Source organism: Paraburkholderia hiiakae (genome assembly GCF_904848665.1).
Classification (GTDB): Bacteria; Pseudomonadota; Gammaproteobacteria; order Burkholderiales; family Burkholderiaceae; genus Paraburkholderia; species Paraburkholderia hiiakae.
On the sequence record NZ_CAJHCQ010000012.1, the window covers coordinates 1 to 57479 of the forward strand.

Here is a 57479-nt window from a genome sequence, read left to right on the forward strand (position 1 = left end):
GTGCCGTGAACCTTGATGCCGAGCGTCTTGCAGTCGGCGCTGAAGCGGCGCGCGAAGTCCGTGCGCACCCCCTTCTTGATGTTCACGAGAATCTGGTCGTCGCCCGACTCGAAGCCCACGAGCAGCAAGCGCAGGCCGTTTTCCTTCATGACCTTGAGCGTCTTGTACGGCACGTTCGCCTTGGCGTTGCACGACCACGTCATACCGAGCTTGCCGAGCCCGAGCGCGATCGCTTCGGCGCGCGGCAAGTCGTCGGTGAAGGTGTCGTCATCGAACATGAGTTCCTTGACTTCCGGCATGTTGTCGCGGATCCACTTCGCTTCTTCGAGCACGTTCTCGACCGAGCGCGTGCGGTAGCGGTGGCCGCTCACCGTCTGCGGCCACAGGCAGAACGTGCAGCGCGACTTGCAGCCGCGACCCGTGTAGATCGACACGTACGGGTAATTCAGATAGCCGATGAAGTAATTGTCGATCTTCAGGTCGCGCTTGTAGATGGGCGCCACGAACGGCAGCGAGTCCATGTCCTCGAGCACCGGGCGCGATGCGTTGTGCTCGATCGAGCCGTCCTTCGCGCGCCACGAAATGCCCTTGACCTCGGCAAGCGGCATGCCTTCGGCGATTTCCTTGCACGTGAAGTCGAATTCCTCGCGGCAGACGAAATCGATGGCTTCGGTCGCAGTCAGCGAATTGTGCGGATCGACCTGCACCTTCGCGCCCACCAGACCGATGACGATCGAGGCCTTGCGCTTCTTGAGGTCTTCGCAGAACTGCGCGTCGGTCGGGAACGACGGCGTGCTCGTGTGGATGATGACCAGGTCGTACTGCGCTGCGATCTTCAGCGTCTCTTCCACGCCCAGGCCGTCGGCCGGCGCGTCCAGCACGCGGCTGTCGGGCACGAGGGCCGCGGGCTGCGCAAGCCAGGTGGGATACCAGAACGAGCGGATCTCGCGCTTTGCCTGGTAGCGCGAGCCCGCGCCACCGTCGAAGCCGTCATACGACGGGGCCTGCAGAAACAGCGTTTTCATGCGATGAGTGCTCCGGGTACCCGTTGTGTGTCGGGTGATGATTGAGGTGACATTCGGTAGAAAGCGGATATCAAGCGGATATCAAGCGCCGGCATTAAAACGACGCGCTCAGCGAGCGTCCGATCCTTCGACGGCAGGCCGCTGCGCGCGCGCGGGCCTGGCCATGGCGGAAGGCGCATCGGCCTCGGGATTGGCGACGCTCACGCGTACGCCGCGCCAGATCACGTGCGAGCCGAACGCGGCGGAAAGCCACTGCAGGGCCAGCAGCACGTCGCGCAGCGGCACGAGCGGCAAATCGCGCCAGAACGCGCGCCAGCTTGCGCTCGCTCGCGTGTGCAGTATCAAACGGGCAATGATACCCGCCATCATGGTCGTGGCGAGCGCGGCCAGCGCCGTGCGCGTCGTCGCGCACGCGCCGATGCCGGCCCCCGCCGCGAGCAGGCCGTAAAACAACGCACCCAGCACAAGCCACGGCGTGGGAAACGTAATGAACAGTGAAGCGAAGCCCGCCGGATTCACCGAGCGGATGGTGCGGAGCCAGCGCGTCTCGCGCAGCCAGAGCGAGCCGAAGGTCGGCTCGATCACGTCGGTGGCCACCACCACCGGCGCGAGCACCGTCGCGAGGCCGTGATCGCGTGCGTAACGGGCAAGCAGATAGTCGTCGGCGAGGCAGTCCTTGAGCGCGGCGAAGCCGCCGATGCGCTCGAGCGTCGCGCGGGATAGCGCGAGCGTCGCGCCAAAGCCGAACGCGCGTGAGCCCGTGGAATGCGCCACGCGCACCGAGGGCGCGAACCACTCGTTGATGAAGAGCGCGCCCACGCGCGGCCAGAAACCGCCGATGCTGCGGGCGCTGTAGAGGCAGGTCACGACGCCTACGTCCGGGTCGGCTAGCGGCGCGGTGACGATCTCCAGATAGTCGGGTTCGACGGCGATATCGCTGTCGGCCACGACGATCGCGTCGTAACGCGCGCGCGCAGCCAGATTGATGAGGTTGCTCACCTTGAGATTGCTGCCGTGCACGCGCGGGTCGATCACGAGCTCGATGTCATGGCCCGGGTACGCCGCCTGCAGCCGGCGCACTACCGCAATGGCCGGATCCGCCGGCGAGGACACGCCAAACAGCAACTGAAAGCGCGGATGCCGCTGCTCGCAGAAGGTCGCGAGATTTTCGTAGAGGCGCGGCTCGGCGCCGCACAAGGGCTTAAGCACGCTCACGGGTTGCGGTTGCGCACGCCGCGCGCGGCGCGCGGCTTCGCGCACGAGCGCGGCGGAACCCAGGCGCGGCATGGTGAGCGCGGCGACGAGGCCGTAGAAAGCGGCAACGCCGCACAGCACGACCACGACCCAGACGAGCACGGGCCAGGGCGCCGACATGGCGAAAACCTGCGACACCGTCATAGCGCGCCGCCTTGTCGGGTTACGTGGGGCAACCCGCGCTCGCCGCCGGCTGCGCGCAAGGGGTAAAGCTCCTGCGGTGCCCCGACCGGAATTCGCGTTTCACCACGTACCATTTCCCTGCCCTGAAAATCCAGAAATAGACCGCGCATCGTAGCCGCATTACACATTCGAGGCTAGAAACCGGCCAATTGAAACCGGCTTACACGATGCAAGGCAATTGAATAAACAACGAATGGAGATAAACCATCGGTTGAAACGGCCGTATATGGTCGATCCCCGATTCGACGCGGAAAATTGTATCAGCAAGCTCCGTCGGCTGCTTCCGACAGACACGAGAAAATGCGTTGCCAAAGTTGCAAAAAAAGTAACTATTTCAGCGATTAAACAGGCGCCTTCCAGAGCTTTTCCATCCCGAATAAAATCGGTAAGCATATAGAAATGATTCTTTAATAATTTTGAATTAAAAACGCACTCCTTGCATTTAAACAAGAGTAATTCTCGTTAATATTCAAATCGACGGTGCGTAAAAGCAATCAACCGTATCGGAATCCATGCTAGTGGCATGGGTTCCTGAAAGCCTCCAGCACGAACGAAAGTGGTTTGGCACAATAGCCGCACCTTGCGACTGCCTTGCGGCCTCGCGTCGAGAGACCGGCGCACCGCACGCGCGCCGCGCTCCCTATACCAGGCCCCAAGCTAGCCCATGACCCTATTCTCCGTACTCGACCTCTCGCCGATCCCGGCGGGCTCCCATGCCGGTGCCGCCCTGCACAACACACTCGATCTCGCCCGGCACGCCGAACGCCTGGGTTATCACCGCTTCTGGCTGGCCGAGCATCACAACATGACGGGTATCGCCAGCGCGGCGACCTCGGTGGTGATCGGCTACGTGGCGGGCGGCACGCAATCCATCCGCGTGGGCTCGGGCGGAATCATGCTGCCGAACCATGCCCCGCTCGTGATTGCCGAGCAGTTCGGCACGCTCGAAGCGCTCTACCCTGGCCGCATCGACCTCGGCCTCGGGCGCGCGCCCGGCACCGACCAGACCACGGCGCGCGCGCTGCGCCGCGACCTGCAAGGCAGCGCCGACAGCTTCCCCGACGACGTGGCCGAATTGCAGCGCTATTTCGCCGCGCCCGTGGAAGGCCAGCGCGTGCGCGCCGTGCCCGGCGCGGGGTTGAACGTGCCGCTCTATATCCTCGGCTCGAGCCTGTATGGCGCACAGCTCGCGGCGGCGATGGGCCTGCCGTTCGCGTTCGCCTCGCACTTTGCGCCCGACCATCTGCTCACCGCGCTGCGCCTTTACCGTTCGCAGTTCCGTCCGTCTGCCGTGCTCGCCAGGCCGCATGCGATGGTCGGCGTGAACGTGTTCGGCGCGCCCACGAACGAAGAGGCGCGCTTTCTCTTCACGTCGCTGCAGCAGCAGTTCGTGAATCTGCGGCGCGGCACGCCGGGGCAGCTGCCGCCGCCGGTTGAGCAGATCGGGGCGAATGAGTTCGAACTGGCCGGTGTGTCGCACTCGCTCGCCTGTTCCGTGGTCGGCGACCAGGAAACCGTGCGCGCGGGCCTCGCCTCGGTGATCGAACAGACCGGCGCGGACGAACTCATCGTCACCGCGCAGATCTACGATCACGCGGCGCGCCTGCGTTCATTCGAGATGGCGGCGCAGGCCCGCGAGGAACTGAAGGAAGCCGCCGCGCGACGGTAACCCGAACGCGAGGCTTGCCTCGCGTTCGGTCAGGCAAACGCACCCTCAGTGCGATGTGTTCAACGCATCGAGGCCCTTGAGCAGCGCGGCATGAAACGCCTGCGGATCCTGCATCTGCGGTGCGTGCCCGAGCTCGGCGAACTCCACGAGCGTCGCGTGGGGAATGGCGCGCTGCGCGGCTTTGGCCAGCACCGGATAGTGCCCGAGCTGCGCGCGCACCTCGGGCGGAGCGAGATCCTTGCCGATGGCGGTCGTGTCCTTGTCGCCGATGAGCAAGAGCGTCGGCATCTGCAACTGGCCGAGCTCGTAGACCACCGGCTGCGTGTAGATCATGTCGTACAGCAGCGCGGAGTCCCACGCCACCCGCGCCTTGCCCGGCCCGCGATACATGCCCGCCAGCATCTGCACCCACGGCTCGTAGGCCGGCCGCCACTGACCCGCGTAATAGGTGGCCTGCTCGTAGCGGCGAATGCCGTCGGCGTTCGTCTTCAGTTCGCGCGCGTACCAGTCGTCCACCGGGATCGAGGGCACCCCCTTCGCCTTCCAGTCTTCGAGCCCGATCGGGTTCACGAGCACGAGTTGCTCCGTTTCGCCCGGATACATGAGCGCGTAGCGCACCGCCAGCATGCCGCCCGTTGAATGGCCGATGATCGTCGCGTCATGCACGCCGAGCGCCGCGAGCAGCGCGTGCGTGTTGCGCGCGAGCTGCTGGAAGCTGAACTGGTACGAAGCGGGCTTACTCGATTTGCAAAAGCCGATCTGGTCCGGCGCGATCACGCGGTAGCCCGCGGCATGCAGCTCGCGGATGGTCGCGTCCCACGTCGCCGAGCAGAAGTTCTTGCCATGCAGCAGGACCGCGGTGCGTCCGTTCGGCTTCGCGGGCTGCACGTCCATGTACGCCATATGCAGCGTTTGCCCTTGCGAAACGAACGCAAAGTCATGCACGGGATGCGGATACTCGAAGCCCTGCAGCTCGGGGCCATACGCGGGGCCGTCGGGCGTCTGGGTCGCGACTTGACCTGACGACGCGCCCATCGGCGCGGCCCCGCTCGCCTCAGGGTCTGCGGCGAACGCGACGTGACAGAGCGCGGCCGCACTCAACGCGGCAACGAAAGGGGCAAAGCGGGCAAGCGTGGGGTTCAGGATGGCGCTCATCGATCAGGAATCGGGCGAAAGGTCGGACAGGAAACAGGACGGCGAAATGGCGCCGATACAGCCAGCGATTCTAGCGGCCCCGCCCCGCTCTTGCCGCCTTTCGCGCCCCGCTTGGGCGTGCGGCATGCCGTTTGCTGCTCACGAACGCCTCGCACACTTGTGGCGGGCATGTCCGTACCTGCGGAAAGGCAATTCGCGCTACGCTGCATTCGGTGCTAGAACAGTCAATACAGGACGCACGAGACGTCCGCGGCGCACGGCACGCTTGCTGCACTGCGAAACGCGCCGCATCAGGGACGCGACAGGCACACCAGAGAAGGACCGCACAGGCCCGGGCAGGACAAGGCGGGCCGCGGCGGCCATACCGGGGGCACAACAAGGAGACGTCCATGGAAACTCCGGCAAGCCTCAACGATCTGCAACGCACCACCCTCGCCATCGTGCTCGCTGGCGGCCGCGGCACACGCCTCGGGCCGCTTACCAACAAGCGCGTGAAGCCGGCCGTGTACTTCGGCGGCAAGTACCGCATCATCGATTTCGCACTCTCGAACTGCCTGAATTCGGGCATCCGCCGCATTGCGGTCGTCACGCAGTACAAGGCGCACTCGCTCTTGCGCCACCTGCAGCGCGGCTGGGGCTTCCTGCGCGGCGAATTCAACGAGTTCCTCGACCTGTGGCCCGCGCAGCAGCGTGTGGAAGGCGCGCACTGGTACCGCGGCACCGCCGACGCCGTGTACCAGAACATCGACATCGTCCGCTCGATCAGCCCGAAGTACGTGGTGGTGCTGGCCGGCGACCACATCTACAAGATGGATTACACGCGCATGATCGCCGACCATGCCGCGAGCGGCGCCGACTGCACGGTGGGCTGCATCGAGGTGCCGCGCATGGAAGCACGCGCGTTCGGCGTGATGGCCGTGGACGAGGCGCGCCGCGTGACCGGCTTCGTCGAGAAGCCCGACGATCCGCCCGCCATGCCGGGACGCCCCGACATCGCGCTCGCGAGCATGGGCATCTACGTGTTCGACACGAACTACCTCGTCCATCTGCTCGAAGAGAACATCTCGCGCTCGGCCACCGACCACGACTTCGGCAAGGACATCATTCCGCGCGTCGTGAGCGACGGCCACGCGATCGCACATCCGTTCAGCATGTCCTGCGTGTCGTCGGACCCGGCCGCCGAACCGTACTGGCGCGACGTAGGCACGGTCGACGCCTACTGGTCCGCCAACCTCGACCTCGCCTCGACCATCCCCGCGCTCGACCTCTACGACCGCCACTGGCCAATCTGGACCTACCAGGAGCAGTTGCCGCCCGCCAAGTTCGTGCGCGACCTCAACGGTCTACAGGGCTCGGGCACCAACCTGATCGTGTGCGGCGGCAGCGTGATCTCGGGCTCGCAGATCTCGCGCTCAGTGCTCTCGTCGAATGTCGTCGTGCAGTCGTTCTGCAACATTGCCGAGGCAGTCTTGTTGCCACAGGTGACGGTGGGCACGAGTTGCCGGCTGCGCAAGGTCGTCGTGGACCGCGGCTGCACGATTCCCAACGGCACCGTGATCGGCGAAGACGCCGCGCGCGACGCCGAACGCTTTTATCGTACCGAGAGCGGCGTCGTGCTCGTCACGGGCGAGGCGCTGGCGAAGTTGCCAGGCTAGCCGAGTGCCTGGCGAACTGCAGACGCTCAAGGACGCGCCAACCCGCAAGCAACCCGAGCACCGAGAGGACTGACTCCCGATGACCATTCGCGTCCTGCACGTAGCCAGCGAGCTGTATCCGCTCCTGAAGACCGGCGGCCTCGCCGACGTCACCGCCGCCCTGCCCGCAGCGCTGATCGAACAGGGCGCCGACGCGCGCCTGCTGCTGCCGGGCTTCGCGCCCGTGGCGGCGGGCCTCGCGGACCTGCGGCCCGTCGCGCGTCTTGCGCGCACCTTCGGCGCGCCCGAGGCGACGCTGGAACTCGGGCGCCTGCCCGGCAGCGAACTTGCCGTCTACATGATCCGCGCCGACGCGTTCTACGCGCGCCCCGGCAACCCCTACCTCGACGCCGAGCATGTGCCCTACGGCGACAACGCGCAGCGTTTCGCACTGCTCGGCTGGAGCGCCGCGCAGCTCGCACTGCATCTCGATCCCGACTGGGCGCCGGCCATCGTGCAGGCGCACGACTGGCACGCGGGGCTCGCGCCGGCCTACCTGCGCGCGGCGGCGCGCGAGCGCGGCGCGAGCGTGGCGCCCGGCGGCGCGCGCTCGATCTTCACGATTCACAACCTCGCGTACCAGGGCATCTTCCCCGCGCAGCAGTTCGACTCGCTCGGCCTGCCACGCGACTTTTTCGACATGCATGGCGTGGAGTTCTACGGCCAGCTTTCGTTTCTGAAAGCCGGCCTCTATTTCGCCGACAAGATCACGACGGTGAGCCCGACCTACGCACGCGAGATTCAGACGGTCGCCCAGGGCGGCGGCCTCGAGGCGCTGCTGCGCGGACGCGCGCACGACCTCGTGGGCATCCTCAATGGCGTGGATTACGCCGTGTGGAATCCGTCGAGCGACACGGCCATCGCCACGCGCTATTCGGCCACGCGCCAGAGCGGCAAGATGCGCTGCAAGGCGGCACTGCAGACGCGCCTGAAGCTCGCGCAAAAGCACGACGCGCCGGTGTTCGGCGTGGTGAGCCGGCTCACCGAGCAAAAGGGCCTCGACCTGCTGCTTGCGGCGTTGCCCGAGATCGTCGCGCGCGGCGGCCAACTCGTCGTGCTCGGCACCGGCGACGCCAGCCTCGAACAGGGCTACGCGCGCGCCGCGCACCAGCATCCCGAATCGGTGGCCGTGGAGTTGGGGTTCGACGAGACGCTCGCGCACGAGATCGTCGCGGGCGCCGACGTGATGATGGTCCCCTCGCGCTTCGAGCCGTGCGGCCTCACGCAACTCTACGCGCTCGCTTATGGCGCGCTGCCGCTCGTGCACCGCGTGGGCGGACTCGCCGATACCGTGGTCGACGCCTCGCTGGAAAATCTCGCCGATGGCCTCGCCACGGGCTTCGTGTTCGAGCGCTTCGAGCCCGACGCGCTCACGGCCGCGATCCGCCGCGCCTTCGCGCTCTATGGACGCAGCCGCGACTGGCGCGACACGCGCTCGCGTGCAATGCAGCAGGACTTCGGCTGGGCGGCGTCGGCGCAACGCTACATGACGCTCTATCGCGAGCTGGCCGGTCAAAACGTCGTGGCTTAGCGTCTCCCCAAGCGAAATGCAGGCGCGCTCGCAGGCGCGCACGCAACACCGCGCCCACGCATCCATCGACTGCGCGCGGCGAATTCGGTTATCGTTGCTGCACCTGCGCAAGGGGCGCCATGCGAAGCGCGCCGCAAGCCACAACGAAATCTGGACCGGCCATGAAAAACGTTTTGAGCATCCAGTCCCACGTCGTGTTCGGTCACGCGGGCAACAGCGCCGCGGTGTTTCCCATGCGCCGCCTCGGCGTGAATGTCTGGCCGCTCAACACGGTGCAGTTCTCGAATCACACGCAATACGGCCACTGGACCGGCGCCGCCATCGGCTCGGACGAGGTCGTGGATCTCGTCGAAGGCATTGGCGCGATCGGCGTGCTGCCGCGCTGCGATGCGGTGCTCTCCGGCTACCTCGGAGCACCCGAGCAGGCCCAGGCCGTGATCGACGTGGTGCGCGCCGTGAAGGCCGCCAACCCGCAGGCGCGCTATTTCTGCGACCCGGTGATGGGCACGCTCAACGCCGAGAACGGCTGCCGCGTCGAGCCCGGCATTCAGGAGTTCCTCGTCCGCAACATGCCCGAGGTCGCCGACGCGATGACGCCCAATCACAGCGAGCTGCAACGGCTCGTCGGCCGCGAGCTCGAGACGGCGGAAGAAGCCGTGCTCGCGTGCCGCGAAGTGCTCAGGCGCGGCCCGAAGCTGATCCTCGTGAAGCATCTGCTCGACCGCAACAGCCCCGCCGACCGCTTCAACATGCTCGTCGTGACCGAGCACGAAGCCTGGCTCGGCCAGCGTCCGCTCTACCCGTTCGCGCGCCAACCGGTGGGCGTCGGCGACGTGACGAGCGCGGTGTTCGTCGCGCGCCTGATGCTCGGCGACTCGCTGCGCCGCGCGTTCGAGCACACGCTCGCGGCGGTGAACGCGGTGGTGAAGGCGACCTATGACGCGGGCCGTTACGAACTGGAGATCGTCGCGGCGCAAGACCAGATCGCGCGCCCGCGCGAATGGTTCGACGCCTGGTCGGTGGATGCCGCCTAGACTGAGGAGGTGCGCGCGCGGCCTATAATGCCGTTCGCATGATATGCGGCAGATGCAGATGCAGCCGCGGCGCCCACCGTCTTTAGATTTAGAGAATGACCGATGTCCGATTCAATCCGTAGCGAACAGGAAGAGTATTTCGAGCAGCTTTGCCTCGCCGTCGACGCCGGCGAGACCCACGTGCAGGAAGCAATCGAATACTTCGAGGAACAAAGCCACGAAAGCGAATTCGACGCCGCTGTATGGCTCGACATCGCGCTTTACCATGCGCCCGAGGTCGCGCGCGGCATCGTCGACTTCGTCGACGAGAGTGACCGCGAACGCAGCGACATCGCCCAAACCATTGCCGACACGCTCGACATCTCGTACGGCGACGACGAATGCGAACGCTTCGAAGCGACGATTCGCTTTGCGCTCGCCAACGGCATTCCCGTCGATCTCGACGTGGTGCTCGACGGCTGCAATCGCGCGCTCGACGACCTCGAAGGCTGGGCGAGCGCCGACACCATGGCGCCGCTCGTGCGCCTGCGCGACGCGCTCTTCGAGCTGCAACGGGACAACTAGTCCTACCCGCGCGACATTGTGTGAGCAGCTGAACGCGCGGCTGAATGACCGGCAGACCGGGCAGCCTGATATATTGCTCGCCATCCGCCGCCTCACGAAGGCCGGCGCCCGGCCGGCGCACATGGGGAGCCGGCCGAGACACCCCGCCCACGCGCGCAGCCGTTCGCACAGCACGTTCTGGCAAGCCGCAGCCGCAAACAGCAAGACCCGAAGACGAGACGCCCCGCTTGCGCGCCACCGCCGGCGCGCAAGCGGGGCGTACCTGAAAAAAACGCCCACAAGAGCACCGCGCCGCTGTCGCGCAAGGAGTCACGATGAGTCTCGCCGCCGCGCTCAGAACCGCCACTGCCTACGCATTTGCCACGGCGCGCCGTGGGTTCGGTAAGCGCCGCCCATGCGACAAGCTAGCGGCCGGGCTCCTGATCGGCACACTCTGCGCACTCGGCGCCAGCAGCAACGCTGTGGCCGCCAGCCCGCTCAACGTACGCATCGGTTTCGTCTCGCCGCTCTCTGGCGAATACGCGGACTACGGCCGCGACCTGGAAAACGGCGTGCAGCTCGCCCTCGACGAAGCGAACGCGCAAAACCTCAAGATAGGCGAGCAAACGGCGCACTTCGAGCTCGTGCCCATCGACGACCGCAGCGATCCGCGCCTCGGCGTACAGGCCGCCGCGACGCTCGCGAACCAGGGCGTGAATGCCGTGGTCGGCCACTTCAACTCGGGCTCGGCCATTCCGGCCTCGCGCATCTACGAGAGCGCCGGCATTCCGATGATCAGCCCCGCAGCGACCAATCCCGTCATCACGTCCCAAGGCTTCGCCAACACCTTCATGGTGATTGCAAACGACGCGCAAAACGCAGGCGTAGCCGGCGCGTGGGCCGTGGACGTGATGAAGGCCAAACGCGTGGCCATCATCGACGACCGCACCGCCTTCGGCCAGGGCGAAGCCGACGTGTTCGAGCGCGCGGTGCGCGAGCATGGCGGCAACGTGGTCGCGCGCGAGTTCGCGGAAAGCATCGCGAGCGACTTCGGTCCGCAGCTAGCGAGAATCAAGGCCGCCGATGCCGACCTGCTCTACTTCGGCGGCCTCGCCCACCAGGGCGCGGCGCTCGTGAAGCAGATGAAGGCGCGCAGCATGAACGCGCAGTTCGTAGGCGGCGGCGGCGTGGCGAACACCGACTTCACCCACGACGCGGGAGCCGCCGCCGAAGGCGCGATGGCCTGGGAATACGGCCGCCCGCTCGCGCAACTGCCCGATGGCCCGCGCTTCGAGCAGGCCTATAAAAGCCGCTTCGGCGCCAACGTGCTCGCCTACGCGCCGTTCGGCTACGACGCGGCGTGGGCCGCGATCCATGCGATGGTCAATGCGAAGTCGGCACAGCCCGAGGTGTACCGTAGCGCGCTCAAGGCGCTCGCCTTCGACGGCGTGACCGGTCGCATCGCCTTCGAGCCAGACGGCTCGCTCAAGAACGGCGCCTCCACACTCTGGCAGGTGAAGAAAGGCGTGTGGGTGCCGGTGACGACGCGCGGCGGCTGAGCGCCGCTCATTGCGCCCGCGGCGCAAGCGCTCCCCGCACGACGATCTGCGCGTGCGTGTCGCGCTCGATACGGACGAGCGCGTCGCGCATCTGCGCGAATTCGTCGGCTGTGCACATCTGGTGGCCGAAGCGCGCCGATAACCGCCGCTCGATTTGCAGCGTGCGCGAGCGCGCGTCGAACACGTAGTGCGATGTGTAGTCGAGAAACGCGTCGTTCACTTGCGTATCTTGCGGCACGTCGGTCACGCGCGCGAACGCGGGCAACTCGATTTGCGCGCTCTCCGCAAACTCCCCCCCGATGCACGCCCAGGGTTGCGTACGGCGCGGCTGCGCAAGCCAGTTGTCGATCTGCGTGGCGATGCCGCCCGTAAAGCTGCTCGTCGTCGTAATCGCGGTTGTGCCGTCGCGCCAGACCACGTGATCGAGCGTGCCTTGCATCGTCACCGAAAACGGACCGTCGGTCGCGTCCGTGGGGCTCGTGCTCACGCGCACAGTGCCGGCGAGCCCGGTGAGCCGCAGGCGCTGCGACGCGAGTTGCTGTGCCCCCGCGCGCGTCGCGCGGCGAAACGAATTGCGCTCGGGCTCCGCGCCCGCGCCCTCGTCTTCCACGTAGTAACTGTAGGCGGCGTCACCCGTCGCGCCCACCTCGAGCGAAAGGCGCGCCGTGCGCTCGCGCCGCTCGGTCGCGGGCGTGCGTGAGAGCACACCGTCGTCGACAAGCAGGACAGGCCGGTCCATCACGCCCGGCGGCAGGTAGCCGAACGCGTAGCCGCCCGACGACGTGTCCGCGTACAAGCCAAGGTCGGGCAGCCAGGCGATCGCGTGGTTGATCGCATGCGCGCCATAGCCCGGCACGTCGGGCAGCGCGTAGACGGGGCCGAGATTGAGCAGCACGGGCTCGGCGCGGATGCCCACCGCTGCGAGCAGCGCGCTGAAAAGCGCCACGTGGTCCTTGCAGTCGCCGTAGCGGTTGCGCAGGATGTCGGTCGCGCGATGCGGCACGGCCGCGGTCTCGCCAAGAAAGAGCGCGACGTAGCGAATGTTGAAGCGCATCCAGTCGTAGATGCGGCGCGCCTTCTCTTGCGGGTCGCTCACATCCGACGTGAGCGCAAGCGCCAGCGATGCAATGGCCGGATCGGTCGAGGTGGGATCGGCGGCGGCTTCGCGGTAGCGCGTGGCGAACGCGGCGAAGTCGGGCACGGTGGTTACCATCAGCCGGTCGCCCCAGTTCACGTAGGCCACCGCTCCCGCTTCGAGCGGCGCATAGGGGCCGTGCCGGTAGTCGAATGCGTAGCGGGTGCGGCCGTTCGCCGTCTCGGGGGCGAGCGCCGTGTAGCCGCGCGCATCGACGTGGAGCGGCACGTTGGCGGGCAGATCGAAGATGAGGCGCTGAAACTCGACGGGTTCGCCGGTCGGCTCGACGAAGTACGAAAACGTGCCCGCATCCAGCGCCTTCGCGCGGCGCTTCGCGAAATGCAGATGCACGCGCGAGCCAACCTGGACGCCCGGAAAGATCACCGTGCGCAGCACGCCGTCCTCGAACGTGGGCGCGCCCGCCGAGCGCGGCTCCTGCACGTCGCGTATGCCGCTCGCGCCAACCGCGTGCGTGGCGCCGTCCGGGTCGATGGTTTCGGCCGAGAGCTTCGCGATCGTTTCGATATCCTTATTGAACCAGACGTAGCGCTGGGCGATCTCGTCCACGCCGGCAGTCGTGTTCGCGCGCAGCACGGTGTCGTCGTCCTCGACGACCGAGCCGTCCTGCTGCACCACGAAGAGATGTACGTCGCGCTCGAGCGTGTACGGAGGGACGTCGTTTTGCGCGGCGCTATCTGTGGTCCCGGCGCGAGCATGTCCGCTCGCGATTGCCAGGCTCAACGCAAGGCACGACGCGACGCACCGGGCGGCACGCCTGAACGACTCGCCTCGCGTCATGGGCGGTTCAGGCGCGCACCGCCGCTTGCGCGGCGTTCGGCCATGAGGTCTGCGCGAGATGGCGCTCGCGCTGCGCAGCACGCCATGCGCGCGGACTCGCGCCGAACTCCGCGCGAAACGCGGCATTGAAGTTCGAGAGGTCGTTGAAGCCGCTCGCGAGCGCAACGTCGACGATCTTCGCTTCGTCGTCGGCGGCCAGACGCAGCGCGGCGCCGCGCAACCGCGCACGCAGCAAATATTGATGCGGGGTCACGCCGGCAACGACCGAGAAGGTGCGCAGAAAATAGAACTCACTCACGCCCGCCGCGCTCGCGAGGCTGGCGAGCGTATGGGCGTCGTCGGGCGTCTCGTCGATCAGGCGCAGCGTCGCAACCACGCGCGCCGCCGCGGCGGCGCCGGGCGTAGCGGGAGCAAGCGCGTCCTTGCCGCTCGCCACCACACGCAAGGTCGTGAGCGCCAGTTCTAGTGCGATTTCATCCCACCCTGCGCCGCCGCCCCCGCTCGCGTGAGCCCGCTCCTGCGCGAGCGCGTCGGCGCAAGCGTGCGCCACGAGTGGCGCGAGCGCGCGCCCCGGCGGCACCCGCGCGGCGCGCCAGCGCCTGGCGCCCGACGCAAGACCCGCGGCCGCGGCCTGCTCGTCGAGCCAGGCTGGGTCGTAATGGAACGAGAGGCAGCGGTCGCCCGCCGCATGACGATGGCCGCATTCGAAACAGGCCCCGGCAACGCCCAGCATGAGTGCGCCGGGCGTCATGAGCGCGCGCGCGTCGCCGCTGCGGTAGCCGAACACGCCTGCTGCCACGATGGCGAGGCACGCGCTCGTGTGGCGCTCCTCGTAGGGCCGGTCGCCGGGGCCGAGCGTGCAGACAACATCGTCAACCGACCAGCCAGCGCCTCCCGCGAGCGGACGCACCGTGGGCGCACGGCCGCTATCGGCGCGGCCTTCGCGCTCGCGCTGAGCGAGCGCGCGTTGCAGTGAAGCGGCGAGACCTTGCACGGCAACCTCGCGGGAAGTGAGCTACGTTCGTGGGCTACGTCTGCCGTTGTAGCACATCGACGCGGCCGCCGCCGAGCCTGCCCCGATCCTCGCACTGGCCGCTATCCCCTGCGCTCGTCGATGGCGCGCAGCAGCGAAAGCGCGATGCCCTCGGCAGCAAGGCGCACCGCTTCGAGCGACGGAAACGACGGCGCGATGCGCAGATGGCTGTCGTGCGCATCGACGCCATAGGGAAACGCCGCGCCCGCGGGCGTGAGGACGAGGCCCGCCGCCGCCGCGAGTTCGACAGTGCGCCGCGCGCAGCCCTCGGGCGCATAAAGGCTGATGAAATAGCCGCCCTGCGGCACGTTCCAGCTCACGCCGGGCACGCCGGTCAGGCGCGCGCGGAACACCTCGTCGACAGCGTCGAACTTCGGCTTGAGGAGCGCTCGATGACGCGCCATCAGTTCAGTGAGCGTCGCGCGCTCGCGCAGAAAGCGCACGTGGCGCAACTGGTTGAGCTTGTCCGGCCCGATGGTGCGCACGGCCGAATGCGTCTGCCACCAGGCCACGTTGCGCGGCGCGGCGGCGAGCCACGCGAACGCCCCGCCGCCGAACGTCACTTTCGACAGCGATGCGAACATCAGCGCGCGCTGCGCGTGGCCCGCCGCCGCGCAGGTCTCGAACACGTCGAGCGTCGTGAGCGCTTCGTCGGTGAGATGGTGGAAGCGGTAGGCATCGTCCCAGAAGAGGCGGAAGTCGGGTGCGGCGGGCATCGCGGCGAGACGCCGTATCACCTCGTCGGACCAGATCGCGCCCGTCGGGTTGCTGTAGAGCGGCACGCACCACATGCCCTTGATCGATGGATCGTCGCGCACGAGCGCTTCCACGCGGTCCATGTCGGGACCGTCCTCGCGCATCGGCACGGCGATCATGCGCACGCCGAGCGCCTCGCAGATCGCGAAGTGGCGGTCATAGCCCGGCACCGGACACACGAAGGCGATCTCGCCTTGCGCGCGCCACGGCGCGCTCATGTCCGCGCCCTCGCCCACCGGCACGCCATGCAGCAGCGCGAATGTCAGCGCGTCGTGCATGAGTTCGAGGCTCGAATTGCCCGCAGCGATCACCTGCGCGCTCGGTACACCGAGCAGCTGCGCGCCCAGCTCGCGCGCCTCGGGCAAGCCGCTCGCGAGGCCGTAGTTGCGGCAGTCAAAGCCGTCGCGCGCGAGATAGCCCGCCTGCCCCGCTTCATCGATAAGCGCCTGCGAGAGATCGAGCTGCTCGGGCGAAGGCTTGCCGCGCGACATGTCGAGCCGCATGTTCAGTTGCTGGAATCGTTCGTAGGTCAAATCGACGGGCGGCGACATCAACATGGGCTTCTCCGAAAAACGAAGGACTGCGCGGGGAACAACGTGAACGGTCGGTACGTCCCCAGTATCGGCCTGCCCCCGCGTTCAGACAAACGCGTTATATTGAAGGCTTCGATCAATTTTTCTTATACCAATGAAGACCCTCGACCTCGACGTGCTCGCCATGGTGGTGGCCGTCGCCGACGCCGGCAGCTTCGTGCGCGGCGCCGCGCTCGTGCACCGCTCGCAGGCGGCGCTCAGCATGCAGATCCGCGCGCTCGAGGAATCCATCGGCAAGCCCCTCTTCATCCGCGCGCCGCGCAGCGTCACGCCCACGCCCGATGGCCAGACGCTCATCGCCTACGCGCGGCGCATGCTCGCGCTGCGCGACGAAGCGTGGGCCTCGCTCGCGCACCCGGAGGTGACGGGCCGCGTGTCGATCGGCGTGCCCGACGACTACGCGTCCTCACTCATGCCGCCGGTGCTGCGCAAGTTCTCGGCGAACTGGCCGAAGGTGGAAATCCAGGTGATCGGGCTGCCAAGCAGCGCGCTCATGCCGCTCCTGAAAGACAACAAGATCGACCTCGCCTGCATCACGCGCACGCGGGGCCTCGCGGGTGAGTTCATCCGCTTCGAGCCGATGGTGTGGGCAGCGCCTCCCGCGGCCGTGAGCGCGGCGAGCGGGCGCGAGATCTGGCGCGAGCGGCCGCTGCCGGTCGCCCTCTTCGGCGGCGGCAGCGTCGCGCACACGAACGCGATCCAGGCGCTGGAGCGCGCGAAGATCGCTTATCGCACCTCGTATGAAAGCCCGAGCCTGATGGGCCTGTGCAGCATGGTGGCAGCGGGTCTCGCCATCGCGCCGCTCGCGCGCTGCGCGGTGCCCGAGACGTTCGTCACGCTCGGCCGTCAGCATGGCCTGCCGGAACTGCCCGAGCTGGAAGTGGTGCTCGCGCGCAGCGCACGCTCGAACCGCCCGCCGTGCGACTTTCTCGCCGATCAGATCCTCGCGGAGTTGCGCGTACAAGAGCGCTGACTTCAAACGATAACTGCGCAGACGATGCTTCGGGCAACGAATCAGTCGTCGCCCAGTCGAGAAAGCAGCGCGTAAAGGCGCGAGACATGCCGCAGCAGCATTTCGCGATGCTTTTCAATCTGCTCGAGGCGGCCTTCGAGATCGGCGCGCACGCGCTCGTCGGGGTCGGCGTAGTTGATCACGTCTTCGATGCGCGAGCGCAGCACCGCAGGCTCGACCGGCGGCACGCTCAGGTAGCGCTCGAGCTTGCGCACGTCCTGCGCCGCGAGATCGCGGATCTTGCGCATGCCCGCAAGACGCCGGTGCGCCTCTGGCGTTGCCGTCACTTCCTCACGCTTCGCGCCCTGGCCGAAAATCGGCTCCACGCGCAGCACAGGCGCCTTGCGCACCGGATGCGCGGTGCCGCGAAAGCGCGCGCGCGGCGTCTCGCTTGCGATCGCCTCGCGCGTCTCGTCGGGTACATCGGCGCTCTCGTGCTTCACGTCCATCCAGCCTTCGGGCAGGCCCGTGACGGCTTCCACGCCGCGCACGAACTCCGCGCTGAAGTCGCGCTCACCCGACACGATCAGCTTCATGTGGCTCGCGGAAAACGTCATCATGCGCGCGAGCCGCGTCGCAGAGCCGACCTCGCGCGTAAGCAGCGCCAGATTGGCCCGCCACATCGGCATGAGCGTGGCGTTGGCATCGTCCATTGCGGAGCTCCTCCTTCGTTCGCGTCACCCTCCAATGATACGGGCTGCGGCGCACCACGCGCGCTTTCTCGGGCCGTCTGGCCCCATTGGCGCGATGTGGTCGACAATCTGAAAACGCAGCAAGACGCATGCCGACGACAACCGACCGGGCACGGGGAAAAAGCTGAGGAAATGGCGAGATAGAGCGCTGCACAGGCCACGCGCGAGTTGCGCGGGCTTAGAAATGCCCGGTGAAGCGGTAGCGGCTGCCCGGATGCCAGAGGTTGGCGACCGAAGCGACGAGCCCGCGCGAGCGCGTGCGCCGGTGCAGCACGAGGCACGGTTCGGACTCGCCCATGGCGAGGTGCACGCGCGTATCCGCCTCGGGCGCGAGCGCCTCGATGCGGTACTCCACGCCCTGCAGCGGCGCGACATGCACGAGGTACTGGTTCGGCGTGATGTGCGTGAAGTCCTGCGCCGCGTAGTCGGGCGCGATGGCGGGATTGACCCAGCGCTCTTCGAGCTGCACGGGCTCGTCGTTCTCGAAGTGGAGCACGCGCGAGTTGAACACCTGGTCGTTCGCGGCGAGCCCCATTTCGACGGCGAGCGCCTCGTCTGTACGATGCACGCCGATCTCGAGCACCTGGGCGCGGTAGCGGTGCCCGCGCGCGAGGATTTCGTCGGAGATGCTGCGAATGGCGACGAGCGTCGATTCGTACTTGGGCCGCGCGACGAACGTGCCCGCGCCCTGTACGCGCGTGAGCACCTGTTCCGCGGTGAGTTCTCGCAGCGCCCGGTTCACGGTCATGCGCGCGACCTTGAACTCGCGCGCCAGTTCGTTCTCCGAAGGCACCTGGTCGCCCTCGCTCCACTCACCGGCGTGAATACGCGCGAGGATGAAGTCCTTGATGCCCTGGTATGCGGGAGCGTTCATCGCGTTGGCCCGTGTCGCAGCAACGCGGCTTAGCGCGCCTCGGACTCGAATGCCAGCGGACTGTGCGAAGCAATCGCGCCGTTCTGCACGAGACGCGTGATCGCTTCGATGTCCGGTGCGAAGTAACGGTCGAGGTCGTAATGCGGCACCTCGGCGCGCACCGACTGCATCACGTGCGCAAGCGCCGGGCTCGTGTGGTGCGGTGCGCGCAGGTCCACGCCCTGGGCCGCGGCGAGCAGTTCGATCGCAAGAATGTTGGCCGTGTTGTCGGCGATATCGGCGAGCTTGCGCGCGGCGAACGTCGCCATCGAAACGTGATCTTCCTGGTTCGCCGAAGTCGGCAGCGAATCGACCGATGCCGGATGCGCGAGCGTCTTGTTTTCCGACGCCAGTGCGGCGGCCGTGACGTGCGCGATCATGAAGCCCGAGTTCACGCCACCGTCCTTCACGAGGAAAGGCGGCAGGCCCGAGAGCGTGGCGTCGATCAGCAGTGCGATGCGACGCTCGGCGAGCGCGCCGATTTCGGCTGCGGCCAGCGCGAGATTGTCGGCGGCGAAGGCCACCGGCTCGGCGTGGAAGTTGCCGCCGGAGAGCACTTCGTTCGTTTCCGGGAAGATCAGCGGATTGTCCGAAACCGCGTTCGCCTCGATGAGCAGCACTTGCGCCGCGTGACGCATCTGGTCGAGACACGCGCCCATCACCTGCGGCTGGCAGCGCAGCGAATACGGGTCCTGGACCTTGCCGCAGTCGCGGTGCGAGAGGTTGATCGCCGAGCCTTCGAGCAGCGTGCGATAGGCCGCGGCGGCATCGATCTGGCCGCGATGACCGCGCAGTTCGTGAATGCGCGCGTCGAACGGCTTCACCGAACCTGCCGCCGCATCCACGCACAGCGCGCCCGAAACGAGTGCCGTGCGGTAAAGATCTTCGATCGCGAACATGTTGTAGATGGCGAGCGCGGCGGAAGCCTGCGTGCCGTTGAGCAGCGCGAGCCCTTCCTTCGCCTGCAGCGCGAGCGGCTTGAGGCCCGCAGCGGCGAGACCCGCCTCGGCGCTGGCGCGCTCACCGCGGATGAACACTTCACCAATGCCGAGCAATACACACGACATATGCGCGAGCGGCGCGAGGTCGCCCGAGGCGCCAACCGAGCCCTTCACCGGAATCACGGGCAGCACGTCTGCGTTGAAGAGCGTGATGAGCGCGTCCATCACTTCACGGCGGATGCCCGAATAGCCGCGGCCGAGGCTCGACAGCTTCAGCGCCATCAAGAGACGCACGACCGGACGCGACATCGGCTCACCCACGCCCACAGCGTGCGAAAGCACCAGGTTGCGCTGCAGCAGTTCGAGCTGGTCGTTCGGGATGTGCGTGCTCGCCAGACGCCCGAAGCCCGTATTGATGCCGTAGGCGGGCTCACCCTTCGCCGTGATCTCGGCAACGGCGCGTGCACCTGCGTCGATGGCCGCGAAGCTGGCCGGATCGAGCTCGAGCCGCACTGCCTCGCGCGCGATCTGGCGCAGTTGGGGCAGGGTCAGATGGCCGGGCGTGAGGCGAAGGGTCGGGAGCATGGTCGAATCCTGTCTATACAAGTCGCGAAAGTGGCCGAAGTCTAGCCTGGCGCGCCTGTCTATACAACTCCCCTTTGCGACCCTTGTGTCCTGGGACTATCCACGAGAGCGCCGCGAGCGCCCGTCACTCGTCGAGTTGCAGCCTGCCCCCAATAAACGCGAGAAAGCATTGCACGCGCGTCGCGAGCGCCGCGCTGCGGTAGTACACGGCGTGGATCGGCTGGCGCGATTCGATCAGCGCGTCGTCGAGTACGGTGACGAGGCGCCCCGCCTCCCGGTCGGCCGCGGTGAGGAAGTCGGAGAGGCACGCGATGCCGCTGCCGGCAAGCGCGAGCTGCCGTATCGTCTCGCCGCTCGACGCCGAAAGCGCCGGGGCGATCGTGTAGCCGGATGCGGTCTCTTGCGTCTTTGTGGCCGTGCCCGCTTCGTCGCCGCCAGCGATACGCAACGGCCAGCCGTTGAGATGCGCAGGCGCCGTAAAGCCGATCAGCCGATGTTCGCGCAACGCGGCTACGCTGCGCGGCGTGCCGTGCGCCGCGAGATAGCCGGGACTCGCCAGGATGCGCAAACGGCTCGAGCCGAGCGCGCGCGCGTGCAGCGTGGAGTCCTGCAGCGTGCCGATGCGAATGGCGATATCCACGCGCTGCTCCAGCAAATCGACAATGCGCTCGTTGTTCGTGAGCTCGAGTTCGATCTCGGGATAGGCGTGCGCGAACGCCGCGACGTGCGGCACGATGCAGTGAAGCATGAACGGCGTGGCCGCATCCACGCGCAAGCGCCCGGAAGGACGCTCGCGGTGGCGCGTGACGGCCTCTTCGGCATCGGCCATCGCCGTAAGAATGGCGCGGGCGCGATCGAGGAACAGTTCGCCCTCTTCCGTGAGCTGCAAGCGCCGTGTGGTGCGCAAGATCAGCGCGACGCCCAACTGCTTTTCGAGCCGCGTAAGCGCGCGGCTCACGCCCGATACGGTCTGCTCGAGCTTTTCAGCGGCGGCGGTGATCGACCCCGCATCGATCACGGTGACGAATACGAGCAGTTCGTCGGTCGACGTCTTCATCGTTGCTATTGTTGATTTGCAGTCAAGATTCATTTGAGACTAACACGGTTTTTGCAAACCCCGGATACCGCGATACTGGCTCCCATCGCAATCGAGAACAGGACGAGGAGCAACCCATGAAAGTATTCGTGACAGGCGCAGGCGGTTTTATCGGCGGAACGATCGCGGCGCATCTCGTGCGCGCGGGCCACACGGTGCGCGGCCTCGTGCGCCGGCCCGAGCAGTTCGCCGACCTCGAAAAGCTCGGCATCACGCCCGTGCAGGGCGATCTCGACGACCGTGCGACGCTCATGGCAGAAGCGCGCGCCGCCGACGCCGTCATCAACGCGGCCAGCAGCGACCATCGCGGCGCGGTCGAGGCGCTCATCGACGCGCTCGAAGGCTCCGGCAAGACGCTCCTGCACACGAGCGGCTCGAGCATCGTGGGCGACGCATCGGGCGGCGAGGCGACCGAGCGCGTCTATCACGAAGACGCCCTGCCCGAGCCGACCGCTGACAAGGCGCCGCGCGTGGCCATCGACACTCTCGTGCTCGCGGCGGCGGCGCGCGGCGTGAAGAGCGCCGTGCTGTGCAACACGCTGATCTATGGTGTGGGCGCGGTGCCTGCAGCCGCGAGCGTGCAACTGCCGCGGCTCATCCGCCAGGCGCAGAAGAGCGGCGTGATGCGCCACGTAGGGCGCGGCCTGAACATCTGGTCGAACGTGCACGTCGACGACGTGGCCGAACTCTATCGCCTCGCGCTCGAAAAGACGCCGGCAGACACGTTCTATTTTGTCGAAAGTGGCGAAGCGAATTTCCGCGACATGACCACGGCGCTCGCCGACGTGATGGGTCTCGGCGCGCCGCAGGACTGGCCGCTCGAAGCCGCGATCGAGGAATGGGGCTACGAAATGGCGTCGTACGGCCTCGGCTCGAACAGCCGCGTGCGCGGCAAGCGCGCCCGCACGCTGCTCGGCTGGCAGCCGCAGCGCACTTCGGTCACCGACTGGATTCGCAACGAGATGCCAAAGCCGCAAAGATAAGTGCTGTAGAGCACGTTATTGTTGCGTATCCGTAAGGTCGATTCGCTAGAATCCGAGCGTCTTGCACTGCCGCCGGCGCGTTGCGCGCCGGCACCGGATACGCCGATGCTACTCGCGCTGAACTTTTACTGGCTGACCAATCTGCTGGCTGTCCTGTTCATCGTCGCGTGCCTCTACGACACGCTCTACGACGAATATGGCACGCTGACGCTCGCCGCCGGCGCGATGGGACTCATCGTGATGGCGATCGAAGTGCTGCTGCGCCCCGCGTTCGAAATGTCGCTCTAGCTCGCGCGTTTCTTTCGCGAATTCTTACGCTGATGGCGCAGCGTGCTTTCGTTGTGCTAACAATCACCTTTCTCCATTGCGCTCATTGCGCTCATTGCGCTCATTGCGCTCATTGCGCTCATTGCGCTCATTGCGCGGCAACTATGGCTTCTCGTGCGCACAGCACGATGACTGCGCGGGCGCATCGTCATAGCGATCGTGGTGACGCATCCACTCGCGCATGTCCTTTTCTTCGTTGCGTCCCTTCGCGGTGAGTTCCAGCATCGCATACGTTCCGATCAGCATCTCCCCGCCGCGCGCGTATGTTGAATACGTGTGGTACACGTTGCCCGCTTCGTCGCGATAAAAGGCGCTGACGCCAGGCAGCTCGTCGCTCATGTATTCCTGCTCGGTGTAGTTGTAGATCGCGTTGCCGCGCGCCTTGTCGGCTTCGCTAAACGACACGTGATAATCAAAGTTGAAGTCGCTCGCATTCGACGATACCCACGGAAACCGCCAGCCCATGCGCTGCCTGAACGCCTCGATCTTCGCGAGCGGCGCGCGCGAAACGGCCACGTAGGTCACATCGTGATGCTCCAGATGCGGCAGCATGCCGTCCACGTGATCGGAGAGGAACGAGCAACCCGGGCACCCCTCTTCCCAATCCGGCCCGAGCATGAAGTGATAGACGATCAGCTGGCTGCGCGGCCCGAATAGCTCGGCGAGCGTGCGCGCGCCTTGTGGCGTTTCGAACGTATAGGTTTTCTCGACTTTCACCCACGGCAGCGCCTGACGCTTTGCCACCAGCGCGTCGCGTGCGTGCGTGAATGCGCGCTCCTCTGCCAGCAATGCCTTGCGCGCCTCAAGCCATTCGGCATCCGAAACAATCTTGTGCGGTTCCATCGTCCAGTCCTCCTTTCGGTTGCATGAGCGCCGCCGTTCAGTCGAACAGCGCCACCAGTTGATCGATCGAGCTCGTCCAGCCTTCGTTGTGCGAATCGCGCGCCGCTTCGTCGAAGAAGCGTTCGTGCTTGAGCATGAGTTCGGTGGCGGCCCCATCGGCACGCAGCGTCACGGTGACGAGCGACTCGCGCTCCGGCGTGCTGCGCCAGGCCCACGTGAATACGAGCTTTTCGTCCGGTACCACTTCGAGATACGTGCCGCTCACGTCGTGCTCCTCGTCGTTCGCGCCGCGCAGGATCACGCGAAAGCGCCCGCCCACGCGCACGTCCGCTTCGGCGTGGATGCAGGTGTTGTCGAGCGGCTGCATCCAGCGCATCAGTTGCGCCGGCTGCGTCCACGCGGCGTAGACCTTCGCGGCGGTGGCGTTGAGTCGCCGCCGGATGGTGAGGCTCGGAGCTTGATGGGCGGCGCTGGGTCCGGCTGCGGGTTGGGTAGACATGCATCTTCCTCCACGAAAGCGGCGAGTCGATCGAGCGTTTCACTCCAGAAGCGTTGATAGTGCGCGAGCCACTGCATCGCGTCCTCCATCGGCCCCGCGGCGAGGCGGCACGCCACGGTGCGGCCGGTTTTCGCGCGCGTGACGAGGCCCGCCTGAGCGAGTACGTCCAGATGCTTCATGACCGCGGGCAGCGACATCGCGAACGGCTGCGCGAGCGCGCTCACTGAAAGTTCGTCGTGCTGCGCGAGGCGCGCGAGCAGCGCGCGCCGTGTGGGATCGGCGAGCGCCGCGAAGGTGCGGTCGAGGGTGTCGTCTTCATACTTAACCATGCGGTTAAGCATAGACGGCAAGAGCGCGATGTCAAGGAAAGCGTCGGCATGAGCTGGCAGCGGCGCGCACGACCGCGCTGCCGCCACTAGAATGGCCAATTCACTGCGCCGCGCATTGCCACCTCTGCCACGTCCCACCATGCCGTCCAAAATCCGCAACTCGCTGCTCTGGATCTTCGACACCTTCGAGCGCGAGCCCGGTTACGTCCGCAAGCCGATGTTCGGCTGCGACGCCGCGTATCTGGACGGCATGCTGTGCCTCGTGGCCGCCGATCGTGACGCGCCGTTCAACGGCGTGCTCGTCTGCACGTCGCGGGAGCACCATGCAGCGCTCATCGAAGCGATGCCGGCGTTGCGAACGCACCCGGTGCTCGGCAAATGGCTCTACGTGCCGCAAGCGGATGCGGCGTTCGAAGATACCGCCGCGCAGTTGGGCGCACTCGTCCTCGCGCGCGATCCGCGCATCGGCGTGGAACCCAAACCACGCAAGCCGCGCAAATCGGCCAAAGGGCGCAACAGCGTGCTGCCGGAGTAACGCGCCAAAAAGCAACGTGCAAAAGCCACACGGCCCGCGCCGCCGTAAAGCGACGCGGGCCGTGCAGCCGCCCGGACAAGGCCGCCGTGGCCACCGGGCGAAGACCGGGTCATCCGACTATCAGATGGCCCAGCCGCCCAGGTAGAACGCGGCCAGCACGCCGGCGATCACCACCGTGCCCACGTTCAGCTTGCGGATCTCGCCGCTCACCACGCGGCCGATCACGAGCGTGCAGAAGCCCAGCATGATGCCCGTGACGATGTTCGCCGTGAGCACGATGAAGACGGCGCACACGAGGCCCGACATCGAATCGACCATATCGGTCATGTCGAGGCGGCTCACGCTCGAGAGCATCATGAGGCCCACGTACATCAGCGCGGGCGCCGTGGCGTATGAGGGCACGAGGCCCGCGAGCGGCGCGAAGAACATGACCGCGAGGAACAGCACGCCCACCGTGGCGGCGGCCAAGCCCGTCTTCGCGCCTGCCGCCACGCCCACCGTCGATTCGATATAGGCCGCCGCCGGCGCGCCGCCGAGGAAGCCCGAGAAGATCGAGCTGACCGAGTCGGCCGTGAGTGCCCGGCCGCCGTTGACGATACGTCCGTTCGCGTCGAGCTGACCGGCCTGCCCCGCCACAGCGCGGATCGTGCCGGTGGCGTCGAACACGGCTGTCATCACGAGCGCGAGCACGCTCGGCAGCACGGCGAGCGAGAGCGCGCCCTTGATGTCCATCGCACCGATCAGCGAAGCATGGCCCGGCGCCGAAAGCGAAGGCCACGCGAACACGCCATGAAAGCTCACAGCCGGGTCGATGGCGAGGCCGAGCGCCGAGATCGCGACGATCACGATCAGGATCGAGCCCGGCACGCGGCGGCGCACGAGGCCGAAGATCGAGGCGAGGCCGACCACGGAGAGGATCACGGGCAGCGAGGTGATATGGCCGAGCGAGACCGGCAGGCCCGCGCCCGGATTCTTGACGACGAGGCCCACGTCATTAGCGGCGATCAGCAGCAGGAAAAGGCCGATGCCGATGCCCGTGCCATGCGCGATGCCGTGCGGAAGGTTGCGCAGGATCCACGAGCGCACACCGGTCACCGAAATGCCCGTGAACACGAGGCCCATGAGAAACACCGCGCCGAGCGCCACTTCCGGCTTCAGGCCCTTGCCGAGCACGAGGCCGAACGCGGTGAACGCCGTGAGCGAGATGGCGCAGCCGATGGCGATCGGCAGGCGCGCCCACAAGCCCATGAGCAACGAGCCGAACGCCGTGGTCAGGCACACGGCCACGAACACGGCGCTGGTGTCGAAGCCCGCCTTGCCGAGCATGCCCGGCACGACGAACACGGAATAGACCATCGCGAGGAAAGTCGTGACGCCCGCAATCGCCTCCTGACGCAGCGAGCTGCCGCGTGCGGCAATGTCGAAATAACGGTCGATGAAGCCCGATGCCTGGCCCAACTCGATGGGCTCAGCTTCGGCGGCGGACGTGCCGGCGAGCGGCTGCGCGTGGGGTTCGATCATGGTGAGTGCCTCCTTTATCAGCATGCTGAAACGGCTCACGGCTCACCAGCCGATCCGTCATCAGGTTTGTCTCGAATGATTTAGTTGTGTCGACGCGTTGCCGGCGCTTGGTTTAACTTCCAGCGCTCATCGTTTGGATATCTCTTTATGGATGCAGCGAAGGTTAGGCGAACACGATTTGCGCTCCCATCGCACGAGTCGCATTGAGTTCATGCCGCGATGCTTATATGCCCGTGTACAGGGCACGCCACGTGACCTGGCCCCGCGTTTACACCTGGAAGCATCGGGACTCACCGGAACGCGGCGCGGGCGGTTTCCGGGCGATCGGGGCCCGCTTCGTCTGACGAAGGTGTGACGAATGGCCATCGACCCGGCTCGAGCGGGCATCGTGCCGCCCGGCGCGGCGCTTGCGGCGCCTTGAGCGCGTCGTCGTTAAGCGGATCGGCCCGGTGCGCGGGTTACACTCACGCATCCCGACCCGGTTTCCCCTGCCGCGCGCGTCGCGCCGGCTGCTCCAAGGAGTTTCAGTAGATGAGACGCGGCATCTTGCGTTCCGCACGTCCTGTTTTTCACTTTCCGTACGCCCTGACGCTGCTGTTGCTGCTCACGCTCTCGGGCTGCAGCCTGTTCCGGCCGGCCCCGCCGCCGGAGCCGGAAGCGCCCGTGGCCGCTGAGCCCGAGCCTTCCGCGAGCGAGCCCGAGGCCGCGTCCGCGCCCGAGGCGGCGAGCGAGCCGGAAACGGAAAGCACGACGAAGCCTGCGCCGAAGAAGCCGCGGCACACGCTCGTGCCCCACCGCCGTCCGCCGCCGCCACCGCCCGCGCCCGCGAGCGCCCCACCGGCGCCGCCCCCGGCGCCGCTCGTGCAGGTGCGCACGCTCGAGCGCGGCACCTTCCGCACGCTGCTCGACAGCGAAGTGCAAAAGACCGACGGCAAGGTCGTAGGTCGTGCCGTCGACATGGTCACGGGGCCCGGCGGCAAGCCTGTCGACGTCGTGGTGAACCTGCAAGGCTTCATGGGCATTGGCGACCGCAAGGCCAACTTCCCGTGGAGCGGCGTGCGCGTGAGCACCCAGCCAAAAACGCCCGCCATCACGCTCGCCCTGCCGGCAAGCCAGCTGCAGGTGCCCGACCGGCCCAAGGCCGGTGCGCCGCAGCCCGGCAACGCCGAGGCGAGCGCGACGCGCCTGCCCATGCTCGACGCGGACGTGGAGCGTGCCAGCGGCGCCAAGGTGGGCCGCGTGGTGGACGTGCTGCTGGACGGCAGCGCCGCCCCGCAGGCCGTGGTGCTCGATGTGAGCGGCACGCTCGAGAAACGTCATACGATCGCGGCTGACTGGTCCGCGCTGCACTTCGTCACGAAGAACAATGCGCTCGAAGCCCAACTCGAAATGAGCGATCAGCAGGTGGATGCCTCGCCGCCCTACGCTCCCGACCAGCCGGTGCGCGCCGTGACGCCCGCGGCCCCGCCGCCCCCGGCCTCGGCCGCCCCGGCTGCTCAAGCCGCGCCCGCTGCATCGCCCGTCGCCTCCGCAGCCAATGGACACGGTGCCAAATGACGGACGGCACCATGCAACAACCCAATCCAGACCAGCGCAGCGTGCGCGCGCTCGACTGGCTGAACTTCTTCGTAGCGAACGTGCAAACGGGCTTCGGGCCGTTCATCGCGTCGTATCTGGCATCGCACAAGTGGACGCAAGGCGAGATCGGGCTGGCCCTTTCGGTCGGCACGATCAGCGCGATGGTGAGCCAGGTGCCGGGCGGCGCGGCGGTGGACGCGCTGCGCAACAAGAAGGCCGCCGCCGCGTGGGCAATCATCGCGATCATCATCTCCGCCGTGCTGCTCGCCTCGAGCCCGACCGTCGTGGCGGTCATGGCCGCCGAGATTTTCCACGGCTTCGCCAGCTGCATGCTCGTGCCGGCCATGGCGGCGCTCGCGCTCGCGCTGGTGGGCCGCCAGAACCTGGGCGACCGGCTCGGCCGCAACGCGCGCTGGGCCTCGATCGGCAGCGCGGTGGCCGCTGGGCTGATGGGCTTGTGCGGCGAGTACTTCTCGCCGCGCTCCGTGTTCTGGCTGACGGCCGCGCTCGCGCTGCCCGCGCTCGTCGCACTCGCGATGATCAAATACGACCAGAATGCCGCCTACGCCAAACCCGCGGCCAAGCCCAGCAAAGCTGGCGCCGCGGCGAGCTCGGGCGACTCTCGCGAGACGATCTTCGACCTGCTGCGCGACCGGCGCATGCTGACTTTCGCGGCCTGTGTGGTGCTGTTCCACCTCTCGAACGCCGCGATGCTCAACCTCGCCGCCGGCGAAGTGACGGCCGGCATGGGCGACAACGTCCAGCTCGTGATCGCGGCGTGCATCATCGTGCCTCAGGCGATCGTCGCGCTGATGTCGCCCTGGGTGGGCCGCACCGCCCAAGCCTGGGGGCGCCGTCCTGTGCTGATTCTCGGCTTTTGTGCGCTCCCGCTGCGGGCACTCCTCTTCGCCGCCGTCGGCAACCCGTACTTCCTCGTGCCGGTGCAGATGCTCGACGGCCTTTCGGCCGCCGTCTTCGGCGTGATGCTGCCGCTCATCGCCGCCGACGTGGCGGGCGCCAAGGGCCGCTACAACCTCTGTATCGGGCTCTTCGGACTTTCGGCGGGGATCGGGGCAACGCTGTCGACGGCGCTTGCCGGCTTTATCGCCGATCACCTGGGCAATACGGTGAGCTTCCTCGCGCTCGCGAGCGCGGGCGCCGCCGCTGTGCTGATGGTCTGGCTTGCGATGCCCGAGACGCGCGACGCGCTCGAAGAAGAAAACGCCCGCGACGCTACTGTTTGAGTGGTGCGCCTCTGGAGCGGGTGCCGGTTGCGCCTGCTCCAGCGGACGGTGGCAACCCGCCTTTGTCCCAGCACACGAACGCCGACGCCCCTAAGGGCGCCGGCTCGTACAGATTCATGACGTTGGGATGACGAGGTGTGGCCGGGCTCAATGCACGCGGACAACAAACGGCAAGCCCGGCAACCCTGCGCGGGCGACCGGTGCGCCCGGGCAAGCCGCTCAGGCGGCCAGCGCCTCGTCCAGACGCGCCGCGACGACGGCGTTGGGAAGGTTGTCGAGCTTGCTCGCGAGGATCATCGCGTCGGCATTGGCCGGGCGATGACGGCGATTCGGGCTCGGCCGGAACACCGCGTCGCCGCGGCGGATCTTCTCGCCGGTCAGCGCACAAACGGCACTGCGGCGCGCCGTGCAGACCCGCCACAACTGGTCGGAGTAGCGGCCATAGGTGGCGTCGCTCCAGCAAACGGTGATGCTGTCCGGATCATGCCGCCGAATCAAGGTGATGCCCTGCGCATCCCACGAACGCACGGTGGCGCGCCGCCGGTTGGCTGCCTCCGATGCGCCGCGTGTGATGGGTACCGGTTTGCAACTTCTGCCGCCTTCGAATTCGCTGTCAAGGCTTAGCGGCTCGGAAGCCGCGGACAGAAGGTCAATGGTTTGTTGCCAAACGCTGCCGGTATCTAATTTCGTCATAATGCACCTCGTGCACGTGGAAACGATTCAAATATGCCGGTCGAATAAGCACTCTGCCACGTCCGGATTATAGCGTGTCTAACTCGCAATCCACAGGAAAAACGCAATTTTCACACGATAATGCCGAACGCAAAAACGAGATGGCGGAGCTTTCAGTTCCGACTGTAAGCCTCCAATGTTGGTTTCTTTACATCCGCAAACTTTTTTGCCGATTTGATGATACTTAACAATCCCACTGCGGAAAAAATAACCGGTTTCGGGCTTGATGTCACTAGTGGCGTGGCTTTCCAACATAACTGAATTGTTACAGCACCCGCTGCGTCCGGTGGACGGACGGCGCCCGAAACGCCCGTCCATGGCCGGCCTGACGGCCTTCACCGGGATCACGCCGGCTCTACTCTTACACACGGCACGTGACCGATCAATGAAACGCAATGCCCTATTCGGCATAGGTCCATCAGACATACACATACTAAACGTCAGTCTATTTGACGATATATTCTCGCACGAAGCTTGCATCACCTCGCGCATCGAATATCGAGACATTCCACTATTCGGAATAGCAATTAATGGATTTTGAATATTCCTTTAGAGGCTTCACCGCCCGTCAATGCGGTCATTGTGCGACTCGCGACATACGAATAGCAACAAAGCGGTGATGTTTCAAGCGCTGTCATCTGCACCGAAAGTACGCACACTAAACACGATTGAATCCGCGGATAAAGACAAACGAATGAAGATATCGCGCGGCCCGTCTTAGGTGCCGCGACCCTGATCGAGAAATTCGCCGGCGCGCACCCTGAGCATGGCGCCGAAGTCGTCGAGCCAGCCAATCGAAAGCCGCCAGCTCTGCCAGTAGAGTTCGACGTCGAGCGCCCGGCCCGGCGTGAGTTCGACGAGTTCGCCGCGCGCGAGATGCGGCGCGATCATGCGCTCGGGGCACATGCCCCAGCCCAGACCGTTCAGGCAGCAGCGCAGAAAACCGGCTACGTGCGGAATCCAGTGCAGCGGCGCATCGATCTGCGCGCGCGTGATGCGGCGAATGAAGCGCTTTTGCAGTTGATCTTTGGGATTGAACTCGACGCACGGCGCGTAGCGCAGCGTGTCGCGCGTCACGCCCCGCGCGAAATGTTGCTCGAAGAACGCCGGCGAGCACACCGCGAGATAGCGCATGCGACCAAGGCGTGTAGAGCGGCAGCCCTGCACGGGCTCGGCCTGCGTCGTGACGGCGCCCTGCACGCTGCCGTCGCGCATGCGTTGCGCGGTGTGATCCTGGTCGTCGATCACGAGGTCGAGCAGAATGCCGCGCTCAACGCAGAAAGCCGCCACGGCGTCGATGAACCAGGTGCCCACGCTGTCGTCGTTGACGGCCACCCGCAGCGTCGGCCGCGCCCCGCCCGGCGCACTCGTGAAGGTGGGCATCGCCCCGCCCAACTCCGCCTCGAGCAATTGCACGCGCTCCGTGTGACGGCACAGCAGCGCGCCCGAAGCCGTCGCGACGCAAGGCTGGCCACGTTTCACGAGAACGGTGCCCACGCGCTCCTCCAGCAGCTTCACGCGCTGCGAGACCGCCGACGGCGTGACGTTGAGCGCGCCCGCAGCACGATCGAACGAACCATGCCGCACGACGGCCGCGAGCGCATCGAGCAAGGCATAGTCGAGCATTAGCGTTCCTTAATCCGGTTAATGAAAATGAGCTTCTCTTATGTACCTCATGGCGGCAGACTAGCGCCATTCCCTGTCGATGTCCAATGACCGCAGCCGCCGCGCACCGCGACGCCCGCGCTCCCACTTTGCCCGCAACCGTCATGAACTGGCTCGCTTTTACTCACGGCGCGGCGCTCTGCGCCTCGCTCATCGTCACGATCGGCGCACAGAATGCGTTCGTGCTACGTCAGGGCATCTTGCGCTCGCACGTCGGCAAGATCGTCCTGCTCTGCACGCTGTCCGACTTCGTGCTGATCGGCTCGGGGGTGGGCGGCGCCTCGGCGCTCGTCGAGCGCTATCCGACCTTCGTGCACATCGTGCTGTATGTGGGGCTGGCCTGGCTCGTGTGGTTCGGCATTGGCGCGCTGCGGCGCGCGGTGCGCCCTTCGCACGCGGTGCTGGAGAGCCATGCCGCGACGGATGCGCCCGAGCAGCGCGCGTGGCCGATCATCCTCATGACGCTCGCGCTCACCTGGCTCAATCCGCACGTGTATCTCGACACCTTCCTGCTGATCGGCACGGCCGGCGCGCGCGAGCCGCAGGGCAGCCGCCTCGCCTTCGCGATCGGCGCCATGTGCGTGAGCGCGGTATGGTTCGTCGCGCTAGGCTACGGCGCGCGTGCGCTCGCGCCGCTGTTCCGGCGTGCGAGTGCGTGGCGCGTGCTCGACGGCGCCATCGGCGGCATGGTGCTGTGGATCGCCTTCGCGCAATTGCGCTAAAGCCCGGCCCCTTGTGCGTCGTTCGGGCTTGGCCGTTTCCCCCGCTACTGCGCGGGGCCCTTCGCTTTCTGCTGCTGCAGCAGGCCCTCGACGAGTTCCGGCGACATATAGTGCGGCCCGTCGAAGAGATACACGCGATAGCCGTGATAAGCCTCGAGCTGCGGCGCCAGTTCTGCGGCCGTGGCTGCGCGAAAGCCCCCGCCCTGTTTGGGACGGAACGCCTCCGCGATGATGCGCACGCGCTTGTGGCCCAGGTGCGCCGATAAGGCGTCCGCGTATTCGCGCGCGGCCGTCGGGCCGCGTGCATAAACGCCGCAGCCGTCCTGCAGCAACACGCCGACATCTTTCGGCAGCCAGGTGTCGAGCCATTTCGCAAGCGCCTCGCCGCCCATGTTGCTGGTGTCGTACACGCTGATCCACAACGGATGCGGCAGCTTTTCCAGCAGCGGCGCCATGCGTGGTGCGTCGGTCCAGGTGGGATCGACTTCGACGGGGAAATACCATCCGGTGATGTGCACCGGCGGCCGCACGGCCGCGAGCTTGAGCGAACGTTCGACCAAAGTTTCGAGGTTCTCGCGCGCTTGCTTCTCGTCCGAATAGCCCGCAAGCCCGACGATCACACCACGCGCCCATGGTTCGTTGGCAATGCGCACCCAGTCGGGCACGCGCGGCGCGGGAATGCCCGCGCCCGCCATGAACGCGACGTCGTCCACGGCGATCCACTGCACCAGCAGCTCGTTCACGCCTAGCCTGTCCCAGTCGCCGCGCAGGTCGAGATGGTCGTTATCGGGCTGCCAGACGATACCTTGCGCGAGCGCATCCGCGTGTGCGGGCACCTGCAGCGTGCAACCGGCGGCAGCTAGCGTGCACAGCGCCGCGCATGCCAGACGCGCGCAGCGCTGCGCGACGCGCGAGCGCTTTCGTGCGGATTCCCCTGCATGGCCCGTGTCGCCCTGGGCCTTTCTTCGCACGATCATCAGGTTTCCTCAATAAGAGAGCACGGCGCCGAAGAACACGCCACCCGCCCGGTCGTCGCCCGTAACATGCCAACGGTACTGCACCGTCACGTCGACATACGAGCGCGGCGCATCGTAGAAGTTGTCCCGGAACCAGTAGCGCGTGGAGACGCCCACGCCTATCCCCACCGGCACGCTGTGGTTGATGCTCGAATCGTAGTCCACGCCGGCCACGGCGTACGGAAAGACCGTGAGCTTCGGGCTGATGGTGTCGAGCCGCCACGTGCGGCCCGCCTCGAGATAGCCGGTGCCGTAGTTCCAGCCGTTGCTCACGTAATGGCCGACTTCGCCGTAGTCTTGCACCGTCCACCACGACGGCACGTCGAGCCGCCGCTCGGTGCCGATGCCGCCCGAGTATGCAAGACGCAACAGCCAGTCGGACGGCGCACGCGAGCCAATGGGGATGAGCCGCTCGAACGCCACCACCGCATTGATCGACTCGAACGGCTTCGCGCGCGCGCCGATGGCCCCGAGCGCCGTGGAGACGCCGCTGGGCGCGTCGCCCTTCGCGCCGACGTCCTGATAGACGCGCGCGTAGACCTCGAAGTTGCGGTCGCCGAGCGAGCCGAACGGCCGCCAGTATCCTTCGAGGCCCATTTGCCAGTTGTTGTACGAGCCGGGCACTTCGCCCGTCGACACACCGGGCTGCAGGCCTGAGCCGCGATAGTTGACCGAGGCGATGGCGCCCCAGTCGCGCGTGACGTCCGCGTGCGCATTGCGCAGGTCCTGCAGTTGCACCAACGTGGCGGGCGCAACTCCGGGCGGCGGCGAGGTGCCGTAGTCGATCGCGCGTTTGAAATAGCTTGCGGCCAGCGCGTCGAAATGCGCGCGGTAGGCGCTGTAGCCCGCATCGCCGGCGGCTTGCAGCGGCAACTGGCCGGCTTCGTCGGCTCGCGCGAAATACGTGGCCGCGCGGCGGTCGTCTCCCGCGCGTTGCGCCACGTACGCGGCGGAAAGCGGCGGCAACGCGTCGAGCAAGCCCGCGTCCGTCATGGCGCGCGCTTCGCGCTTCGCACCCGCGGTGTCGCCCGCGGCGGTGAGCGCGTCGATCAGTTCGAGCCGATGCTGCGGATTGCGCGGGTCCGCGGCTACGGCCCGGCGCTGCGCGGCGAGCGCCGCTGCCTGATCGCCGCGTTGCGCGGCGACGATCGCGGCGCGCCGGTCCGCGAAGCCGGGATCGGCCGCGTAGACATCGCAGGCGCTGCCGTACTGGTCAATCGTGCAATCGAGCACCGGGCGCGCCGTCGTGACAACACGCTCGCCGGGCGTAGATGGACCGGCAGCCTGTGCGAGCGCCGCGCGCGCGTAGTAGCGGCGCATGGCGATCAGCGCGTCGGTGTCGTCGCCAACGGGCGGCAGCGTGGCGAGAAGGTCGAGCGCGCGCTGTGGCTGGCCTTCGGCCGTCCACACATCGGCGATGATCGCGTGCGCCACGCGCTCATCGCGCACCGAAGCGCCTTCGCTCAGCAGCGCTTGCGCGAAATCCTCATCGGCCTGCGCCGCCCTGCCCTGTGCCGCACGTGCATAGCCGCGCAACACATACGGCATGAGAGTCGGCGTCGCGCCCGACGCAATCGCATCGCCCGCCGCGGCCTCGAGGCCGGCCATGTCGTTCTGTTCGAGCAGCATCTGGCAGAGCAGCAGCCGGTTGCCGAGTTGCGTCGGCGCGTAGCCGATCGCCTCGTGCATGAGCGCGATCGCCTGCGCGTCGTCGCCGCGCGTGCGCGCCGCCTGGGCCGCTTGCACCGCAGCGGGCGCGAGCCGCGCGCCGATCTGTGTGCGGCGCTCGCGCAGCGCCTGGCTGTCGCCGAAACGCCGCTGCGCTTCCTGCGCCGCCTGCCAGGCTTCGCGGTCGTGGCCGCCGGCCGTGGCGGCATCGATGGCGAGCAGGCGCAGCCGCAATATGTCCGGCCGCAACGCGATCACGGCGTTCGCCTCGCGCCAGGCGCTGTCGTACTGCTTCGCGCTGTACGATTTGTAGGCATCCTGAGCAAGCTGCCATGCCCGGCCGGTCAGATAGTCGGGCGGACCGGACCCCGGCGGCGCAGCGGCGCGCGCCGTGCGGCCGCCACCTGTTGCGGCACCTGGCCGCGCCAGCGCCGCCACCTGCGCATCGACCTCGCGACGCCGTGCCGTGAGCGTTGCGTCGGGACCGATCTGTGCGATCGCATCGGAAAGCGTGCGGCTCGCCTCGCGCCACTGCCCGCGCGCCGCCTGCGAATTGGCTAGCAACAACCGCAGCGATGCGAGATCGGGCCGTTGACGGATCGCCTCGCGCGCGTAGCGCTCGGCGCCCGCGTAATCGCGGCGTCCATAGGCGTCGTAGCCTTGCTGGGCGACGCGATAGGCCGCGCCGCTCAAGGGCAATGGTTGCGTGCCTTGCGGGAGCGCTTGAGCGTGAGCGCGCCCCACGCCCGCGAGCGCGGCCCACAACGCGGCGAGCAGCAGCGCTCGGGGCACGTTCGCACGACCGCATGAAGATCGCCAAGCCGCAAAACGATTCGGAGTCCGTCTCATGACGTAGCGGCACCTTCGGCGCGCAAGCGTTCCTGCTCGGCGATCGCCGCGGCCAGCGCATCGCGCGTGATCACGCCCTGCTCCACCATGAAATCGCCGATGCGCCCGTGCTCGGCCGGCCGGTAGCGTTGCAGCGCGCCGTCGAACGCGGCCCGCTTCACCGCGCCACGTTCGATCAGTAGATCGCCCAGCAGCGGTATGCCCGGCGTGGCGGCGCCGTGCGCTTCAGCGTTCGCCTTCGCTTCATGCGCTTCGCGCACCTGCACCGGCGGCACGCCGCGCAACAGGCGCAAGCCGTCCGCCACCTCGCCCTCGCGCACGATGCGCTGCACGATCGGCAACGCGCATTGGGCCTGCAGCGCTGCGAGCGCCGGTTGCGCGAGCGGGCTCGCGCATAGCAGCACCTCGTGCCCCTTGCCGTCGTCGCCTTGCGGCAGCACGCGGTAGCGCACCGCGAGTTCTAGCGGCAGATCGCCTGCGTAACGCGTGAGCCGCTCGCGATCGAGCCGGCCACGCGGCAGGTCCGCCTGAAACGCGATGGCCTCCGCGAGCGTTTCCTCATCGAGCCAGCCGTGCGCCATCAGCACGCGCCCGAGCGGCGCTTCATGCGCGTGCTCCTGCGCTAGCGCCTGCTCCAGCTCCTTCGGTCCGATCGCCTGCCACGAAAGCAGCAGTTCGCCGAGGCGCTGCTTGCGATCCGTAAAGCCGTCCGACGAGGGGAAGTCGTGCATGGTCTTGTCCCACACGAGCCGCTTGCCGGTGACGAGATACGCGAGATACATCTTCCACGCGCGCGAAACCGCCATGAAGTTCACGAAGTTGCCGATCACCATGCGCGGCACCGAAAGCACGCCATGCGCCCAGCCGTACAGTCGCGAAACGAAGTACACGCGCTGGATCACGCGTAGCAGCAACGCGACACCGTTGGCCCACAGCACGATGGTGAGAAAGCGCGAACCCGCGAACGGCGAAGCGATCAGATCAGGCCGGATGCCAAGGAACTCGGCGTACGCAAAGAGCAGGAACTGCGCGAGCAGCACATAAGCAATGATGCCGACGAACGCCGTGACGATGCCCTTGCGGTCCCTCGCAAGCAGATAGCGGTTGGCGAGCGTGCCGACCCAGCCCGTCTGCTCCCATCCCTGCAGGCCGATGCCGAGCGTCCAGCGCGCGCGTTGACGGTAAGCGGTCCGAAACGTATCGGGAAAGAACTCGCGCACGCACAGCGGCATGGTCAGCGTGACGTCGCGCTCGGGCCCGAAGCCGAACCACGACTTGCGCCGCGTGGCGAACTCCACGGGAAAACGCGCGAAGATCGAATGCATGCCCATGCGGCCCAGCCGCTCGCCCACGTCGTAGTCTTCGGTCAGCGTCTCCGTATTGAAGGGCTGATTCTGCGTCTCCTTCGCGAGCCCGGCCAGCGCGCGGCGCGAAAAGCACGTGCCCACCCCTGCCGACGGCACCGTGCCAGCAAGGCTCTCGCGCACCACGAGATCCTTTGCATGCCACTCGGCGAACTCGTCCATATACGTGCCCGCAACGAGTTCGTACCATTCGCGCTCGAGCGAGGCCACCGGCAACTGGATCATGTCCTTGCGCGGCAACAGGTAGTTGAAGAAGCGCAACTCGAGCGGATGCAGCACGTCCTCGCTGTCGTGCAGGATCACGCCCGCGAATTCGATGCCGGTTTCTTTTTCCATGCGAAAGATCGCCTGCACGATCCAGTTCAGGCAATCGGCCTTGCAGGTGGGGCCGTCGTGCGGCACCTCCACGCGGTGGAGCTGCTTGTAACGCCGCCGCATGCGCTCGACTTCGGCAATGGTCGCAGCATCGTTCTGATAGGTGCCGGCGAACACGACATAGTTCTTGTAGTCGAGCACGCGCACGAGGTCGGTCACCATCGAGGCGATCACATCCTCCTCTCGCCAGGCGGGCACCATGATCGCCAGCGGCTGCTGCTCGCGCGTGTAGAGCTGCTCGGCGCGCAACGGCTCGTAACGGCGTTCGATCGTGAAGTGGCGGATGATCCGGCGAACCCAGTACCACGCGTCGATGAAAAGGTCGTCGATGCTCGATAGCAGGATCACCACCGCCACCACCGCCGCGAGATACTCCATGCCCTCGTAGTAGCGGCCGGCGTAGTAGTTGAGCCACCAGTCGATGGCGTGCGCGCTCACGATCCGCTCTGCTGGTTGTCCGGGTTTGCGGCGCTCTCCTGCGCCGCGCGCGCCGCGGCGGCGGCCGCCGTCCTCGCCCGCGCCCGCTTGCGCGCAAAGCCCGCGGCAAGCAGCAGCAACACCAGCACCGCGACGGCGATGCTCGGCACGCCCCAGCCCGCCCAGTGTCGCGTGAGCCACGCGCGCTGATCGTCCGTCGGCGGCACGCCGCCTGGGTACTGCGTGTCGAAGGTCTTGAGCACACCGCTCGCGTCGACGATGGCCACGTCGCCCTGCTGCAACTGCATGCCGGGTGGCAGAACGGGTGCGTCGCCCACGCTGCGGTACACGATGCCAGGCGTCGTGCCGGAGCGCACCACCTGAATCAGGCCGAGATTCGCGAGACCCGAAATGTCGACGAGCATCGAACCGCCGCGCGCCTTGAGCGTGAGGCGGCCGTCCGCGAAGCTCGCATGGCCCGCCTCGCTGTCGAGCGCGACATCGGCGGCGAGGAAGGCGTCTTTCGGCTGCGCGCTCTGGCCGTTCGGCACCACCTGGAGCGTTGCGCGCGTGGGCGCGACGCCTGCCGCATTCGCGAGCCGCGCCACGCGCGGCAGCGTTGTCACCGGGTCGGCCAGATAAGCGTCGGGCACGAGCACGTCCGCGGTGCGCGAGAAACGCGCCACCATGCCTGTGAAGTTTTCGCCAAGCGGTCCCTGGCCGATAATCAGGTGGCTACCCGGCAGGACGGCTGCGGGATAGCCCTGCTCGCGCGGCCGGCAGCCACCCGCCGGCTGGCGCTGGAACAACACGCGTAGCGTGTTGGTGGTGCCGAGCGCATAGACGGGAATGTCCGCGCTCACACGTTGCGCGTGACCGTCGGCGTCGAGCAGATGCGAGCCGATCAGCACGCCGTTGAAAAAGATCGACGCCGTCTGGCCATTGCGGTCCGCTGCGGGCGCGGCAGCCAGATCGAGAACGACGCGGCGCGGAATCCGCCCATCGCCCGAGACCGCCGCGAGATCGAAGTTGGCCTCCCACGCCGCACTCGTCAGCACATCTAATGTTCCCGGTGTGCCCCCGATCAGCGAAAGTGCGATCCGGTCGCTCGAGCCCCCCGCGCTCAGGTTCGGCGACGCGGCAAGCTCGTGCACGACAAGCCGGCGCGACACGTCGATGCCGCTCCACGTGCGCGAAAGCGCGCTCACGCCGGTGTCGTCGCCGACCACCACCGTGGGCAGGCCGCCCAGATGCGCGAGGCGCAATTCGCCCTTCTCGAACGGCGTGGCTAGCGCGCCGCCAGAATGCGTGCGCCATGCATCGAAAGCGCCCGCGGCATCGGCGGAAACGGCCAGTACTTCGCCGCGCAACGCGTCGAGCGCGGCGCCCGCCTGCGCGCGCAGCGCGTCGTCGGCGACCACGACGTTGGGCGCGAAAGCACCCGCTGGCGCGAGCGCAATGAGCGCGCCCAGTTCGGCGGGGTTCGCGATCTTGTGCGAGCCGCCCGCTGCAAGCGCGGCGAAAGCGGGCACGGCCTGCAACGCAGCCGGGATCTGAACGGTGCCGAGATTCACGGTGTCGCCCACCGCGGGCATGCGCGTCGTGACGGGCGTCGCGCCGCCGCGCATCAACAGGGCTTCGAGCCGCCACGCCACGTCATAAGCCGCGGCGTCGAGCTTGCCGCCGCTTACGAGGACCACGGGCTTCGCAGGCAGCGCGCTCCACGCGGTGCGCACGTCGTTCACGGCGGAGGTGTCGAACTGATACGTGAGGCGCGTGGTGGGCGCGACCTTCCAGACATTGCCGATTGCCGTCTGGTCCGTGCACACATTTTCGTTGAGCACCGACGACCATTGCAGTCCCACGCGCACGAAGCCCGAGGGGCGCGGTGCGCCGTCCACGCCGATGCTGAGCGAGCCGTCGCCCTGTGCGTCCGTAACGTTGCGCGCCTGCACGGGCGAGCCGTCGAGCGAGAGCAGGAAGGTCGTGCGCCCGCCGTTGCCGCGCAGATAATTCGCGTCGAGTTGCAGGGTCGCGTTGCTGATCGGCAAGCCCGCGGGCACCGGCAGATAGAGCTCCTGGGTCGCATCGGGCGCACGCAGCACGACCGGTTCGCGCACGCCGAGATCGGCCAGCGCCACGGTTCGCGATTCCACGCGCCCCGCTCCGAGCTGCGCGAACGCTTGGGCCAGGTCGCCAGGCGCCGCATATGCGCAGCGGCCCAGCACCGCGAGCAGCGCTGCGGCCACATATACGCAATACGTCGCGCCCACGCGCTTGCACCCCGCTGCGCTCACCTGCCGGATCGGATCAAATCTCACGTGTCATGCCTCATGATGTCGGCGCGGCAGCGCAACCGCCGCGTGGCGGTGCTTGCCGTCCCGCCTTTTTGAATTCACTGGTTGCCTGGCACTACGATACAACTGATACGTCGGCATCGAGTCGACGTCAAGACGCCGCGTCGGCCTCGTCCGCCTCGCCGGGCTCCGGTCGCATGGCGACCACCGGATGCCGGTAACCAGGCAACTCGCGGCTCGGAAATGGCTCGAACGGCTTGCCGGTGAGTGCGGCGACGATGCGCTCCGAAGCGTGCCCGTCGCCGTAGGGATTGACGCGCCTCGCATAGGCGCGCCGCTCGTCTTCGTTCTCGACGAGTTCGAGCACCGCGCGCACGATAGCCGCCCGATCGGTGCCGATGAGCTTCACGGTGCCCGCGGCAAGCGCTTCGGGGCGTTCGGTCACGTCGCGCATCACGAGCACGGGCTTGCCGAGCGCGGGCGCCTCTTCCTGCACGCCACCCGAATCGGTCAGCACGATCGAAGCGCGCTGCATGAGGCGCACGAACTCGGGGTAGTCGAGCGGATCGGTGAGATGAACGTTTGGCGCGTTGCCAAGCGTGGCGAGCACGGGGCCGCGCACGTTGGGATTCAGATGCACCGGATAGACGATTTGCATCTTGCCGGAATGCGCGAGCGTGGCGAGCGCCGCGCAGATATGCTCGAAGCCCTCACCGAAGCTCTCGCGACGATGCCCGGTGACGAGAAGCAACGGGCGCCCCGTGTCCGCCGGTTCGAGAAACGGGAATTGCGCATCGAGGCGCTCGCGCAACGCAGCGTCCTTGTCGAGCCGCTCGCACATGAGATGCAGCGCATCGATCACCGTATTGCCCGTCACGACGACGCGCCCGCCCAGCGCCTCCGCTTCGAGATTCGCCCGCGAGCTTGCCGTGGGCGCGAAGAGCAGATCGCTCACGACATCCACGACGCGCCGGTTCATTTCCTCGGGCCAGGGCTCGAACAGATTGCCCGTGCGTAATCCGGCCTCCACGTGTCCAACCGGTATGCGCCGATGAAAGGCGGCAATGGCACCTGCCATGCTCGTCAAGGTATCCCCATGCACGAGCACGCGCTCGGGTTGCTCGGCCGCGAGCACGTCGTCGAGCCCGGCGAACAGGCGTCCGGCGAGACCGTTGAGCGTCTGATTCGCGGTCATCGCCCCAAGGTTGTGGGCAGGCACGATGCCGAACAGATCGAGGACCTGCTGGAGCATGGTCTGATGTTGCCCCGTCACGCAGACGACGGACTGCACGCCGGGTTCCGCTTCGAGACGTTTGACGAGCGGCGCCATCTTGATGGCTTCGGGCCGCGTACCGAATATCGACAGGATGCGCACAGGCAGGTTTCCGGTTAGCTGGAGTGTCCGGGCGCCGCGGCGTTGCCCGCATGCGACGCCCCCTTTTACCGACTGTCTTCATGGCATTGGCGCCGGCCATCTGTTTCGCCGCCGCTTGTCGCGAGGCGGCGAAGGGGCCGGTCAGCCGTACTCTACCCGCTTAATTAGACCATTGCGCGCAGTCGTGCCGCGCCCCAACGCTCGGGCCCGATTGTTCAACGACTCGATATGGATCGACTCATTGTTTCGCACAGCGAGATGTATTGGATTTTGATGCCATGTTCATTCAAGCGCGGAAATGAACGATAGCTAACGATTCGACGAAACGTCACGCTCGTCGCGTTTTGCGCGGGTTCGAAGTAAGCTCGTGCGACGATGGCGATCTCTTCTGCATCACGGCGTGCACGCGCGGCGACACCGATCAACGGCTCCTGTCAGGCCCCCTGTCGCCGCGACACGCGACTGTGAAAAATCGCGTGCGTTAGCCACCAGCAAAAGAACAGCGAGATGGACGACCTGATATTCGACGCCTTCGATGCGTCGCAACTCATTCCCGGCTTCAATGCGCCGGCGCTGCCCGTCGAGCGTCCAGACCGTGAGACGCTCGACGCCGCCGAGCGCAACACGCGCCACTGGACGAGCCGCGTCAATGGTGCGCTTACGCCCGGCACCGACGTACACCGCGACGAAATGTGCCGCATGTTCCGCGAGACCTTCAATCCGTACCGGCCCTCGGTTCTCGATTGGCCGCAGCTCGAGCCCGCGGCGCTCAAGCGCATCACGGATCTACCCATCTGGGACATCGCCGTGCAAACGGAAGGCCGCGCGCGCCTGCGCATGGCCGCGTACGCCGCCGCGCTCGACGACGCGGTGATGCGCGACGCGCTCGCGCTCAACGCGTGGGAGGAGAACCGGCACAAGGAAGTGCTCTCGCGCATGGTGGCGGCGTACGGCATCAAGCTCGCGAGCGAGCCGCCCTACGTCTATCCTAAGGATGCCGAATGGGCTTACCTCGTGACGGGCTATAGCGAATGCGCGGACAGTTTCTTCGCCTTCGGCCTCTTCGAAGTGGCGCATCGCTCGGGCCTCTTTCCGCCCGAGCTGATCGACACCTTCGAGCCCGTCATGCAGGAAGAATGCCGCCATATCCTGCTGTTCGCGAACTGGGTCGCCTGGCACCGCGCGCGGCTCTCCTGGTGGCAACGCATTCGCTTCGAACTGAAAGTGGCCGGCGTGTGGGCCTTTCTCGCCTGGGAACGGGTTGGCCTCGCGCGCGCGATGGACGCCGAAGGCAACGAGCACAAGCACGACAACAACTTCACGATGAACGGCGCGCAGCAGGTGACGGACGTGGACATCAGCGTGCCGGAACTCATGCGCCTGTGTCTCGCCGAAAATGAACGGCGCTTTTCGGGCTACGACACGCGTCTGCTGCGGCCGGACACCATGCCGCGGCTCGTACGCTTCGCACTGCGCTTCGTGCGCGACAAGAAGAACTGACGCTCCCTCACCCCTCTACGCGCGCCGCTTCGTTCGAATGGACGATTGCGGCGCGCGCGGCTTTCGTGCGACGCTTCGCGCCCATGCAGGTTGCGCGGCGCCGCTTCAGCGCACTCGAAGAATGCCTTCCACAAAGCTGAATTCCGCGCAGCTCACGCGTCTGTCACAGTGACGAAGTTCTTCGTCAACGACGAACGCATTGTCCCTATCGAGGAGAAAGAGCTTGAAAATTCTGGTGCCCGTCAAGCGCGTGGTCGATTACAACGTGAAAGTTCGTGTGAAGTCGGATGGCACGGGTGTGGATATCGCCAACGTGAAGTTTTCGATGAACCCGTTCGATGAAATTGCGGTTGAAGAAGCGGTACGCCTGAAGGAAGCGGGCGTGGCGACCGAGGTCATCGCCGTGTCGTGTGGTGTTTCGCAGGCCCAGGAAACGCTGCGCACGGCGCTGGCCATCGGTGCGGATCGCGCCGTGCTGATTGAGTCGAACGACGACCTGCAGCCGCTCGCGGTGGCGAAGCTTTTGAAAGCGCTCGTCGATAAAGAGCAGCCGTCGCTCGTCATTCTCGGCAAGCAGGCCATCGACGACGATTCGAATCAGACCGGGCAGATGCTTGCTGCTCTTGCGAATCTGCCGCAAGCGACCTTCGCTTCGAAGATTGTCGTCGCAGACGGTCAAGCCACCGTCTCGCGCGAAGTGGATGGCGGCGCAGAAACGCTGTCTTTGAAGCTACCCGCTGTCGTGACGACCGACTTGCGCCTGAACGAACCGCGCTACGTCACGCTGCCGAACATCATGAAGGCGAAGAAGAAGCCGCTGGAGACGATCCAGCCTTCCGATCTGGGCGTCGATATCGCGCCCCGTCTGAAGACGCTGAAAGTCGCCGAGCCGCCAAGGCGCAGCGCAGGCGTGAAGGTGCCGGACGTTGCGGCGCTAATCGAGAAGCTGAAAACCGAAGCCAAGGTGCTGTAAGGGAGCGATTTCAAATGACGAATCTGGTGAATCTGGTAATAGCCGAACACGACAACGCGACGGTGAAGGCCGCAACGTTGAACACCGTTGCAGCAGCACAGAAGATTGGCGGTGACGTGCATGTGCTGATCGCGGGCCATAACGCGCAGGCCGCTGCCGACGCGGCAGCGAAGATCGCAGGCGTTGCGAAGGTGCTGCTCGCCGACGCGCCGCAACTCGAACAGGGTCTCGCAGAGAACGTCGAAGCGACGGTCCTGACTCTTGTGCAAAATGCGGCGAAGCACTACTCGCACATCCTGGCTCCGGCAACGGCAGCGGGCAAGAACGTCACGCCGCGCGTTGCCGCAAAGCTCGACGTCGCGCAGATCAGCGACATCACCGCTGTGCACAGCGCCGACACGTTCGAGCGTCCGATCTATGCGGGCAATGCGATCGCAACGGTTCAATCGCAAGATGCGATCAAGGTCATCACGGTCCGCACGACGGCGTTCGATGCAGTTGCAGCAGAGGGCGGTAACGCAGCGGTCGAAAAGATCGAAGCCGCGGCAGACAGCGGCCTTTCGCAGTTCGTGAGCCGCGAGGTCACGAAGCTCGACCGCCCGGAACTCACGAGCGCGAAAATCATCGTCTCGGGCGGCCGTGGCTTGGGCAGCGGCGAGAACTATACGAAGGTGCTGGAGCCGCTTGCGGACAAGCTCAACGCCGCACTCGGCGCATCGCGTGCGGCAGTCGATGCGGGCTACGTGCCGAACGATTATCAGGTTGGTCAGACCGGCAAGATCGTCGCGCCACAACTGTATGTGGCAGTCGGCATCTCAGGCGCAATCCAGCATCTGGCAGGCATGAAGGACTCGAAGGTCATCGTCGCGATCAACAAGGACGAAGAAGCGCCGATTTTCAGCGTGGCCGATTATGGCCTCGTGGGCGACCTGTTCACGGCCGTGCCCGAACTCGCCGGCGCAATCGGCTAATACCGCTACGAAGGCAGCAAAAACTAAAGGCGCCTTTGTGAAAACAAAGGCGCCTTCTTTATCGGGTTCACTACAGCAACATCAACGATATCGGTGAGCCGTCAAACACCCAGAATTCGCCGCGCCTTGAGGATCACCGGCATGTCCACCATCTTGCCCTCCAGCGCCACGGCCGCTCCGCCGCTCGCCTGCACCGCGTCGAGCACCCGCTGCGCCCATGCGCGCTCCGCCTCGCTCCATGCGTACGCGCGGTGCACAGGCTCGATCTGCTTCGGATGAATGCAAAGCTTGCCGCCGTAGCCGAATCGCCGCCCGCGACGCGCTTCACCCTCGAGCACCTTTGCATCGTCGAATACGGTCGAAACGCCGTCGACGGGCGCCGCAATGCCCGCAAGCCGCGAGGCCAGCACGATCTGCGAACGAAACGCGTCGAGTTCCTCGCCGTCGCCGTCGATCCCCATATCCACCTGAAAGTCGAGCGTGCCGAACGCCACGCGCAGCACGCCTTGCGCGCCACACAGCGCATTCAGGCCCGCGATGCCGCGCGCGGTTTCCACGATCGGCAACACATGCAGCGCGCTGTGTGCGCCTGAGCGCACCGCCGCGACCTGTTCCGCACTTTCCGCCTTCGGCAGCATGATGCCCGCCACGCCCGCATGTCGGCCAAGTGCGGCGACATCGTCGGCGAACCAGGGCGTGTCGGTGCCGTTCACGCGCACCCACACGGGGCGCGCAGCGTCCAGCGCGGCGAGCACGGCGTCGCGCGCCGCGCTCTTCTCCTGTGGCGCAACCGCGTCCTCCAGATCGACGATCACGGCATCGGCACCTGCGCCACGCGCCTTTTCGAAGCGCTCGGGCCGGTTGCCCGGCACGAAGAGATACGAACGGGAAAGCGCCGCGCTCATGCGCTCGCCCCTTCGCCGAACAGCGTGCTTACGCGCTGCGCCTCGGCGATCCCCCACGCCGCGTCGAGCAGGCGCTGCGCCTCTTCCCCGCTGGCTGCGCCCGAGAATGCCGCGAGACGCACGAACTTCGCTGCGATCTCGTCTCGCGAGAGCGTATTGCCCGGGTCGCCCTTCGGCTCATCCACGCGCCCTTGCAGCGTGCGGCCGTCGCGCGTCGTGACAGTGACCTTGCCGATCCAGCGAGCGGGATACGCGCGGTCGACCTCCTCGTCCAGCGCCATCGTCACGCGCTCACGAAACGCGGCGATATCGCCCGCCGAATAGTCGCGCTCGAACTCGTTCACGCCCGCGTAGCCGCGCCAGGCGACAAGGCCAAGCACGGTCCCCATGTTGAATTTCGCCTGGTGAACGGTGCTCGGCACGACCACGCTGCCCAGCACGTCGATCGCCCCCTGATGGACATGCGCTGTCACGCTCGCGATATCGTCGGGGTCCAGTCGGTACGCTTCGATCACGGACAGCAGCGCGTCGGCGGCCGGATGCGTGTGGCGGCACGCCGCGTGATACTTGAACGACGTTTCGACGGTGGCCCAACGCTCGCCCAGCCGATCGACCAGCTTTGCAGGATCGGCGTCGCTCGACATGCCCGCCGCCATACCTTGTGCGCCTTCGAGAATGCGCTGTGCGCCACGAAAACCGTCCGCCGCGAGTTGGGCCGCCATCAGGCCGTTCGCAGCCGCCATGGCCGTGTGCAGTTGCTTCGAATCGGCCGCGTCTCGCAGGAACTCCCACAAACCGCTCGCCTGCGTGCCCGCCGAGCCGAACGCGTCGAGCGTCTGCTCGGGCGTGAGCTTGAGCATTCGCGCCGCCGCGGCAGCCGCCGCGATCGTGCCCACGGTTCCAGTCGTGTGAAATATCTTGTAGTGCGAACGACCCATGAATTCGCCTACCCGTATGCCCACTTCATAGCCCGCAACCGAGGCCGCGATGAACTCCTGCCCTGAAGCGCCGAGCGCCTGCGCGAGCGCAAGCGTCACCGGGAACACGACGGTAGCCGGATGCAGCACCGAGCCGTTGTGCACGTCGTCCTGCTCGACGAAATGCGAAGCCGCGCCGTTGGTCATGGCGGCGAAATACGCCGTGGTGCGCGTGCGGTCGGTGATGACGTCGCACGCGCCTTGTGCCTCGGGCGCGCCGCGCGCGGCGCGCGCGAAGCGCGCGATCGTCTCGACCGGACGCGCGCCCTTGCCGCCCAGCGCGGAGCCGAGCCAGTCCACATAGAGATTGACAGTGCGCTCGACCACGTGAGGCGGGATCGAATCGAAGCGCAGTTGCGAGGCGAAGGCCGCGAGTGCGCGGCTGGGATGATCTGTCATGGCAGCGTAGTTCAGTGAAGTCGGTTTGCGAGGCGCGAGGCGCGATCAGATTGCTCCGGCTTCGCGCAGCGCACCGATACGCGCCGCGTCGAAACCAAGTTCACGCAAAATTGATTCGGTATGCTGACCGAGTGCGGGCACGGCATCCATGCGCGCATCGAATGCGCCAGGCGCGCCTGGCGGCAGCAGCGCGGGAATGGCTCCAGCGGGCGTTTGCACCTCGCGCCAGCGCTCGCGCGCCTGCAGTTGCGGATGCGCCCATACGTCGGCCATTGTGTTCATCTGTGCGTTCGCGATACCGGCGCGGTCGAGCCGCTCGATCACCTGCGCGGCGCTCAGCTTCGCGAACACGGCGACGATCAGCTCGCGCAATTCCGCGCGACGCGCGGAACGCTGTGAATTCACGGCAAAGCGTTCATCGGCGGCAAGCTCCGGCTGCAACAGCACGTGCTCGCAAAAGAGCTTCCATTCGCGGTCGTTCTGCAGGCCGAGCATCACCGACTTGCCGTCGCCGGCAGGAAACGGCCCATACGGGTAGATCGTCGCGTGCGAGGCGCCCGCGAGCGGCGGCGGCGATTGCCCGTCGATCGCGTAGTAGAGCGGGAAGCCCATCCACTCCACCATGCTCTCCAGCATCGAGACGTCGATGCGACAGCCGCGCCCGGTGCGCCCGCGCATCAGCAACGCACTCAGAACGTTCGAATAGGCATACATGCCCGCGGCAATGTCGGCAATCGAGCAACCCGCCTTCGCGGGCTCGCCGGGCGACCCCGTGATGGAGAGAAAGCCCGATTCGCTCTGGATCAGCAGGTCGTAGGCCTTGCGATCGCGGTAGGGACCGTCGTCGCCGTAACCGGAGATATCGCACACGATCAGCTTCGGGTAGCGCTCGCTTAAGTCCTCGTAGCCAAGCCCAAGCCGCGCGGCCGCGCCTGGCGCGAGATTCTGCACAAGCACGTCGGCATCGGCGAGCAACATCTCCAGGATCGACGCCGCCGCCTCGTGCTTCACGTCGAGCGAGAGGCTTTCCTTCGAGCGGTTCGTCCATACGAAGTGCGAAGCGAGTCCATGCACACGCTCGTCGTAGCCGCGCGCGAAGTCGCCTACGCCAGGCCGCTCGATCTTGATGACGCGCGCGCCGAGATCGGCCAGCTGGCGCGTGCAGAACGGCGCGGCAATCGCATGTTCGAGCGTGACGACCTTGATACCGTCGAGTGGTCTCATGGCGCGCGCCTCCGGTCAGAACGAACGCGGCAGGCCGAGCACATGCTCCGCCACGTACGAGAGGATCAGATTGGTCGAGATTGGCGCGACCTGGTAGAGGCGCGTCTCGCGGAACTTACGCTCCACATCGTACTCGCAGGCGAACCCGAAGCCGCCGTGGAATTGCAGGCAGGCATTCGCGGCTTCCCAGGAGGCGTCGGCGGCCAGCAGCTTCGCCATGTTGGCCTGCGCGCCGCAGGCCTCGTGCGCGTCGAAGCGGCGCGCGGCCTCGAAGCGCATCAGGCTCGCCGCTTCGACATTGACGAAGGCGCGCGCAATGGGAAACTGCACGCCCTGGTTCTGCCCGATAGGCCGTCCGAACACGATGCGCTCCTTCGCATAGGCGCTCACCTTGTCGATGAACCAGTAGCCGTCGCCGATACATTCCGCCGCGATGAGCGTGCGCTCGGCGTTCAGGCCGTCGAGGATGTACTTGAAACCCATCCCTTCCTCGCCGATCAGGTTTTCCGCCGGAATTTCGAGGTTATCGAAAAAGAGTTCGTTGGTCTCGTGATTGACCATGTTGAGAATCGGCTGCACGGAAAGGCCGTGGCCGACGGCTTCGCGCAGGTCGACTACGAAAATCGACATGCCTTCGGACTTCTTCTTCACGTCGGCGAGCGGCGTGGTGCGCGCAAGCAGGATCATGAGGTCCGAATGCTGCACGCGCGAAATCCACACCTTTTGTCCGTTGATCACGTAGCGGTCGCCCTTGCGCACGGCCGTGGTCTTGATCTTCGTGGTGTCGGTGCCCGTGGTCGGCTCGGTCACGCCCATCGATTGCAGGCGCAGTTCGCCGCTCGCGATCTTCGGCAGGTACTTGCGCTTTTGCTCGGCCGAGCCGTGGCGCAGCAACGTGCCCATGTTGTACATCTGGCCGTGGCAAACGCCCGAGTTGCCGCCCGAACGGTTGATCTCTTCCATGATGACCGATGCCTCGGTCAGGCCCAGTCCCGATCCGCCGTACTCCTGAGGAATGAGCGCCGCGAGCCAACCGGCTTTTGTGAGTGCATCGACAAACGCCTCGGGATAGCCGCGCGCCTCGTCGATCTTGCGGAAATATTCGCCGGAAAACTGCTGGCACAGATCGCGTACGGCTTCGCGGATGTCCTGAAACGAATCGTGTTGCGTGGTTTGCATGATCAATATGAATTCGCTATGAATGTTCGTGTTGCCGTTCAGGCCAGTGTTGCGGTGGCCTGCATCGTCAGATAGCCGTCGCGGTCTTTCGCCCACAGTTCGACCGAGCGAGCGTCGTCCGCAAGCTTGCCGCACAGCGTGAACGCGTTGCCCGCGAACGTGGGCCGTACCGCGCGAAACGCGAACGTCGCGATCGTGGCGTCGGACCGCTCACGGTGCACGAGGTCGAGCAGCAGTGTGGCGATGAGCGGGCCGTGCACGACGAGGCCCGGATAGCCCTCTTCCTGCGTGACGTACGGGAAGTCGTAGTGAATACGATGACCGTTGAAGGTCAGCGCGGAATAGCGAAACAGCATGAGCGCGCTGGCGGTGAGCGTGCGCGACCATGTCTCGCCTTGCGGCGCCACGACCGGCTTCGGCGCGCTCGCACCGGGCTGCGGCGCGTCGCGATAGACGATGTCGTGCTCTTCCTCGATGCACAGCGCCCCGCCGCTCTCGTAGCGATGCTGCACGGTCACGAACACGAGGCGGCCGCTACGGCCGGTCTTGTCCTCGATGTTCGCAATGGTGGACGTGCGCGCGACCTCGCTGCCCGCGCGCAGTGGCGCGTGAAAGGTCAGGCGCCCGCCTGCCCACATGCGGCGCGGGAGTTCGACCGGCGGCAGGAAGCCGCCGCGTTTCGGGTGTCCATCGGGGCCCGCTTCCGCCAGCGGGGAGACAGGCAAAAAATAGAGCCAGTGCCACAGCGGCGGCACGGCGCTATCGGGCGCGTCGCGGTCGAGTGTGGCGGCGAGCGCGCGCAGCGGAAAGGCGGTGATGTCGTCGGTGAGCGTTTCGGTCTTGTCGAGCCACGCACTGAGCGATGGCGTTTGCGATTCCGGCATGGCGTTTCTCCGTTGCGAGACGAGTTGCCATACTATGAACGGCTCACGCCGTTTCGCGAAGTTGCCTTTGCCGAATCAGCCCTTTCGCTTTCGTTAATCCCTCGATCGTGGCTGCGCGATACTTGCGCGCGGCTTTCAACCAGGCCGCGCGCCGGCCTCACGCTTCGCCGCGCAGATGGGCGGAGGCTTCGTCTTCCACACGCTGCCACAACTCGAACGACATGGGGCGCTCGCCCTCTTCGAGCAGATGGCCCACCAGGCCAATCGCGCGCGCCATCACACCGAAGCCGCGCACGATCCGCCACGGAAAGCCGAATTCGCAGCAAATCGCACCGATTGCGCCTGTCGCGTTGATCGGCAGGGCTTTGCCCGATACGCGTTCAGCCTCGGCGCCAATCAACTGCATAAGCTTCACGTAACGCCCCGACATGCCGTTTTGCGCGGCCAGTTCGAAAAGGCGCGGCGTTCGCGGATCGATGGGCTTGTGCAGCGGATGACCGAGCCCCGGAATCGGCGTGCCGCGTGCGCGCCATGCGGCGACCGTATCGACGGCAAGTTTCTCCAGGTCATCGCAATGACCGTCATAGGGAAGCGTTTCGGAGAGCATGCGGCACGCGCCTTCCATGCTGCCGACGAACACTGAGCCAAGCCCGCATAGCCCTGCTGCGACGGCCGCCTGCAGCGATTCGGGCGCGCCCGCATACGTCATGCGCGCGGCGATCGCGCTTGGCGTCATGCCATGTTCGACCAGCGTAATCACGATGGCATTGAACATCGCGGACTGCTGCGGCGTGGCAGTCTTGCCCGTGAGTTGCAGAAACGCGAAGTCGCCGAGATTCATGTGACCGAGCACTTCGTCGGGCAGGCTTTTGCCGCGCACGACGATACGATCGGGCGTGCTGTACGCGATATCGGAGCGCACGAGCGGTTTCGGTTGACGGGCCATAATCTTGATTCCTTCGTTATACAGAATAGCGTTCAGCGTAGTTGTGCGCGGCCATGGTTGAGCACGAGCACGTCGCGTTCCAGTACGCGCGCGCGAAAACCCACCTCGTTGCCGTCGCGCCACATCTCGGTGCGGATCGTCTCGCCCGGATAAACCGGCGCGGTAAAGCGCGCGTGAAAAGCCGCGAGGCGTTGCGGGTCGCTGGCGCACAGCGTCTTGAGCACGGCATGCGCGGCCACGCCCCACGTGGCGAGTCCGTGCAGGATGGGTCGCTCGAAACCCGCCGCGCGCGCAACCTGCGGGTCGGCATGCAACGCGTTGTCGTCGCCGCACAGCCGGTAAAGCAGCGCTGTTTCCGGGCGCGTAGGCAAATCGCAATGATGATCGGGCGCGCGCTCGGGCATCGGCGGCGGCGGCGCGGGCGCTTCATCGCTCAAGCCGTTGTTCTCGCTGAAGCCGCCATCGCCCCGGCAGAACGTGAGCTGCGTGACGGTGGCGTACAGTTCGCCGCTTGCCTTGTCCGTAATGCTACGCTGGATTTCGAGCAGCGCGCCTTTGCCCGTGCCTTTATCGACCACGCGCGTGATGCGCGAGCGGCCGATCACGGTCGCGGCCGGCGGCAATGGCTTGTGCATTACGAGGCTCTGCTCGCCATGCAAGAGCCGCACCCAGTCGATGCCCGAGCGCGGGTCGCGCGCCCAGAAGCCGGGAAAGCCGAGCACGACGGCAAGCGTCGGCGGCACGCGCAACTCCTTTTCGTAGACGAATGCCAGGTCGTCCGAATCAACGGGATTCGCGCCGTATCCCACGGCAAGGCTGTAAAGCATTGCGTCGCGCGCGGTATAGGTCTGCTCGACGTCCTTGAACGGCCAGTTGCGCAGGGTGTGATAGTCGATCGTCATGGCAGTGTGGGCAGTGGGAGATCAGGCCTCGGCGGCGGGCCACTTGAAGAGCGGATCGGCCTTCTCGCGAAAGCGCTTCACGGCTTCACGATGAAATTCGGTAGTAAATGCAATGCCCTGCGCCGCCGACTCGATTTCGAGCATCGCGCGCAGGTCGCTGCCCAGCGACTGGTTCAGCGCGCGCTTGGCGAGGCCGAAAGCAATGGGAGACGCCACCGCGAGGCTGGCCGCGACCTGCGCGGCGCGTGCGTGAAGCTTCTCCGGTTCGGTCACTTCGAGCACCGCGCCCATCTCCTTCGCTTCGGCCGCGCGTATCTCGCGCGCCGTAAAGACGAGATCCTTCGCGCGCGCGAGTCCCACCACGCGCGGCAGCGTATAAAACGCCCCGCAATCGGGCACGAGACCCACTTTCATGAAAGGCATGCAAAAACGTGCACGCGTGCTGGCAATCACGAAGTCGGCGGCGAGTGCGAAGCTGAAGCCCGCGCCGTAGCACACGCCATCCACGGCTGCGATCACTGGGCGGTCGAGGTCGATCAGCGTGCTCACCCAGCCATGCAAGTCGTCGATACGATCGCGTCCCGCCTCCGCGCTGGTCACGTTCATGCCGCGTACATCGCCGCCCGAGCAAAAGTCATTGCCCGCGCCGCGCAAGATGACCGCACGCACGCTGCGATCAGCACGTATGCGCTGCACGGCTTCGAGCAGTTCCACCCGCATCTCGCCGTTGAGCGCGTTCCTGGCCTCCGGGCGATTGAACGTGAGCGTCGCGACGCCCGCCTCCTGCTCTACCAGTAACGTCTTTTCGCTCATGCGCTCACCCCAGCGATCGCGAGTTCAGCGAGCGCCTTGTCGAGCGCAGTGATGAGATGCACAGGCTCGACGCCCGCGAACTCCACGTCGGGGCGCGCGAGAAATGCCTCGATGTGGGCCGCGCACGCCTCCCGCGTAGCGGCGAGTCCGGTGAAACCGTCTTCGAGCCAGGCGACCGAAACCAGCGGACGCGGGTGCCAGTCGCCATTCACGATCGCTTTGACCACCGTGCCGTCACGCACGAGCAGGCTCAGCCAGATCAGCCCAGCCGGAGCCTTTTCGCGTCCGCGCACGATACGGTCGCCCGTTAGGGCGATCGGGCTGTAACGCGTGGCCTCGCTTTTTTCGTGGAACCAGCTTTCCTCGTGGAGTTCGCGCTCGTATTGCTGGGCGAAAACGAGCTCCCCGCTACTGAGCGCGCCAGGCTCGAGCGCCATTTCACCGAACGTGCGGCGAACGCAGGCCGTAACCCAGGCGCTGAGTTCATCGGCGCTCACTTCGCGGCCCAGTTCCTGCTCCAGATACGTATAGCGCGAGCCGAGATCCTTGTGCTTCTTGTCCTTGACCTTCTCCGGCGCCATGGGCATCGCGCGCGCCGCGATCGCCGTGTCGATCGCCTTCACGTTCAGCAGTATGCGGAACGTCAGCACGCCACCTTCGATCTTGAGCGAAGTGGCCACGAGCTTGCGTCCGTCGATCTCGACATCGTTGAGCGGACGGTAAGCGGCCTGCAGGCCAAACACATCGCGCAGCGCCTCAGCGACGTGGCCGAGTATCGTGGGGAACGCTTGCGCCGCCGTTTGCGGCACGCCGGGCAGACCAATCGGCAGATAGAACGCGAGAAATGCCGAACCGCGCCCCGCATAGATCGCACCGCCGCCACTCACGCGCCGCCGCGCGATTACGTCGTTGCCGCGGCAGAACGGCAGATCGAGGACCTGGTTCGGATCTTCGTTCACACCTACGGTAATGCTGTCTTCGTTGAAGACGTTCAGATATACCGTGGGCGGCGCGAGGTTCTCGGCGACCGCGCGCTCGACGGCCGGCGACACCGAAATCGAGAAGTCCGCGTAGCTGTGGCCGCCTACGACCAGGCGCCACGGGGCTTGGGTGTTCGTTGCGCTTGCATTCATGTTGATTGTCTCCGTTGATCTTCTACGAGCGTTCCGTCTTCGAGCTTCCCCACGATCTCGATCGCGTCCGCGTGTATCAGCGTCTGACGCTTGAAGCGCTCCGCAATGGCCTCGATGACGGAACCCTCCACCGCCCCTTCCACCTGCAGCGTGAGATGGTCGCCACCATGTTCCTTGCTGCCGACCACGAGCCGGTACGCACCCGTCGCGCCCTCCACGCCCAGCAGCACCGTCTTCAACTCGGATGGATAAACCTTCACACCCTTGATCTTCACCATCGAATCAGCGCGGCCGAACACCACGCGCGGCAACGACACCGTGCGCCCATGCACGGGTGCGGTCCGTTCGAGCACAGTGAGGTCGCCGGTGCGGTAGCGCACGAGCGGCTGCACTTCCTTCTTCAGATGCGTGAGCACAAGCTCGCCACGCTCGCCTTCGGCAACAGGCATGCCGGTGTCGGGGTCGATGACTTCGGCGTACAGCAGTTCATCGAACACATGCACGCCTGTACCGCCGGGGAACGTACGCGCAACGGGCAGGCATTCGGAAAGCGAGTAACTGTCGATCAGCAACGTGCCCGGCATCGCTTCGCGCACGCGCGCGTAAAGCGCGGCGTTGCCCGTGAACGCCTCGCCGCCCGCGAAGAACACGCGCGGAACCGGGCACCCCGCTTCGATGAGTTTGAGCGCGTGCGACGGATTGCCGGCCAGCACCGTCACGCCGCATTGCTGCGCAACGCGCGCGGCGCGCTCGGTCTCGCCCGGGCCGTGCGCAATGCATGCCACGCCGCGCGCTTCCATCTGGGTCTGATAGAAAAGCCCCGCAACGAAGAGGTGATAGCCAAAGGTCACCATGCAGACGTCGCCCGGGCCGATGCCGCATGCGTCGAGATGCTGGTCGCACGCCGCGACGATTGCGCGCAGATCGGCCGCGCTCTGCAGGATCGGCACGAGCGAAGCGCCCATCGGCGTGAGGTGCACACGAACCGGCGGCACGGCAGGCGCAAACGCGCCGTAGCCCGGACGATTCATCTCGGCCACGAGTTCGGCGCGCGTCATGAGCGGCACGCGCTCGGCGAACTCCGCCGCGCTCGCGACGCTACGCGGCAGACGTCCCTCATAGAACGGGTGCGCTTGCAGCCGCGATAGCTGCGCGTTGAGTGCATCGAGCATCGTCTCCTCCTTTTTATGTTCAGTAGGAATGCGAAGCGTTCGTACTCACGCCGCACGCTCAAAGATAGCCGCAATACCCTGACCGCCGCCGACGCACATCGTTTCGAGACCGTAGCGGCCCTTGCGTCGCTGAAGTTCGTGGAGCAACGTGGTCAACATGCGCACACCGGTCGCGCCGATCGGGTGACCGAGCGAAATGCCCGAGCCGTTCACGTTCAACCGCGATTCGTCGTGCCAACCCCAGCCCTTGAGCACCGCGAGCACCTGGCACGCGAAGGCTTCGTTCAGTTCGACGAGATCGAGTTGATCGAACGTGAGCCCGGTCTTTTGCAGCAGCTTTTGCACCGCGGGCACCGGGCCGATGCCCATCGTCGCGGGCTCGCATCCAGCGGCTGCCCAACCGGTCAGATAGCCGAGCGGCGTGAGGCCCAGTTTATCGAGCTGATCTTCGGCGACGATCAGGCACGCGGCTGCGGCGTCGTTCTGCTGGCTCGCGTTGCCCGCCGTCACCGTGCCGCCCTTTATGAGCGGCTTGAGCTTCGCGAGCGACGCTTCGCTCGCATCGGCGCGCACGCCCTCGTCGCGCGCGAACAGGACCGGGTCGCCCTTGCGTTGCGGTACCGAAACCGGCACCACCTCCCCGGCGAAGCGGCCCGACTCCCATGCCGCCGCCGCGCGCTGGTGGCTGCGCACCGCATAAGCGTCCGCTTCCTCGCGCGTGATGCCGTACGCCTTCGCGAGGTTCTCGGCCGTTTCGATCATTCCCGAGATGTAGCCAAAGCGCGCTTCGGGCTGCGAACGCTCGCGGCCACGCTCGAGACGGTCGTGCATCTTCACCGAGCCCGCGCGAGCGCCCCAGCGCATATCGGTCGTGTAGTACTCGATATTGCTCATGCTTTCCACGCCACCGGCCACGACCACGTCCGCCGCGCCGCTCTGCACCATCATCGCGGCGGTCACGACCGCCTGCAACCCGCCTCCGCAACGGCGGTCGAGCTGCATGCCGGGCACCTGCACGGGCAACCCGGCTTCGAGCGCGGCCCAGCGGCCAATGCAAGGCGTTTCGCTGTTTGCGTACGATTGCGCGAAGACCACGTCCTCGATGCGCGCCGGGTCCACGCCGCTGCGCGCGATGGTTTCGCGCAGCACGGTGGCCGCGAGCGTTTCGACGGAAACGGGGCGCAGGCTGCCGCCGAACGTGCCAACCGGCGTGCGCACCGGCGCGACTATCGCTGCTCTTCTCATTTCGGATTCCTTTTCATGTTGTCTGCTTCTCCGCCGCTTCGCCGTGCGCCTACATGGTGTCAAGCCGCGAGCGTATCCCGTCGCGTATGGTGCTCTGCGGCGAGCTGTTCGCGCCACTCGGGCGGCGCGATGGCGAGCATGCGCTCGACGCGCTGTGCGAGCGTGAGCCCGCGCAGGTCCGCTACGCCATGCTCGGTGACGATCACCGCCGCGTCGCTGCGCGGCGTGCTGACCGGCCCGGAAAGACGCCCGACGATGCGGCTGCCATGCCGCGTGCTGGCGGCGAGCGCAATGATCGCGACGCCGCCGGCCGAGCGCGCCGCGCCGCGTACGAAATCGAGCGCCCCACCCACGGCGCCCACATAGCGGCCACCTGCGGCTTCCGCATTGACCTGTCCTGTCAAGTCGACTTCGAGCGCCGAGTTGATCGCCACAAAACGATCGAGGCTGCCGAGCACGTCGATGTCGTGCGTATAGGCCGTGGAGCGAAACTGAATCTGCGCATTGCGGTGCGCATGCGCGTAGACCTTGCGCGTGCCCATCATCGTGCCGGCCACGCTCACGCCTCGATCGCGCGACTTGCGGGCATTCGTCACCACACCGGCTTCGATCAAATCGACCATGGCATCACCGATGGTGCCGCTGTGCACGCCAAGATCGCGACGGTCGTGCAACTGCGCGACGATAGCCTCGGGCAGCGCGCCTAGCCCAAACTG

The 57479-nt window shown here is 66.4% G+C and carries 49 protein-coding genes (1 of these 49 running past the window's edge); 16 read left to right on the top strand and 33 right to left on the bottom strand.

Features of this window, described 5'->3' with window-relative positions; translation table 11 throughout:
- Both hpnJ and hpnI read right to left on the bottom strand, forming a co-directional pair.
- On the bottom strand, positions 1-1025 hold a 1025-nt coding region (gene hpnJ / locus JMY28_RS22015; protein ID WP_201698041.1), incomplete at its 3' end, for a hopanoid biosynthesis associated radical SAM protein HpnJ.
- A 108-nt stretch (positions 1026-1133) separates the two neighbouring features.
- Complete coding sequence (hpnI, locus tag JMY28_RS22020) at positions 1134-2399, bottom strand: bacteriohopanetetrol glucosamine biosynthesis glycosyltransferase HpnI (RefSeq protein WP_201698236.1); 1266 nt, start codon at positions 2397-2399, stop codon at positions 1134-1136.
- 727 nt (positions 2400-3126) lie between these two features.
- On the opposite strand from hpnI, the gene JMY28_RS22025 reads away from it, so the two are divergent.
- On the top strand, positions 3127-4131 hold the full coding sequence (locus tag JMY28_RS22025) for an LLM class flavin-dependent oxidoreductase (RefSeq protein ID WP_201698042.1): 1005 nt from the start codon (positions 3127-3129) through the stop codon (positions 4129-4131).
- A 45-nt stretch (positions 4132-4176) separates the two neighbouring features.
- Here the strand turns inward: JMY28_RS22025 and JMY28_RS22030 are convergent, their stop codons facing one another.
- On the bottom strand, positions 4177-5286 hold the full coding sequence (locus JMY28_RS22030; RefSeq protein WP_201698043.1) for an alpha/beta fold hydrolase: 1110 nt from the start codon (positions 5284-5286) through the stop codon (positions 4177-4179).
- A 389-nt stretch (positions 5287-5675) separates the two neighbouring features.
- Between JMY28_RS22030 and glgC the strand changes: the two genes are divergently transcribed.
- The 5 genes from glgC to JMY28_RS22055 all read left to right on the top strand — a co-directional run bounded on the left by glgC (position 5676) and on the right by JMY28_RS22055 (position 11647).
- A complete protein-coding gene (gene glgC, locus JMY28_RS22035) occupies positions 5676-6941 on the top strand; it encodes a glucose-1-phosphate adenylyltransferase (RefSeq protein ID WP_201698044.1) in 1266 nt (421 codons plus the stop codon).
- A 79-nt stretch (positions 6942-7020) separates the two neighbouring features.
- A complete protein-coding gene (gene glgA / locus JMY28_RS22040) occupies positions 7021-8511 on the top strand; it encodes a glycogen synthase GlgA (RefSeq protein WP_201698045.1) in 1491 nt (496 codons plus the stop codon).
- A gap of 161 nt (positions 8512-8672) precedes the next feature.
- Positions 8673-9545, top strand: a complete 873-nt coding sequence (gene pdxY, locus JMY28_RS22045) for a pyridoxal kinase PdxY (protein ID WP_201698046.1) — start codon at positions 8673-8675, stop codon at positions 9543-9545.
- Between the two features lie 102 nt (positions 9546-9647).
- Positions 9648-10109, top strand: a complete 462-nt coding sequence (locus tag JMY28_RS22050; RefSeq protein ID WP_201698047.1) for a hypothetical protein — start codon at positions 9648-9650, stop codon at positions 10107-10109.
- Positions 10110-10423: 314 nt separating this feature from the next.
- A complete protein-coding gene (locus tag JMY28_RS22055) occupies positions 10424-11647 on the top strand; it encodes a branched-chain amino acid ABC transporter substrate-binding protein (protein WP_201698048.1) in 1224 nt (407 codons plus the stop codon).
- A gap of 7 nt (positions 11648-11654) precedes the next feature.
- On the opposite strand, the gene JMY28_RS22060 is transcribed toward JMY28_RS22055, so the two are convergent.
- The 3 genes from JMY28_RS22060 to JMY28_RS22070 form a co-directional block, all read right to left on the bottom strand.
- Complete coding sequence (locus JMY28_RS22060; RefSeq protein WP_201698049.1) at positions 11655-13580, bottom strand: DUF3857 domain-containing transglutaminase family protein; 1926 nt, start codon at positions 13578-13580, stop codon at positions 11655-11657.
- 7 nt (positions 13581-13587) lie between these two features.
- The gene (locus JMY28_RS22065; protein ID WP_201698050.1) at positions 13588-14574 is read right to left on the bottom strand and encodes a helix-turn-helix domain-containing protein; all 987 of its coding nucleotides are present in this window, start codon (positions 14572-14574) and stop codon (positions 13588-13590) included.
- A gap of 101 nt (positions 14575-14675) precedes the next feature.
- Positions 14676-15926 (bottom strand): aminotransferase class I/II-fold pyridoxal phosphate-dependent enzyme, encoded by a 1251-nt coding sequence (locus JMY28_RS22070; protein WP_236596987.1) that lies wholly within the window; start codon positions 15924-15926, stop codon positions 14676-14678.
- Between the two features lie 130 nt (positions 15927-16056).
- Here JMY28_RS22070 and JMY28_RS22075 point away from each other — a divergent pair, with 130 nt between their 5' ends.
- A complete protein-coding gene (locus JMY28_RS22075) occupies positions 16057-16935 on the top strand; it encodes a LysR substrate-binding domain-containing protein (protein ID WP_201698051.1) in 879 nt (292 codons plus the stop codon).
- A gap of 41 nt (positions 16936-16976) precedes the next feature.
- Here the strand turns inward: JMY28_RS22075 and JMY28_RS22080 are convergent, their stop codons facing one another.
- From JMY28_RS22080 to JMY28_RS22095, 4 genes are all read right to left on the bottom strand, one after another.
- Positions 16977-17627, bottom strand: a complete 651-nt coding sequence (locus JMY28_RS22080) for a hypothetical protein (RefSeq protein WP_201698052.1) — start codon at positions 17625-17627, stop codon at positions 16977-16979.
- 217 nt (positions 17628-17844) lie between these two features.
- Positions 17845-18540: a histidine utilization repressor gene (gene hutC, locus JMY28_RS22085; protein ID WP_201698053.1), complete on the bottom strand. Its 696-nt coding sequence runs from the start codon at positions 18538-18540 to the stop codon at positions 17845-17847.
- Between the two features lie 29 nt (positions 18541-18569).
- On the bottom strand, positions 18570-20105 hold the full coding sequence (gene hutH / locus JMY28_RS22090; RefSeq protein WP_201698054.1) for a histidine ammonia-lyase: 1536 nt from the start codon (positions 20103-20105) through the stop codon (positions 18570-18572).
- A gap of 124 nt (positions 20106-20229) precedes the next feature.
- On the bottom strand, positions 20230-21162 hold the full coding sequence (locus JMY28_RS22095; protein WP_201698055.1) for a LysR family transcriptional regulator: 933 nt from the start codon (positions 21160-21162) through the stop codon (positions 20230-20232).
- 116 nt (positions 21163-21278) lie between these two features.
- Between JMY28_RS22095 and JMY28_RS22100 the strand changes: the two genes are divergently transcribed.
- Positions 21279-22184: an NAD-dependent epimerase/dehydratase family protein gene (locus JMY28_RS22100; RefSeq protein ID WP_201698056.1), complete on the top strand. Its 906-nt coding sequence runs from the start codon at positions 21279-21281 to the stop codon at positions 22182-22184.
- Positions 22185-22289: 105 nt separating this feature from the next.
- Complete coding sequence (locus JMY28_RS22105) at positions 22290-22472, top strand: hypothetical protein (protein WP_201698057.1); 183 nt, start codon at positions 22290-22292, stop codon at positions 22470-22472.
- A 141-nt stretch (positions 22473-22613) separates the two neighbouring features.
- On the opposite strand, the gene JMY28_RS22110 is transcribed toward JMY28_RS22105, so the two are convergent.
- The 3 genes from JMY28_RS22110 to JMY28_RS22120 are packed head-to-tail and all read right to left on the bottom strand — an operon-like array spanning position 22614 to position 24182.
- Complete coding sequence (locus JMY28_RS22110; protein ID WP_201698058.1) at positions 22614-23354, bottom strand: DUF899 domain-containing protein; 741 nt, start codon at positions 23352-23354, stop codon at positions 22614-22616.
- Between the two features lie 37 nt (positions 23355-23391).
- Positions 23392-23730, bottom strand: a complete 339-nt coding sequence (locus JMY28_RS22115) for an SRPBCC family protein (RefSeq protein WP_328809441.1) — start codon at positions 23728-23730, stop codon at positions 23392-23394.
- Entirely contained in the window at positions 23730-24182 is a 453-nt protein-coding gene (locus JMY28_RS22120) for an ArsR/SmtB family transcription factor (RefSeq protein ID WP_201698059.1), read from the bottom strand. The genes JMY28_RS22115 and JMY28_RS22120 overlap by 1 nt, the downstream gene beginning before the upstream one ends.
- Positions 24183-24321: 139 nt before the next feature.
- Here JMY28_RS22120 and JMY28_RS22125 point away from each other — a divergent pair, with 139 nt between their 5' ends.
- Positions 24322-24717: a hypothetical protein gene (locus JMY28_RS22125; protein WP_201698060.1), complete on the top strand. Its 396-nt coding sequence runs from the start codon at positions 24322-24324 to the stop codon at positions 24715-24717.
- Between the two features lie 120 nt (positions 24718-24837).
- Here JMY28_RS22125 and JMY28_RS22130 read toward each other — a convergent pair whose 3' ends face one another.
- Complete coding sequence (locus tag JMY28_RS22130; RefSeq protein WP_201698061.1) at positions 24838-26238, bottom strand: NCS2 family permease; 1401 nt, start codon at positions 26236-26238, stop codon at positions 24838-24840.
- Positions 26239-26769: 531 nt separating this feature from the next.
- Here JMY28_RS22130 and JMY28_RS22135 point away from each other — a divergent pair.
- Together JMY28_RS22135 and JMY28_RS22140 are read left to right on the top strand one after the other, a co-directional pair.
- The gene (locus tag JMY28_RS22135; RefSeq protein WP_201698062.1) at positions 26770-27795 is read left to right on the top strand and encodes a PRC-barrel domain-containing protein; all 1026 of its coding nucleotides are present in this window, start codon (positions 26770-26772) and stop codon (positions 27793-27795) included.
- Between the two features lie 11 nt (positions 27796-27806).
- The gene (locus JMY28_RS22140; RefSeq protein ID WP_201698063.1) at positions 27807-29060 is read left to right on the top strand and encodes an MFS transporter; all 1254 of its coding nucleotides are present in this window, start codon (positions 27807-27809) and stop codon (positions 29058-29060) included.
- 219 nt (positions 29061-29279) lie between these two features.
- Here JMY28_RS22140 and JMY28_RS22145 read toward each other — a convergent pair whose 3' ends face one another.
- Together JMY28_RS22145 and JMY28_RS22150 are read right to left on the bottom strand one after the other, a co-directional pair.
- Entirely contained in the window at positions 29280-29753 is a 474-nt protein-coding gene (locus JMY28_RS22145) for a DUF3331 domain-containing protein (RefSeq protein WP_051482004.1), read from the bottom strand.
- A 756-nt stretch (positions 29754-30509) separates the two neighbouring features.
- Positions 30510-31418, bottom strand: a complete 909-nt coding sequence (locus JMY28_RS22150; RefSeq protein WP_201698064.1) for a LysR family transcriptional regulator ArgP — start codon at positions 31416-31418, stop codon at positions 30510-30512.
- Between the two features lie 143 nt (positions 31419-31561).
- On the opposite strand from JMY28_RS22150, the gene JMY28_RS22155 reads away from it, so the two are divergent.
- Entirely contained in the window at positions 31562-32179 is a 618-nt protein-coding gene (locus JMY28_RS22155) for a LysE/ArgO family amino acid transporter (protein WP_201698065.1), read from the top strand.
- A gap of 44 nt (positions 32180-32223) precedes the next feature.
- Here the strand turns inward: JMY28_RS22155 and JMY28_RS22160 are convergent, their stop codons facing one another.
- The 5 genes from JMY28_RS22160 to wecB all read right to left on the bottom strand — a co-directional run bounded on the left by JMY28_RS22160 (position 32224) and on the right by wecB (position 41540).
- Positions 32224-33156 (bottom strand): alpha-amylase family protein, encoded by a 933-nt coding sequence (locus tag JMY28_RS22160; RefSeq protein ID WP_201698066.1) that lies wholly within the window; start codon positions 33154-33156, stop codon positions 32224-32226.
- Positions 33157-33165: 9 nt separating this feature from the next.
- On the bottom strand, positions 33166-35655 hold the full coding sequence (locus JMY28_RS22165; RefSeq protein WP_201698067.1) for an NfrA family protein: 2490 nt from the start codon (positions 35653-35655) through the stop codon (positions 33166-33168).
- A gap of 53 nt (positions 35656-35708) precedes the next feature.
- A complete protein-coding gene (locus JMY28_RS22170; protein WP_268960655.1) occupies positions 35709-37889 on the bottom strand; it encodes a glycosyl transferase family protein in 2181 nt (726 codons plus the stop codon).
- Positions 37886-40189 (bottom strand): cellulose biosynthesis cyclic di-GMP-binding regulatory protein BcsB, encoded by a 2304-nt coding sequence (locus JMY28_RS22175; protein WP_236596988.1) that lies wholly within the window; start codon positions 40187-40189, stop codon positions 37886-37888. Before JMY28_RS22175 ends, JMY28_RS22170 begins: the two co-directional genes overlap by 4 nt.
- 127 nt (positions 40190-40316) lie before the next feature.
- Positions 40317-41540, bottom strand: a complete 1224-nt coding sequence (gene wecB, locus JMY28_RS22180; protein ID WP_201698068.1) for a non-hydrolyzing UDP-N-acetylglucosamine 2-epimerase — start codon at positions 41538-41540, stop codon at positions 40317-40319.
- A gap of 507 nt (positions 41541-42047) precedes the next feature.
- On the opposite strand from wecB, the gene JMY28_RS22185 reads away from it, so the two are divergent.
- The 3 genes from JMY28_RS22185 (at position 42048) to JMY28_RS22195 (ending at position 44984) form a co-directional block, all read left to right on the top strand.
- Positions 42048-43040 carry a ferritin-like domain-containing protein gene (locus tag JMY28_RS22185; RefSeq protein ID WP_201698069.1) on the top strand — a complete coding sequence of 331 codons (993 nt, stop codon included), beginning with the start codon at positions 42048-42050 and terminating at the stop codon, positions 43038-43040.
- A 223-nt stretch (positions 43041-43263) separates the two neighbouring features.
- On the top strand, positions 43264-44013 hold the full coding sequence (locus tag JMY28_RS22190) for an electron transfer flavoprotein subunit beta/FixA family protein (protein ID WP_201698070.1): 750 nt from the start codon (positions 43264-43266) through the stop codon (positions 44011-44013).
- A 23-nt stretch (positions 44014-44036) separates the two neighbouring features.
- Positions 44037-44984: an electron transfer flavoprotein subunit alpha/FixB family protein gene (locus JMY28_RS22195; RefSeq protein WP_201698241.1), complete on the top strand. Its 948-nt coding sequence runs from the start codon at positions 44037-44039 to the stop codon at positions 44982-44984.
- 101 nt (positions 44985-45085) lie between these two features.
- On the opposite strand, the gene JMY28_RS22200 is transcribed toward JMY28_RS22195, so the two are convergent.
- The 12 genes from JMY28_RS22200 to JMY28_RS22255 all read right to left on the bottom strand — a co-directional run.
- Complete coding sequence (locus JMY28_RS22200) at positions 45086-45889, bottom strand: HpcH/HpaI aldolase/citrate lyase family protein (RefSeq protein ID WP_201698071.1); 804 nt, start codon at positions 45887-45889, stop codon at positions 45086-45088.
- Positions 45886-47265, bottom strand: coding sequence for an MmgE/PrpD family protein (locus tag JMY28_RS22205; RefSeq protein WP_201698072.1), 1380 nt, complete (start codon positions 47263-47265; stop codon positions 45886-45888). Before JMY28_RS22205 ends, JMY28_RS22200 begins: the two co-directional genes overlap by 4 nt.
- Positions 47266-47310: 45 nt before the next feature.
- A complete protein-coding gene (locus JMY28_RS22210) occupies positions 47311-48489 on the bottom strand; it encodes a CaiB/BaiF CoA transferase family protein (protein WP_201698073.1) in 1179 nt (392 codons plus the stop codon).
- 15 nt (positions 48490-48504) lie between these two features.
- Positions 48505-49668 (bottom strand): acyl-CoA dehydrogenase family protein, encoded by a 1164-nt coding sequence (locus JMY28_RS22215; RefSeq protein WP_201698074.1) that lies wholly within the window; start codon positions 49666-49668, stop codon positions 48505-48507.
- Between the two features lie 38 nt (positions 49669-49706).
- Positions 49707-50552 carry an FAS1-like dehydratase domain-containing protein gene (locus JMY28_RS22220; protein WP_201698075.1) on the bottom strand — a complete coding sequence of 282 codons (846 nt, stop codon included), beginning with the start codon at positions 50550-50552 and terminating at the stop codon, positions 49707-49709.
- A gap of 157 nt (positions 50553-50709) precedes the next feature.
- Entirely contained in the window at positions 50710-51498 is a 789-nt protein-coding gene (locus tag JMY28_RS22225; RefSeq protein ID WP_201698076.1) for a citryl-CoA lyase, read from the bottom strand.
- Between the two features lie 32 nt (positions 51499-51530).
- Positions 51531-52400 (bottom strand): MaoC/PaaZ C-terminal domain-containing protein, encoded by an 870-nt coding sequence (locus JMY28_RS22230; RefSeq protein ID WP_201698077.1) that lies wholly within the window; start codon positions 52398-52400, stop codon positions 51531-51533.
- A 21-nt stretch (positions 52401-52421) separates the two neighbouring features.
- The gene (locus tag JMY28_RS22235; protein WP_201698078.1) at positions 52422-53213 is read right to left on the bottom strand and encodes an enoyl-CoA hydratase/isomerase family protein; all 792 of its coding nucleotides are present in this window, start codon (positions 53211-53213) and stop codon (positions 52422-52424) included.
- Positions 53210-54346 (bottom strand): lipoate--protein ligase family protein, encoded by a 1137-nt coding sequence (locus tag JMY28_RS22240; RefSeq protein WP_201698079.1) that lies wholly within the window; start codon positions 54344-54346, stop codon positions 53210-53212. Before JMY28_RS22240 ends, JMY28_RS22235 begins: the two co-directional genes overlap by 4 nt.
- A complete protein-coding gene (locus JMY28_RS22245; protein ID WP_201698080.1) occupies positions 54343-55518 on the bottom strand; it encodes a phenylacetate--CoA ligase family protein in 1176 nt (391 codons plus the stop codon). The genes JMY28_RS22240 and JMY28_RS22245 overlap by 4 nt, the downstream gene beginning before the upstream one ends.
- Positions 55519-55563: 45 nt before the next feature.
- On the bottom strand, positions 55564-56763 hold the full coding sequence (locus JMY28_RS22250) for an acetyl-CoA C-acetyltransferase (RefSeq protein ID WP_201698081.1): 1200 nt from the start codon (positions 56761-56763) through the stop codon (positions 55564-55566).
- 59 nt (positions 56764-56822) lie between these two features.
- Positions 56823-57479 carry the 3' portion of an acetyl-CoA hydrolase/transferase family protein gene (locus JMY28_RS22255; RefSeq protein ID WP_201698082.1) on the bottom strand. Its footprint extends 636 nt past the window's final position, so 657 of the gene's 1293 nt are visible here — the last part of the coding sequence; its start codon lies off the right edge, out of view; the stop codon is at positions 56823-56825.

Excerpts from the sequence above, each read along its gene's own strand:
- JMY28_RS22185 (WP_201698069.1), top strand. The coding sequence starts at position 42,048 with ATGGACGACCTGATATTCGACGCCTTCGATGCGTCGCAACTCATTCCC.
- JMY28_RS22025 (WP_201698042.1), top strand. The coding sequence starts at position 3,127 with ATGACCCTATTCTCCGTACTCGACCTCTCGCCGATCCCGGCGGGCTCC.
- JMY28_RS22110 (WP_201698058.1), bottom strand. The coding sequence starts at position 23,354 with ATGGAACCGCACAAGATTGTTTCGGATGCCGAATGGCTTGAGGCGCGC.
- JMY28_RS22115 (WP_328809441.1), bottom strand. The coding sequence starts at position 23,730 with ATGCGCTGGATGCAGCCGCTCGACAACACCTGCATCCACGCCGAAGCG.
- JMY28_RS22245 (WP_201698080.1), bottom strand. The coding sequence starts at position 55,518 with ATGCTCGATGCACTCAACGCGCAGCTATCGCGGCTGCAAGCGCACCCG.
- JMY28_RS22225 (WP_201698076.1), bottom strand. The coding sequence starts at position 51,498 with ATGGCCCGTCAACCGAAACCGCTCGTGCGCTCCGATATCGCGTACAGC.
- JMY28_RS22130 (WP_201698061.1), bottom strand. The coding sequence starts at position 26,238 with ATGATCGAACCCCACGCGCAGCCGCTCGCCGGCACGTCCGCCGCCGAA.
- JMY28_RS22160 (WP_201698066.1), bottom strand. The coding sequence starts at position 33,156 with ATGATCGTGCGAAGAAAGGCCCAGGGCGACACGGGCCATGCAGGGGAA.
- JMY28_RS22240 (WP_201698079.1), bottom strand. The coding sequence starts at position 54,346 with ATGAATGCAAGCGCAACGAACACCCAAGCCCCGTGGCGCCTGGTCGTA.
- JMY28_RS22135 (WP_201698062.1), top strand. The coding sequence starts at position 26,770 with ATGAGACGCGGCATCTTGCGTTCCGCACGTCCTGTTTTTCACTTTCCG.
- hpnI (WP_201698236.1), bottom strand. The coding sequence starts at position 2,399 with ATGTCGGCGCCCTGGCCCGTGCTCGTCTGGGTCGTGGTCGTGCTGTGC.
- JMY28_RS22120 (WP_201698059.1), bottom strand. The coding sequence starts at position 24,182 with ATGGTTAAGTATGAAGACGACACCCTCGACCGCACCTTCGCGGCGCTC.
- JMY28_RS22075 (WP_201698051.1), top strand. The coding sequence starts at position 16,057 with ATGAAGACCCTCGACCTCGACGTGCTCGCCATGGTGGTGGCCGTCGCC.
- JMY28_RS22200 (WP_201698071.1), bottom strand. The coding sequence starts at position 45,889 with ATGAGCGCGGCGCTTTCCCGTTCGTATCTCTTCGTGCCGGGCAACCGG.
- JMY28_RS22070 (WP_236596987.1), bottom strand. The coding sequence starts at position 15,926 with ATGTTGATGTCGCCGCCCGTCGATTTGACCTACGAACGATTCCAGCAA.
- JMY28_RS22060 (WP_201698049.1), bottom strand. The coding sequence starts at position 13,580 with ATGACGCGAGGCGAGTCGTTCAGGCGTGCCGCCCGGTGCGTCGCGTCG.
- JMY28_RS22220 (WP_201698075.1), bottom strand. The coding sequence starts at position 50,552 with ATGCCGGAATCGCAAACGCCATCGCTCAGTGCGTGGCTCGACAAGACC.
- JMY28_RS22205 (WP_201698072.1), bottom strand. The coding sequence starts at position 47,265 with ATGACAGATCATCCCAGCCGCGCACTCGCGGCCTTCGCCTCGCAACTG.
- JMY28_RS22250 (WP_201698081.1), bottom strand. The coding sequence starts at position 56,763 with ATGAGAAGAGCAGCGATAGTCGCGCCGGTGCGCACGCCGGTTGGCACG.
- glgA (WP_201698045.1), top strand. The coding sequence starts at position 7,021 with ATGACCATTCGCGTCCTGCACGTAGCCAGCGAGCTGTATCCGCTCCTG.
- JMY28_RS22080 (WP_201698052.1), bottom strand. The coding sequence starts at position 17,627 with ATGGACGATGCCAACGCCACGCTCATGCCGATGTGGCGGGCCAATCTG.
- JMY28_RS22235 (WP_201698078.1), bottom strand. The coding sequence starts at position 53,213 with ATGAGCGAAAAGACGTTACTGGTAGAGCAGGAGGCGGGCGTCGCGACG.
- JMY28_RS22230 (WP_201698077.1), bottom strand. The coding sequence starts at position 52,400 with ATGACGATCGACTATCACACCCTGCGCAACTGGCCGTTCAAGGACGTC.
- glgC (WP_201698044.1), top strand. The coding sequence starts at position 5,676 with ATGGAAACTCCGGCAAGCCTCAACGATCTGCAACGCACCACCCTCGCC.
- JMY28_RS22140 (WP_201698063.1), top strand. The coding sequence starts at position 27,807 with ATGCAACAACCCAATCCAGACCAGCGCAGCGTGCGCGCGCTCGACTGG.
- JMY28_RS22210 (WP_201698073.1), bottom strand. The coding sequence starts at position 48,489 with ATGAGACCACTCGACGGTATCAAGGTCGTCACGCTCGAACATGCGATT.
- JMY28_RS22050 (WP_201698047.1), top strand. The coding sequence starts at position 9,648 with ATGTCCGATTCAATCCGTAGCGAACAGGAAGAGTATTTCGAGCAGCTT.
- hutC (WP_201698053.1), bottom strand. The coding sequence starts at position 18,540 with ATGAACGCTCCCGCATACCAGGGCATCAAGGACTTCATCCTCGCGCGT.
- JMY28_RS22030 (WP_201698043.1), bottom strand. The coding sequence starts at position 5,286 with ATGAGCGCCATCCTGAACCCCACGCTTGCCCGCTTTGCCCCTTTCGTT.
- JMY28_RS22155 (WP_201698065.1), top strand. The coding sequence starts at position 31,562 with ATGAACTGGCTCGCTTTTACTCACGGCGCGGCGCTCTGCGCCTCGCTC.
- JMY28_RS22105 (WP_201698057.1), top strand. The coding sequence starts at position 22,290 with ATGCTACTCGCGCTGAACTTTTACTGGCTGACCAATCTGCTGGCTGTC.
- JMY28_RS22145 (WP_051482004.1), bottom strand. The coding sequence starts at position 29,753 with ATGACGAAATTAGATACCGGCAGCGTTTGGCAACAAACCATTGACCTT.
- JMY28_RS22100 (WP_201698056.1), top strand. The coding sequence starts at position 21,279 with ATGAAAGTATTCGTGACAGGCGCAGGCGGTTTTATCGGCGGAACGATC.
- JMY28_RS22055 (WP_201698048.1), top strand. The coding sequence starts at position 10,424 with ATGAGTCTCGCCGCCGCGCTCAGAACCGCCACTGCCTACGCATTTGCC.
- JMY28_RS22125 (WP_201698060.1), top strand. The coding sequence starts at position 24,322 with ATGCCGTCCAAAATCCGCAACTCGCTGCTCTGGATCTTCGACACCTTC.
- pdxY (WP_201698046.1), top strand. The coding sequence starts at position 8,673 with ATGAAAAACGTTTTGAGCATCCAGTCCCACGTCGTGTTCGGTCACGCG.
- JMY28_RS22095 (WP_201698055.1), bottom strand. The coding sequence starts at position 21,162 with ATGAAGACGTCGACCGACGAACTGCTCGTATTCGTCACCGTGATCGAT.
- JMY28_RS22150 (WP_201698064.1), bottom strand. The coding sequence starts at position 31,418 with ATGCTCGACTATGCCTTGCTCGATGCGCTCGCGGCCGTCGTGCGGCAT.
- JMY28_RS22215 (WP_201698074.1), bottom strand. The coding sequence starts at position 49,668 with ATGCAAACCACGCAACACGATTCGTTTCAGGACATCCGCGAAGCCGTA.
- hutH (WP_201698054.1), bottom strand. The coding sequence starts at position 20,105 with ATGCTCCCGACCCTTCGCCTCACGCCCGGCCATCTGACCCTGCCCCAA.